The following is a 57,671-nucleotide window of genomic DNA, read 5'->3' as shown; positions in this document are numbered from 1 at the left end:
GAATTTGCGAAATTAACGCATCACCTATCGTCAGCAGGGTATATTGATGCAACGCCTCCGCGAAAGACATTCCCCTGGAGAGCACGCCGATAGTGATCCCGGCCAGCATGTTGATGCAAATGACCACCAACCCTGCGATGGCGTCACCCTTCACGAATTTCATGGCGCCGTCCATGGCCCCGTAGAGCTGGCTTTCTTTCTCCAATGCAGCGCGCCGACCGCGGGCCTCGTTCTGATCGATATGACCGTTGCGCAGCTCCGCATCGATCCCCATCTGCTTGCCCGGCAGGGCATCGAGCGTGAAGCGCGCCGCCACCTCCGCCACGCGTTCCGCGCCCTTGGCGACGACGATGAATTGCACCATGGTTACGACTAGAAAGATGACAATGCCGACGACGATATTCCCCGATATGACAAAGTCACCGAACGTGTGAATGATGCTGCCGGCATCCCCATCAGCCAGGATCAGCCGCGTCGTCGAGATGGTGAGCGCCAGCCGGAATACCGTGGAAATCAGAATGACGCTCGGCAAGGACGAGAAGTCGAGCGGGGTGCTGATGTAAAGAGCAACCATCAGCAGCAGTATGGCGATGCCCAGATTGAAGCCAATGAGCGTATCGATCGCTACAAGCGGGATCGGCATGATCATCATGCTGACCGTCAGAAGCAGCATCAACGCAACCATCAGATCGGAGTTGGCCGACGCGCGCGCAATGATGTTACGCAGGACGTTAGTCATGGAGGCCTTCTGATGGTTGTTTGATAAGAACTGTGCCGACGCGCAACGAAACATAGTCCTGGAAAACGGCGCGCGCCTCGTCCATGCGGCCTGCACGCCGCAGGGCATGGCTTCGTAGCAGCATCAAATGGGTGCGCGAAGACGGCTCGTCATCAAGTGTATCCAGTCTGTCCAGGATCCGCAGTGCTTGATCGCCAAGGCCCTCCGAGATGAGGGCGTAGGCGAGAATCCGTAGCAGGTCGACGTCTTGCGAGTTGTCGCGGACGATGAGCTGCAACAGAGCAACGCATTGTGCGCCCTGCCCACATGCAAGATGGAGATAGGAAAGTGCGCAGACCAAATCGCGCTCTTGCCAGGAACTCAGGCACACGTTACCGGCACTGGAAACGTCCGTCGTCGGCTGCTGCGCTCCATCACGGTGGACCATTGGCTAGGCTTCGATCAAGCTGTTCCGGTTCTGCCGGAGCAGGATCAGCCACTGCAGTCCCTGCTGCAGGACGAGGACACCTTCGTGCGCCATGGAATCAGAGGGCGCGGCCGAGAGCTTGAGGGTGAGACGTTCCAGAAGAACGCCGTACCGCTCTGGCCGCAGCATGTCCGGATGGCGCAGCCGTGGTGTGACGAAGGCGAGCAGATCATGCGCAATATCGCCCCCGTGGAGCGGCGTCAGCCCCTCGACATCATTGCCGCGGGTGCGCGTCTTGCTGAGACTGACGCGCCCCACTGCATCAATATCTTTGGCCTTCGATAGGGCGTCGATCGTCATATCGAGCGGCAAATGCGACGCGTTCGGCTCCCGCCAGATCGACGCCTGCTGATTCTCATCATTTGCGGGAGTACCGTCGATCTTGGTCTTGCTGAGGTCGATTACCGGTGCACGGTCCTCGTTGAGTCTCTGCGAAACAGTGCCAGGCCCGACATCATGACGGGACAGCTTTGACATGACCTCTCCAATTTTCCTTCGCGCTAATAGGGAACGGCAGCAAAACGGCCATTTCGACTTAGCAGCACGCGCCCTTCGTCGATTCGATCAACCGACCATCCGTCAGCCAACAGAGCACCGACGAAATATTTCTGTCCGCCGATAAGCAAATAGGGCTGGATTCCGTGCCAAACAGCTTCGAGAGCGATTGGAGAAGGTGGCTTGTCCTCCTTGACCCGCACTCCGTTTAAGAGGGTTAGCGCGCCATCTGTGCGACGATCAAACCATTGCTGGAGTTCCTGCCATTTCGCAACTGTTGCAGGAGTGACTGTTCCCTCAGCACTGACAAAACCTGGGCCCGAACCAATCCTGATATCGAGCAGGCCGGCCTTATCAACCTCCTGTTTCAACACTTCGGCTGTGTCTTGGGCACGCCGATCATCAGGCCGGCTCGCAATGCGCTTTTGTACAATCTCGGCTGCAGGGGCCGCACTGGCGCTTGGTGTACCTCCGCCGCCTTTGGATAAAGCCGTCGTCAGAGCACCAATACCGACAATGCCGAACAACACGATGGCCAGCGCCGAGATCGAAACGCGCGATCGGCTGGCCGAACTGGCCTCGACCGCATTTTGCATCGACCAGCGAATAGACATCGCGCCCACGTGGACAACGGCTGGAAGAGAACGAACAACGCGCTCGCCTGCGCCAACATCCCCCTCGCCCTCCATAGTGCCTATGGGTGCAAGGGCCTCGATCTCGATCGAGTTACCAACCAGGTTGACACGAAGGTGATGCGGCTCAAGCCCTTGTTCGACAAAGATCATATCCGCGTCGACGCCACTGCCGATAAGGCTCGTTCCGGCAGCCGCTTTTCCGCTCAGCCCGGCATAAAGTCCCGACAGCACCTCGAAGTGGAAGGAGGCAGCCTCATTCACCGACAATCCTCCAAACAAAGAGGAGCACGGCAGGCATTGCCGTACAGTTCATTCGAAGACCGCCACTGCTCACATCGCCGCCGCGACTGGAAAAGCGGGGCGAGGTCCGCCCCGCTTCCAGTGTTAGCCGTTGGCGCGCTCGCTCGCCGCCTTCTTCTCACTCGAGAGCTCGGTCGACAGCGCGCGCAAGCGCATGTCTTGCACCATGGATTGCAGGCTGACAGCCTTCAACTGCGCGATCAGAGCCTCGTAAGTTGCCGCCCCCCCGGCCTGATCAATGACAGCACCAGCTCCTGATGTGGCGGTAGACGCCGTGGTACCACCACCACCGGAACCTGAGGCCTTGTTGTCAGCCTTGTTGTCAGTCTTGGTGTCGGCGGTGTCACCACCATGAGAGCCAGAACCACCTACTTTGTTGACCATATCGCTTCACCTTCCGTTTGAATTGCCGCCACTGCTGGCGACGGTCCCTGACGTCGCGATTCGGCGTCAGGCATCCTCTTCTGTTTCAGCCACCGTTTCGTGAAGATTTGCCATGCCTCGCTCCATACTCTGCACCGCGGCCATGGCAAGAACCGAGCCAAAAGCTGATTCGAATTCTCGACCCTGATCCACGGACTGCGAAGCGCCACTATCAAGATTGGTGTGAACCACACTTTCGATTGCGCCGGCCATCTACTGCCTCTCACTTCAGTTTCATCAGAAAGGTGGCATCGCAACCGGGCGACCCACGTTGCTCACGCTAGCGGGATTAGCTGTCGAGAAGCTGACGAGCCGAAGGACGGATTCGGCGATAATCCCAATATCAGGATCAACATCAACCTGAGGCGAGAAAGCGGCTTCACGGGTAGATGCCAGGGCTGCACCGAACGATTTTCGCGACCGGGTGACCTAATTTTTACAACATCTCCTATGAGTGAGCGCCAGACAGTCCAGGCGCCCGATCCAGCAACTTCCATCGCACCCGTTGGACCAGACACCCAATCGTGCGATTGGCAAGGCACGGGCAAAACCGCGCGCTGCTCGAACCGCTTCCGCGAGAATCAGGGGTGATAGCGCTTCGCGGCTTCGCGACGATGGTCATTGGCGATGACTGGAGGTGTCATACCCCTCCAAACCCATCAGGACAGCGTCGTGCTGCGCGTGCACTGGGGCGGAGATGACATTGTTGGGTCGCAGATGACATTTATGAGCACGCCGGCGGCTCTTTCGAGATAAATCGAAGATGACCGCGATTGGCTGAAGGTGAGCCTTCTCAACTCGTCAGCTTCTCGAAAGCTTGCCCCCCTAGTCTCGCGCGAACGCGTCGTTCTTGCGATCGCCGATGTCACCGATTGACCGCAACGGAAATGAACTCAAAATGCAGCTCAATAGCTTTTCACTGCCCGCCAGTGTGGATCCAGCTCAGTTTGGACGTGTACCGGGGGGGTCGTCGGCATTACGACCATCCGACCAGACTGGGGAAGGCAAGCTTTCGATCTTCGAGGCGTTGGTGTCCATAAGCTCGCGGGAAGAGAAATCCGATGTCCCCTCCACGCCAACGGATCCGTTGCAGCCAGAGCTGCCGATGCCGCAGGATCCATTGGACCAGCTGCCAGCGGATGTGAAGGCGGCGATCGAGGCATTGGAGAAAGATTCGCTTCCTTCCTCCTCAGCCGACTCCTCTTCCGTCGACAAATCGGCATCGGCTGCGCCCGCTGCAGCACCCGAGGTGGCGACCGCTCCGGTCGCAAGCTCGAGGATCACATGGAATGGCGGCACGCTGACCGATGCCGAGCTGGAGATCGTCGCAGTGCTGAACCGGCACAAGGACCAATGCCCGCTCAGCTGGGACTCGTTGGCAGAGAAGGCGAACGACCCCTCGACGCCACCGGATCTGAAGGCAGCGATCAACAAATTGCGGCAGGACCCGGAGCTGTTCTATGCGATCGGCTCTCAGGGCGACGGCCGCTGCGGGGGCAAGATTAAGGCGAATGACCTGTCCGAGTTCTCCGCCAGCCACTCGCAGGTTGCTGCATTCCAGGAGCGGCAGGCGCACAGCTACGAGCAGAACTACATCTCATCCGACGGTACCGGAAATGGACAACCGTCGGCCATGACCGCGAATGATGCATTGCGCGAACTCTACCGGTATTCTGACTACCTGCCTAAGAATCTCAGTCTGGACGATTTCAAGAGGATCGTCGACGGCAACGCCAAGACCGGCAAGTGTCCGCCTCAGGTGATCGCGGCGGCTCAATACTTCCTCGACCATACCGACGCCTGGAAGCAGTTGTACGGTGGCGCGATTGATAAAGTCCATAAAGAGGATTTCCTGCAAGTCGCTTCATCGTCGATGAACCTGACACAGAGCGAGCTCGACACGCTCGGCACGATCAACAAGAATCAATCCGCATTCTTCGGGAAAGGCGACCTGACACGAGAGAAGCTGTCGAGCATGGCGGACGACAAGAGTCTCGATCCGAACGTACGCCAAGCAGCGTCACAGCTGCTTTCGGACCCGCTGTTGTTTGGGTTACTGAACAATTCGATCACTGGCTACAAGACCCATCATAAGATCACCGACTTCGGCGGCGGGCATACGGTCGATTCCGGTAACATCAGCAACAACGACTTCACGCACTTCTACGGCAACATGTCGACTGCGAACCGTACCGTTCAGCAGACCAAGACCCATGTTCCGACGACCGCCGCCGAAAAACGCGCGGTTGCGGACATGATGATGGGGGTGGACGACCAACCCGATATCAAATCTGCGAAAAAGAATGGCGGAGCCATCATGCATGTGGTCGACGACGTGCTCAAGGTAGGCACGAAGGTGCTTGATTTGGCGGCCACGGCAGTCGGCGTGCTCGGCTTCATTCCCGCCTTGGGCGAAGTGGCCGATGCCATATCGATGGTACTCGAGTTGGAGTCGCAAGCAGCGAACCTTCTTCACACGGCCATTAGCGGGGGCGATATGAAGAAGGCGCTGAAAGAAGTCGGCATCAATCTTGCGGCGCAGGCCGTTGGCTGTATCTCCGGGCCCGAGGTCAAATTGGCGCTGCGCGAAGGTCTCGCAAAGAAGGTTCTGGAAGAGGCCGCGACGAGGGGTATCGACCTGACGGTCTCGCAGGCGCAATCCTATGCCCAGAACTATTTGGACGACCTGAAGGCCCGCCTTGAGACCGGACCGATGCAAGCCGCAGGTGTTCCGAGCTAGGTCGCCGCGAGGCCTCGTCTTGGAGCTGACAGGCCAGTTGCGCTGACAGCCTGCGGCTTGGAGTTCGCTCATTGCAATGATAGAGGCGCGACGCAACGTTTGGCGCCCGCGCGTATGAGACCTCGACTCGCCACCGCGAGGTCGCCACTCCGCGAGCGTCGCAGAAGAAAACGCGCCGCAACATCGAGGCGTCGCCCAAGCTCTGCGGCGCCACTGTGAGGATCTGATCATCTCGTTAGGCGACAGCACCATCGCATGCGCGAGTACTGAAACGCCCAAAGCCAGCTTCCGAGACCAAGCTGACTGGCCGTGCGAGGGGCTCGGCTGCAGCCGGGGGTGATTGTGCCGCCGAAAGTAGACCGCTCAAAGCGCAGGACGAGCGCTGTAAGAGATGGGCGCTAGAGCGGCTCACGGATTCATTGAATCGGAAGGGATTCCGGATTTGCGGCGAATATGATTCAAGATGCTGGCTGGGCTGGAGGCCAGCATCCGATGGTCCGACCAATTTCCAACGATCTGCGTAAGCGTGCGGTTGCGGCAGTTGCAAAGGGCGAGAGCTGCCGTTCGGTGGCGTCGCGGTTTGGGGTTGCGGTGTCGTCAGTTGTGAAGTGGTCGCAGCGTTATCGAGCGACCGGCTCGGTCGCGCCCGGCAAGATGGGCGGCCATCGGAAGCCCGTCCTTGAGCCGCATCGCGCCTTCATCATGGAACGGATCGGTCAGACGCCGCATTTGACGCTTCACGCCCTCAAGGACGAGCTTGCCGCGCGCGGGATCAAGGTCTCCCACAATGCGGTTTGGCTATTTCTGCGACGCGAAGGGCTGCGGTTCAAAAAAACGCTGCTCGCCCTCGAGCGAGCTCGCGCAGACATCGCGCGTAGACGCCAGCGCTGGGTGTTCATGGCAGGCCAATCTCGATCCCCGACGCCTGGTCTTTATCGACGAGACCTGGATCAAGACCAACATGGCCCCACTGCGCGGATGGGGACCAAAAGGCGCGCGGGTGCGGAGCTTCACGCCACATGGTCATTGGCGGACGCTGACATTCCTGGGCGCCTTACGCTGTGACCGCCTCACCGCACCTTGTCTGTTCGACGGCCCAATCAACGGCGAATGCTTCCGCGCCTATGTTCAGCAGGTTCTCGTCCCGCAGCTTCAGCCTGGCGACATCGTCATTATGGACAATCTCGGCAGCCACAAGTCGGCCGCCCTGCGCAGCTTGATTAAAGCCGCCGGCGCCAGGCTCTGGTACCTGCCGCCATACTCCCCCGATCTCAATCCGATCGAACAGACCTTCGCCAAGATCAAGCACTGGATGCGCTCCGCCCAGAAGCGCACGCTCGACGACATTTGCCGCCATATCGGCGGCCTCGTTCCAGCCCAACGAATGCGGAAACTACTTCGAAAACGCTGGATATGCTTCCATCAAAACGTGAAACGCTCTAGCCGTGTCTGTGGCGAACGAAAGGAAGACGATCTTGAAGGCCTAGACTGGAACTTGTGCGGTCTTCCCGACCTAACCACCTCTCGCCGCGCCGACCGCGGTCTACAGTTTTCGATAGGCTGTGACGCCAGATCAGGCGACTGAGGCGGCTCCATGAGCCTGCCCCGACCAAGTTCAGCAGCTCCCTGGACGGACATCCGAGTCGTCTCGGGACAGAACGGTGCGGCTCTGTTCCCGAGGGTAAACGCGAGCGGCTCGCTCGCGATTTGGACGTCCTGCACCCTTGCTGCCCTCGCCATGATCTCATATCCGGCGCTCTGTGCAGCAAGTGGGGAACGGATCCCGCATTCTTGTACGGCCATCACAGAACGCGCAAATCGCCTGGCGACCCCGACCTCAGTTTATTTTTTGTGTGGTGATGGTCGACAGGTGCTGCCCGTTGGGGTTCCTATAACGATTGGCGAGGCTTTGAAGCAATCCTTCCATCTCGTCTGGTTGAGCAGTAAATTCTCCATAATTCGGATCAAAGAGTGTCGTACTTCCATCCAAGGTCGACGTTGCAACGACGTGTGAGCCACCTTCGGCGAAATACAAACTGAGCAAATATTTAGATCCGTCGTCGGTGATTTTCCTCACCATGTTCGAATGCTTGCCGAATTCGTATACCTTCTCTTTTCCGGACGGATCCAAATTTGCTCCCCGAAGTACTCGGTTTTGTGCCTCAAGGTCTGCCTGAGACGCTCCTGCTCCCCGCCTTCGCAACTCGTCCTTGAAGTCTTGATACCGCTCCTGCCGCGCAGCCGCTGAATCGTGCGTTCGTGATCCGGGTGCTAGCGCACTCATTCGGGTTGATGGACTGTTGCTGAGATTGCTGAGCCATTCCGCAGTCAATCCGACGCAGATGCCGTCCACATTGGCTTCATGCAATTCGGCCGTCCGGTATTGGAACAGGGAGTTGCTCGGCCTCGCCGGAGAAGACGTGCTGGGATTGTGTGGCTCGGAGGCCTGGGGTGTGCTGACGCAACAACCCATTTTGTCGGGCAATTCTCCAGGTGGTAACCTCCTCCGCGACCTGAGATTTTGCTTGTCTGTGCCAAATGGAAGGTTTTCGAACTCCACCACGGATGGCTCGGAAGTGATTGAGTGCGGCCGTGTTGGCGCCGAAGACGAATTCGCATGGGGATCTGGCATCGATCGGGACGACAAGCCCACAAGTATCTGCCGAAAGCTGTCGCTGTCCGCAGACTGACTCGGTTCGTGAGTTTGGCTCGGACGTGTGGGCGGGCCACTGATTCGATTGTGCATGACGATTCTCGCTTCCCTTTGGCGTGGATCCTTCGCAGTAGGTTCGCCTTGCTTAGGCGGAGCTGTGCTGTGAATGATATCCAGATAAGCTGATGAGAAGCTGACGGGCAGGCGTTGCCCAGTTTAGCGAGCATGACGAAGAACGAGGGACGGCATCCTTTTCGGGCAGCGGCCGCGACGATGGCCGTCCTGGCAGGCAGTCCGACGGCTCTGGCAGGTGCTTGCACGTACCAGGCGATGGCGCGTGTCCGATAGACTGGGTTCGCGATGGAACGCGGATAGAAGGAAGCAAGAACGCGCTGCGCTTGTCTTGCCGATTTGCAAATAAAGCATTGAACAAACGAGCTCCTGAATGTGGATTGGCCTTTTGATCAGAACCCTACTTGACCAATCGGGCCCACCTCCGCTTTGGCCTCCACGCATTCTCAAGGCAAGATCCAGCGCGTATCCTGTACATGCTTCACCGCGACATTTAACTCCTCCGCTGTCGCATACATGGGCACTTGGGCCTCGTTGAGCCAGCCGAAGCCGAGATATCGGAACTGATCGGCTGGCACCGCCACGCGACTGGGGCCGAGCTCGCGAACGAAGTCCTTCGACCAGTCATGGATCGTATACGCCTCAAGTGTGTTGATCATCGCTCGCCAGCGTTCGATGCGCTCCTCGCGCGGCATTTCGATGGCTGTTGAAATCGCGGCCGCGATGTCGTCAGGAGAGGTCGGATCCACATGCAGTGGCCCATTTTCGTTGAGGTCCTCTGCCGCCCCCGCGAACTTCGACAAGACCAGCACGCCCGGATCGTTCGAATCTTGCGCAGCAATATATTCTTTCGCCACCAAATTCATACCGTCACGCAACGGTGTCACCACACCAACGTCCGCGGTCCGGTAATACCCCGCTAGCCGCACCTGCGAGAAGTGATCCTTCTTATAGAGGATCGGCTCGCAGCCGTCGTCCGTTCCATGCTTACGATTGACGTCTTCGACGAGGCAGGCAATATCGCGCTGATATTCACTATATGCCGGAATGTCGGCGCGCGACGACGTCCCAATCTGCAAGAGCGAGATGCTTTGCGGCTTGTTTGTCAACAGCAGGTCGAAAGCTTTGATCCGATTGTCGATACCCTTGGTATAGTCGAGGCGATCTACGCCGATTGCCAGCTTCGTGCGATCGAGCTTGTCCTGGATCGACGAGATCTCCTGTCGGTATTCCACGAGCGATTCCACGGCATATTTTGCGAACTGCTTCGGATCGATACCAATCGGAAACACCTGGCAACGAGTGAGGCCTCGCTCCGAGATCACAACATCGCTCCTGCTTTCCATCCCAAGATGCACTTGGAGGCACGATAGGAAATTGTCTAGATCCCAGCGGGTCTGAAAGCCGACAAGATCGTACGCCAACATGGTTTCCATCAGATCGCGATGATGGGGCACCTTCTCTATCACATCAGGGTTCGGCCATGGCGTATGTAGGAAAAAGCCGATCGGCTGCTCGATCGCGAGCTCGCGCAGCTCCTTGCCGAGGGAAAGGAAATGATAATCATGCACCCAGATTGCATCTCGCTTTCTAAGGCATGACAGGGCGCGCGCCATGGCGCGGTTGATCTGGCAATAGCTGTTATAATGCTCTTCCGATGCAGGGGACATCCGCTCGGTCAGCGAATGAAGCGCGGGCCACAGAGTAGAATTTGAAAATTCATGATAGAAGCCGGCGTAGTGGGCGGCCGGCAGATCTACTTTTGCAACTTGACCCTTGCCGTGCGGCTCAAGAGGAGTTAGCTGCTCACTGCCGTCGCTTAGCGTTCCCGAGGCCCCCATCCAAACGGCGCCAGAGCGTTCAACGGCCGGCTCGAGGGCCGCGGCAAGACCACCCGTCTTGGGTTCGCCGGGGTCGAAGCTCGATACACGATTAGAAACAAGGATAAGTTGCATATCCGGCTGCTGAGCCGTCATGGCGCTGCCGGCCTCATGCCGGGCAAAGATACTATAACGGGAAAATTCTAGATCGGCTTGGCTCGGCCGCCTCTCTGCGGCTTTGCTCAGGTGCGCGTCAAAAGCGGCGGCTTGGTTCACTTTCAGCTGTTCTGGCCTGGCGCGCAACGTGCGAGGAGAAGCTGTACTAGCAGCGAAATTGACACTAGATGGGTCCATTCCAGACCTCCGATTGAGCAATCAGAACGGCTAGCTTCGGACTGCCCCCTTTTTGTGTTAACAGCTCGACCTTTCGAGAAGCTGACGACCTAGGTCGCCCGTGCCACGTTCAGGTGGGGCGCCTCTGTCGTTTCGAGATGGCCGGTCTGGCTCGGCGCGTTTGAATTGTCGGACGAGGTTGATACGACAGCACTGAGCAGGGCGATCTTCGCCTGGCTCGAATGGTGTGCCCGCTCGAGGTGAAGAGACTGTTCATCTCGATCGGTGCACGCGATATCGACAACCAACCTTGTGAGTGCCGAGGTCACGGTGCCGCTCCCATGACATTGGCCGGTATCCGGTCCGCGCTCGCCTCGCCGCAAAGATGGGCATGCAGCGCGACCACGCATTGATCCGCGTTCCTGTTGTCACGCCTTCCCGGGACGATGGTGAGATCGGCACGTTGATAGATCGGTACGCGCTCGCGGATCAATTGCGTGATCTTGTCCCCCCCGGTCCTCGGTCTGCAACAGCGGGCGGGTGGTGTCACGAGCAAGGCGCTTCCTGATCTCACCCGCGTTGGCATTGAGCCAGATCGAGACCCCTTTCTCGGCGACGCGGCGCTGCGTCTCCTCATGCATGAACGCGCCGCCACCGGTGGCGAGCACCGCGGGTCCCCGCTCGAGACACTCCGCGATCAAACGCGCCTCGAGGTCCCTGAAATACCGCTCCCCTTTGGTCGCAAAAATGTCCGTGATCGACATGCGAGTCATCGTCTCAATCTTTTTGTCGGAGTCGATGAAGGACAGCCCTAGTCGTCGCGCAAGATGTGGGCCGATAGTGGATTTGCCGGAGCCGGGCATGCCGACGAGCACGACCGGCCGGCCGTCGAGGGCCGCGACAACCTCCTTTGCGGTCGGTGATCGCTCGAACGTCCCTGTTTGTCGGGTAGATCGCAGCGCAAAGCCAGCGCCGACGCCAGCTGTACGCGCCTCTTCGATTGAAAAGTGGGGAATGTTTTTGACACCATCGGGTATCGCAACTTCTCTGCAGACCTCGCGCACGCGCTGCGTGAGCTGCTCGATCTTACGGTCATCCGGTGCATCGCTTCTGCGCAGTCGCTGGAGCTCCTTATAAGTATCGTGATTGGCAATTTTGGCTTTGTAGCTGGCCGGCGTATGAAACTCCGCCTCGAAGCGGTAGCCATCCGGCGTGGCGAGCACAGTCTTGATGCCGGCAAAGGTCGGAGCGCTCATCCTGAACCAGTTTGCTGTGCTGAATTCGGTGTAGCCTTGTTCCTCAAACGACAGAATGGCTTTCCGGAAGGCCTTTGCAAAATCCTTATCGGGCGCTTCGAAGACATGGCGCACGGCGTTGCTGATCAGCTGTGAGGCGCCTTCGGGGACGTCATTCACAGCCAAGAGTTGATCTGTGAGAGAGCTTTCCGTCTTCAATCGATGGTCGAGATGGGGCATCTTCACATCGATGCCCGTTTGCCGGAGATCCTTGGCAACCTGAAGCGCCGCTGCAGTGATCGCCTTTTCTTCGACTGCGGCGCGCGCCACCTCGGTCTGGGCGCGCTCCGAGGCCAGTTCGCGAGTTAGCGTCAATTTGATGGCAGAATCCTCGGCAGGCTGCCGGTCAAAGGGACGAGGCAGAATCCCTTTCTCCGCAGCAAGGTTGATCGAGGCTTCCATGATTGAAGCCGCCAATGTGGGATTGTCCTTCAGATCTTCCAAGGTCGTGTCGACATTGAACATCCCGTGATTGAGGGTCGCCGCCATGCTCTTGACATAAGGCACCGACTTCAGGCCCGGCGTCTGCTGCAGGAGCCTCTGGAGCCCTTGGCTTTTCTTCATAAATAGCTGGACGCTGGTGTCGGATTTAAAGGCGTCCGTTCCGACCTTGATGCCGAGGCTCAGGAGATTGCTTGCGCTTTGCACGAGGTCATCGGCAATGTACCCATCCGGCCGTGGACTGATGCGCGGAGGATAGTTGTCGAGCAAGGCCTGGATACGGTCGCGCGGGTGAGTGGCCGCCGGATAGGTCTCCGCCAGGTTTGGGAAAAGCTCTGCAAGCTCCGGGCTTACCGTCAGCTTGGTATCGCGCGCGCTTTCGACTGTTTCGGGCAGCACCTGCTCATCCATGCTTGCTGCCCACGCGACAAGGTCGGTGACGAGGAACTCGGCAATTTCGTGGGCAACTGCATGGTCTGCAGCCTTGATTTCGGGCCTCGCTCTGTCGAGCATGTGCTCGACATCCTGGGCGCTCACCTGCTCCTGGTTCAGTAATTGAAGGATGTCGCGCTGAAGTTCGTGGTGAAACCCCTCGTACGTTCCAAACACGGCGCGCTCGGCAAACCAACGTCGTGCTTGATGGGACTGCGCCAGAAAGCTCCGCTGCAGGCCGGTATAAACCTCCAAAGTATCCCGCGTCGCCGCGAGGATCTGGCTGGCACGGCTAAATTTGTAATCATTGCCCTCGATTGCCGGCGTATGCGATTTTGGTGGCTTGAGCGAACGAACCCCGCGGGCTTGCTCCTTGTCATCGAACAGGCGAACATGCTCATAAAGCTGCGGCCGGTCACCGATGATAACAATCATATCTCCGTCGAAATCGCCGTCGAGCTTTTTCTGCTCACCGGTCGGGACGGCGACCAACGACCCCGGAGCAAACACCTCGGTCGCCTGCAGGATGCCGACGCAATCGACCAGCGTGTCCGCCTTGACGCGGTCCTTGCGCTCGGTCCAGCTCGAATGGCATTTGACGTCCTCAGCCGACATCACCAGGCCACGATCTGCGTAGTCGGCCGGCCACAGCTCGTCCGGCACCACGATCAGAATGCCTTTGGCAAAGAAGCTCGGATCGTCGGCCGCCAGTTGCTCCCGGGACTTCTCAGCGACGCTGAAACTGTATTGCATGGCCACGCATCTATCGAGGAATGCCGCAGTCGGGTCCCCATCAGCTGCTGACTTGACGCGTTTGTAGTCAAGCGGGCGCAGGTTGGGATTGTCATAGGGAGACCGCCCGATCAGCACGCCCCCCCGTTCCCGTCAACGTCTCGCTCTTGCGTTGTGGCACATGGAGGTAATCGTCACTGGACGGGACGGCAACCGCGCCGGAACCGTCGATGTGGCCTGCCGTCACCGTACGAAACAGATGCTCGCCTATCAGGCTTTCCTCTTCTCTGCTCTCCAGCCAAGCCTTGGCTTTCTCGCGCGCCTCGCCCGCCACTCGCTCACTACGCGGATAATGTTGCAGCGCCGAGGCCGGAACGGACGATCTCCTTGCTTCGCCATAGGGCGGCGTCCGATCGGGACCTTCCTTCGGGCCGGCACGGCGAACGGCGAGCATACGCTCGGCCAGCGAGGCCTTGATGAAGCCACAGCCGTCATGCGGTCGCAGAGCAATCGGGCCTTCCGGTCCGGTCAGTCTGAAGGGATGTGCCTCGTTGGCCGGGCGGTCTGGCGCTAGCAACAGCTTGAAGGCGCCCTCGAGCGCGTAGTCGTGAGGGCCGAGATCCTTGATTGCGGGTGGCGCCGCAAATCCCCTACGCTGAGTGTACCAATAGGCCTCTTTGAAGGGCGCCCAAGCGCGCATTAGCTTCTCGAAAGACGTTCCCGGAGCGGTTTCGGCATAGGGAATGGCGAGCAGCTTTCCTCCCGAGGATGCTGCTGCCGGCTTGGCTGGAGCACGGGCGGCGATTTCGAGCACGGTCGGTTTTGGTGCCTTTAACTTGCTGCCGCCGAACAGGTCCATGCGGTATGGCACCCCCTTATACGTGAACGTGCGCGCCAGCATGAGGGCGCTCGGCTTTGCTGGCAGCTGCACGGCGACCACCTCGATCGCCCCTGAGGTTAGCCGATGAAAGATCGAGTATCGTGTCTCGGGCTCCGTGGCCAGAGGCCGTCCCTGCATGTCCACCACCGGCAACCGCATCAGACCAGCCTCGCCCTGTGGGGGCCTCGGCTCGTGATCCATGGCTCGCAATACCTCGTGGACATCGAATATGGACGCAGGATATTTGTCCTGGATCGTTGCCGCGTTCTGCTCGACGAATGCGTCCAGCGCATCGACCGGGCTCTCCGCCTCGATTTGCGCGATCAGGTTCCAGCTCATGTTGGAAAGATCGCCCTGAATGAGGTCGCGCGTACTGGCCAGGGTCTCTTTGGTACCGTGCCGCAACTCTTGCTGCCTCTTGCGCAAATCGGCCTTCTTGCCCTCGATATCCGGTCGCTTGAACATGTTCGCCAGAACCGCACGAGCCTTGATCACCTGATAGATCGAGAGCGCTGGAGCGCGACTGGCGAGCGGCCCACGGGTTCGCTCTGCCGCGCTTGCATTGAAGTGTGCCTCGACCTTTTGCTCCACGACCGGCTGGAGATCGTTCAGCAAGTGGAGAGCCACTCTGCGATGCCAGCGCAGGTGCGGGCTGCGCGCCAGCGGCACCAGCGCGGCACAGAGATTGCCGATGGTTTCGAGGTTATTCTCAGCGGCAAAACCAGGGGCACGTTGCAATTCGTTGAGCCGATCCAACCCGGTCGAGGCAAGTGAGCCAAGATCCTCGAACAGCCGAGTCTTCGCCAAGGCCTTGAAAATGGTGGCGATGGTCCGAGCATCGCTCTGCTCCAGCCGATCATTGTCGTAGTGAAGGTGATGGGCCAGCTGATGCAAGCGATCCTTCAGCAGAGCGGTCTCTGTGATCTCTCCCGTCTCCTCCCCTCTCACGATACTTCGCCCCAGGGCATTGGCGATCATGCTAAACTGCGGCGTCGTGAAGGCGCCGAAGCGTTGGCCTGCCCGGCCTAGTCCGCGTGCGACGTCCACCAGCGCCCGGTGACACGCTGCGTCGTCGGGCCACTTGCTGAAGCCATTCATCAGATATGCCATCTGCTCCGGCGTGAAATCGGAGAGCGGGCGGCGACCGACCTCACCCGCGATTGCGGCCGCGGCTTGGCAAGTGTCCGGGTCTTCCGACCACTTGCTCAATCCGTTCACCAGATTCGCCAGCGCCTGCTGAGTAAAACCGGAGAGTTGATCGCCACGGCGACGGACCTCACGAGCGATCGCGACCGTCGCTTGGCCCGCGAATGCTTCTTCCGGCCATTTGCTGAACCCGTTCACCAGGTTCGCCAGCGCCTGCGGGTCAAAACGCAAGAGCTGGGACGGCACCTGACCTGCGATTGCGACGGCAGCCTCGCGACAGCCCACCGCGTCCGGCCACTTGCTGAAACCGTTCACCAGGTTCGCCAGTTCCTGCGGGTCAAAACGCAAGAGCTGGGGCGGCACCTGACCGGCGATTGCGACGGCAGCCTCGCGACAGCCCGCCGCGTCCGGCCACTTGCTGAAACCGTTCACCAGGTTCGCCAGCTGCTGCGGGTCAAAGCGCAAGAGCTGGGACGGCACCTGACCTGCGATTGCGACGGCAGCCTCGCGACAGCCCACCGCGTCCGGCCATTTGCTGAAACCGTTCACCAGGCTCGCCAGGTGCTGCGGGACAAAACCCAAGAGCTGGGACGGCACCTGACCTGCGATTGCGACGGCAGCCTCGCGACAGCCCGCCGCGTCCGGCCATTTGCTGAAACCGTTCACCAGGTTCGCCAGCGCCTGCGGGTCAAAACGCAAGAGCTGGGACGGCACCTGACCGGCGATTGCGACGGCAGCCTCGCGACAGTCCGCCGCGTTCGGCCATTTGCTGAGACCGTTCACCAGGTTCGCCAGCGCCTGCGGGTCAAAACGCGAGAGCTGGGATGGCACCTGACCTGCGATTGCGACAGCGGCCTCGCGACAGCCCGCCGCGTCCGGCCATTTGCTGAAACTGCTCGCCAGGTTCGCCAGCTCCTGCGAGGCAAAACGCAAGAGCTGGGACGGCACCCTGCCGGCGATTGCGACGGCAGCCTCGCGACAGCCCTCCGCGTCCGGCCATTTGCTGAAACCATTCACCAGGTTCGCCAGCGCCTGCGGGTCAAAACGCAAGAGCTGGGACGGCACCTGACCTGCGATCGCGACGGCAGCCTCGCGGCAGCCCGTCGCGTCCGGCCATTTGCTGAAACCGTTCACCAGGTTCGCCAGGTGCTGCGGGTCAAAACGCAAGAGCTGGGACGGCACCCTATCGGCGATTGCGACGGCAGCCTCGCGACAGCCCGCCCCGTCCGGCCATTTGCTAAAACCGTTCACCAGGTTCGCCAGGTGCTGCGGATCAAAACGCAAGAGCTGGGACGGCACCCTGCCGGCGATTGCGACGGCGGCCTCGCGACAGCCCGCCGCGTCCGGCCATTTGCTGAAACCGTTCACCAGGTTCGCCAGCTCCTGCGGGACAAAACGCAAGAGCTTTGACGGCACCTGACCGGCGATTGCGACGGCAGCCTCGCGACAGCCCGCCGCGTCCGGCCATTTGCTGAAACCGTTCACCAGGTTCGCCAGCCCCTGCGGAGCAAAACGCGAGAGCTGGTACGGCACCTCACCGGCGATTGCGGCGGCAGCCTCACGACAGTCCGCCGCGTTCGGCCATTTGCTGAAACCGTTCACCAGGTTGGCCAGCGCCTGCGGGTCAAAACGCGAGAGCTGGGACGGCACCTCACCGGCGATTGCGACGGCAGCCTCGCGACAGCCCGCCGCCGAGGAATGTCGGCCGAACGATAATGCAAACAGAGAAAGTGCGATGGGATCGATTTGCTTCATAACCGCCTTGTCGAGGCGCGACAAGCGAACCGCTAAGGCCTGGCAAGCTCTTACGCCGGCCTCACCTCCAGCTTCCCGGCTCAGCTCATTGCATGTCGTGGCGTATCCCCACGAGGACCGGATATTTTCCTGCAACTGCGGCACAAATCGAGCATCGAAACGGGCAGCTGCGGTTTGCAGAAAGTCTGAAAGATCCTGCCTTCCCAGCTGCTTGCTGTAACGTACAACTGCGCGTGAGAAAACGCTGATGTCGCGAGCGCTGGCGATTTCCCTTAAGGCGGCATTCAGTTCATCTGAACGTTTAGAATGCCTTTCCGGTATTCCAACTTGGACATTCTGTAGGGCAGCATTGTCGACATGCGACCTCCCGGTTCGGCCACTTCGGTCAGAGATGGATTGGCCATACGGCGCCAGCCTGCGAGTTTGCGGGCGTTCAGCGGCCCGATCGGCGCGTCGCCGGTCACCATCCGAAGCCGATGGAGTAGTTTCCAGATTGGCTGCGCCACGATAAGTTTCACGGGCTCGCTCCGAGCTCCCAGGCTGGAATGGTTGCGCAGTCGCATCGGCGACGCACCACCTTCCTGGTCTGCCACTTCCCTCAGACACGGACTGCGTATCCAGTGGGCGTCCGCTCGCGTGCGAGCTTTCAGCCTCTCGATCGTCGCGCCAGAACTCCTCGCCACTCGGACGCGAGAAGCCCGCATCTCGCCTTGGTCTCCCACTGTACGTTCTATAAGGCCGCTGCAGTCCCGGGGTTTGGACATTCTGGGTAGGCGCATCGTGGACGCGCCCCCCCTTCTGGTCCATCCCCCCCCGTGCGACGGGAGAGGGCGTCCTACCGAGCTTCCCGCCTCTGGATCGTCGCACCGCGGTTCCCCATCAGTTCGCGACGAGCCGGATTCCGGCAAGGAGCGCAAACGACGACGACTTCCACCGATTGCGCCCTGCAGGGCGACCCCAAGGAGCCGATGTGCGCCGGAGGAGGGAGCAGCAAATCGGCCTGCACCGCTGTCGCGCTGCATGCTGCGAGAATCCGAAGGACCTGTGTCCTGAAGCTCGGAACGCATCCGATCCACAATGGAACTGAACGATCGCCCCTCCTCACCAGGAGCACCAGCCGGTCCAGCGCTAGAACCGTCAGCGCCTCGACCTTCACCGGCACCAAATTCCGGAATGGGAGATTTGTCGCGCTCGTCAATGCGTCTCATAATCTTTATCCAATGTACTGGATGCCTTGCCCTCACGAGTGCGACAGTTCACTGTCGCGCTCGACCGCATATCCTCGTTATCTGATGAGCTACCGAACGGGTTTGCCGATTCAGCGATCGCCAAACACGCGGAGTTCTTTGAATTGCATGCCCCCGTTAGGCACGAGAGACTTCGAGCTCGCGGTGAACGTCAAGCGGAGCCAAGTACGTCGCTTTTTCGCTGCCCATTTGCTGACCGATCTCGCCGTGACACCTGCGCCCTTCGATAGCCCATCGGCAACGCGACAGGCGTATTGAAGACTGACAATGATGATGTGCCCATTCCGATCACCTAGAGGCTGGCTCGCGATCAGTATCGTGCATGGTGCGGTCGAGCGACGGACAGCAAGCGCAACCCCGATCAGGGCCAGTAAACCGAAAGTAGAACACAGTACAAAAGAAAACGGTTTTTCCATTCGTCAGTGCTTTCGTGGGCATGTCTGCACGCACTTGTACAACTTGACGCAAGGTCCGATTCAAGCTCTCCGCTCTATGTCGTGTGGGTTGTACTGATGGACTTTCGTCCCTCTTCCGTCATAGGCTTTGCCGCGACGCGCAAGTGTATTGCAGCAACAACTTGATGCTGCTGTTGGCCCTAAAGCTCTAGCCGAGTCGTCGGCAAGGACGTGGTCAATTTCGTTTCGGGTCATTTCGGCGTTTGGCGAGCGCAGCCCGCAAATCAGTGCGCGCTTGGAACCCGTGGGTCTCAGTCGGTTTTCTGGAAGGCATTTGTATTGGCGTGGCCGTGACACCCACCGTCATCGGCGACGGCAAGATCAAGACTCAGCCGCTCACGTGCCAGATTGCTTTCTCGGTCCAACTCAAAAATATTAGCGACGCGCAAATTGAAAGAACAGTAACTGCTTACTTAGATATGCGCTCGATCTCGCAATTTGCTCCCTTCTTGCCTCAAATCACGCTTGTCGTTCTCGGTTCCTCGGTCGTGACCCCGGTGAACAGGCTGCTTGATTGCGAGGCGCGAACGAATGTCCATGCTCGAGATGCTTGGCAATACGCTCCATCGCTCGCGCGAAGTTACGCCTGGCTTTGAACGACGGTCCGAAGTCGGATGCCGTATCCGGCAACGAACGCGACCGATTTCGCCAGGACGTTGATATTGCCGGTTGCTGGGAAGCCGTCGAGCAAGAGGGAACCTTGCGATTGAGCTTCGAATTATGTTCCGGCAGCTCGCCGGTGTTGAGATCGACGACATATTGAAAGAAGAGGTTCAACAGAGGCCCCATGCGCTCGAGATTGTCCGGCGTGACGCCGAGATAGACCAACATCGACTCCTGTCGCAGCTTGCGCAGGTCGAAATCATTGCCTGTCCTCTGGGCTGAGACCGCGAACGGCAAAGGCGACGGTGCCATTTCGGATCAGCCGCCCTCCGATAGGCGACCGTCCCTGATCTCGGCGATGAGCAATCCTTTTAGCTTGGTCAATTCATCGTCCAGGTCTTTCAGGCCCGCCCTTCAAGCCGGTTCCTCAATACAACGCCAACCGCCAACGGCCTTGCGAATTACGTGACGACTCTGGCGGTCGACGAGCTCTCCCGTCCGCAGCGCGGCCTGAGTGTCCTTCAACGCCTCTCCGAGCGGATCAGTAAACGCCGGCCGATGGAATGCCGTTGTGATCGTCTCGAGGATCAAGCGATCCTGGTCGCGCACGTTCCGGATGCCAATGATCACCAGTTCCTCCTGCAGCATCGCTTCCAGGCGCCGCAGATGTCGGCGCGTAAGACTCTGATCTTGCTGTGCGAGCGCGAGATCGCGCGCAATCCCTCGCTTTAGCAGGTGATGTAGGGGAGCATCTGACGACTGCCTGATGATGAATCCACAGAGCAAGTTCAGGAGGACTATGTAGGATCACAGGTCGAACGCTACGTTCGCGAGATCTGATTTGGCCGCGACGGACAATGCGACAACCAGCATCGTCGAAATCTTCCTGCGGCCGCTGATCGCTTCAATGGATAATGACCGGTTGATACGAGTCTATTGCGACCGTTCCTTTAATCATAGATCATGGAGTTGCGCGTAATGAAAAGAATTATTGAATACGTAGGTCATTCTACATTGGGGCATAGCGAAGCTGGTGCGCTCGGACATGATGACGCAATCCGCGTCCGGATCGTACAATGCTTGACGCTTGTTCCTGCTTTTCGTTTGCGATAAGCACATGAGCCGAAATGGAAAGACAGAATGCGAAAGCGATGGACGTGATTTTTCGCTAGCGGTTGGTCCTTAGGGCTACTTCGAAATCAAGGTTCGGCATAAGGCTATTAATTGGAGAACTGCATGAAACGAATAGACAAGGATGGTCAATTTGTTTCGGAGACCGGCAGCGTACTCCGCGTTGCACCCAACAAACCAGGAACAAAGAAGCTTACGGCGACGATGAAACGTCGCGCCTTGAAAGTTCGCAAATCTGAGCGAAAGCACGCCTCGTCTTCCTAAGCGGAACATGCTCGGCGCCTCGCAGGCCATTCGAAACGCACCGCATGTTGCTGCTTCAATGGCGAAACCGCCGGAGTTGATGCGAGGGTGCCCTATACCCTTCGCGGCCTTGATCCTGGGCGGCAACGCGCTGCTACCGCAAGGGAGAGTGCTGCGCTCGACCGCGCCAATGCCTCATGTCTTATCGATCCAGCTGATGTTCTGGCAGCTGCCGATCGCATCGGTCTCACCACCAGGTGGGTTGATATCGACCGTTGGATATTCTGCAAAGGGTGAGATATTCCGCGCGGGCCAATGACTTCACCTTGGTCCGCAGGGCTGCCGAAGGCCTCGATCGTTCTGTCGTACAAATCGTCACGTTTTGCACAAGCGCCGTCTCTTTCGGTCGCAATCCCCGAGGAGTTCGCGCGGACGCGATCACCATGATCTGAACGGCTCTCGATCGCGCTTGCATCCTGCTTTCTTGAGGTTCGGACACCGCGGCCCGCGACGGCGGTATCCTCCAGCATGTCTCTATAAGGGCGACCTCACCCAATCCGCAGGTTCTCAGCAGAGGCTTTACCCGAAGTGCCGATCTTCAGTTCGTAGCTGATCTTCGCTCCCTCCGCGAGATCCGGGTAGCCGGCCTTTTCAACGGCACGCATGTGTACGAAGACGTCGGGGCCACCATCATCTGGTTTGATGAAGCCATAACCTTTGGTCGGCTTAAACCATGTCACAGTACCAATTGGCATCGTCAACTCCTAAATGAACCCTTGCGGTCTAGCCAAACTATAGCAGGGGCACAAGCCCTGGGTTGCGCCCGCTTGGCGAGGCTTGACCTCCGCGGCTTGGCGCGGAGGCAAAGCCCGATGTCCCACCGGAAGGACCGTCTCGCTCACGCGCCGGACTTGGCGCCATCAGCTCGGTCCCAGCGAACGACGCAGAGGATTCGTCCATTCTTTCGCACAAGCGCAGCAAAACTCATCGGCCGTGAGCGCCAATCTGGTCATCGGCAACTTATGGCGTCCCTCCGCCTGGAGAAACTCCTGCCACCGTAATCCTGCGCCGCCTTGTGACAGACCTCGTCATAGACTCCATCCGCATCCTCGATCGCATAGCCGGTTCCGGCAAAGCAACCGCGCACTACCGCGTGGAGCGTATGCCGTATTGACGTCTATCGTCGCGTACGGCGTTGAGGCACGCGATGATCACGACGTCCTCGAATCGGCGGCGGCAAACGCCCCTGGTAGATGTCGCCTTGGTGCGGAGGAAATCGATGGTCGCGGCGACCTTGTTGTTGCTGGACGTGATCAGCGAGCGCTCGGAGAAGAACACCTCGTGATGCAGCCTGTTGCAATTCGCGGGCTCCGACGTCCGCCGCGAATATTGCATCAACGAAGCCGGCGCCAAGGTCGACGTGCTCACACGCGATGAAAACAATCACCCTCAAGCCGCCACGAAAGCAGGGACGGCAAGACAGAAAGGCCTAAATCCGGCCATTACCTTACCGCGATACCAACAGCCTGGCGCGCAAAGAATAGGATGGTCGCAAGAACATATCGCGTGGCCCAATCGTTCATCCACCGCAGCCCGATGCAGGTTCCCAGCATGGCTCCAAGAACTGCACCGAATATGTAGAAGGCAATATCTGGGTTCACTGACTGACCGGACAGCAGCACCCCCGCCAGCGCGAGTACCGAATTGCAGAGGATGAATGGCGGTGAGAGCCCAGCAGCCTGCCTCGGAGAGACCCAACCAAGCATCAAGATGAGTGGGACGAGAAATACACCACCGCCAATTCCCGTGAATCCGGAGAGCAGGCCCGTGGCAGCGCCTACCAGCGCGGCACGACCAGGCGGCACCTGACCATGCTTGACGTTGCCAACACGACGCTTGAGCAACATCAAGAACGAGGCTGCAATCAGCAGCGTACCGGTCATGATAGAGTACAGCGATCCGCCGATCGCCAGCAGCCCGCCGATGAAGGCCGTCAACATTGACGGAATCGAGATCTGCCAAAGCAGATTCCATTCAATCTTTTTGTGCCGATGCAGCCTCCAAGTCGCATAGCTGGCGGCAACAACATTTAAGACAAGTGCAGTTGGGCGCATCTGCTCGGCCGAAAGGCCTGCAAAGGCCATGACTGCGAAAAAAGCTGTCCCCCGACCTGGCCGGCGGTCGAGTACAACAGTGAGACCAGGCCTATCAACAAGGTGACGAGTAATGTTGATTGCATGGTCCGGAGATGGCCTGGAGACAAGAGAGAGAACAAGGTCCATGCTAGCCCATTTGCTGGTTGGCTCACTTGAGCTTTCGCAAAGAGGAGCACGTAATTGGCACGCATTGCGCGTCATTGTGGTCTTTGCACGCGCTGCGAAATCTGGCGCTCAGCGGCGAATAACAGCCCGCTTCAAATGAAGCCGCGTAATGTTCGAATGCCGACAACCCTTGTCGGCAACCAACATCCAAAATGTCGTTTTTATGCTGATGATCGCAAGGCTGCATCATCTTACCGAACCAACAGACCAATTGCATCAGGGTGCTGGGTCGGCGCGCATCAGCGACGTGGAGGATTCTCGCTCGCGAGTGGCGATGAACACTCAAGGAGAGATCCTGGCCGCCGTCGATGCTGACTGCCTGATAATGTAAACTTCAGCTGGGCCTATCAGGCTCTCGAAGCAGCATACGCTGGCCGAACAACCGGTAGAGCCAGGGCGGGTGGCCGAGGCGCTGGACGAACTCGTCCACATTCTCGATACGGTCGCGGCGGTCAAGGGCAAGGCCTGAAGCGAGCACCCGCCATTGCGCTGGCGAAATGGTCCGCGGCGGTGCCGGTGTGAGGTTCACCTTGAGTGCCTCATCGGCTGCCTGCTGCGCATAAGGATGGGCGCCAGTCAGGGCCAGATAGGTCACCACCGCGAGGGAATAGACATCGTCGCTCTCTGCTGGCGGCTCTCCCATCAATAACTCTGGCGAGGTATATGCCGGTGTCAGCAGGCCGATTTGGGCGAGTATGGCTGTGGCCCTATCGTGTTGCGCCGGAACGTCGAGCTTGAGCGCTGTCCCCCAATCCAGAATTTTGATTTCGCCCGTCGAAGTTATGAAGATGTTGCTTGGTTTGAGGCCGCCATGGACGATCCCGAGACGGTGCATGTGCGCGAGCGCCTGCCCGACACCACGGACGATCTGAAAGGATAGCGAGGGTGACAACGGCTGTCCCTGGCGATCGGCAAGGATCTGCGCTAGCGAGCGGCCCTTTAGGAGCTCCATGACCAGGTAGTGATACTTGCCGTCGTAATCGGAATCGTAGATTTGCACCAAATTGCGGTGCATGGAGTTACGCAAAAGACGTGCCTGGCGATGCAGCAGCTCGACAATTTTCTGGCGTATCTTCGAATGTGGGTGAATGACCTGCACTGCTACTTCCGGATTTTGTTCGCGTGCCCACAGGCCGATCCGATCGATCGCGCGATAGACGGTACAGGCGCTACCCTCATTGATCACCTCTAGCAGGTCGAAACGACCGCCAAGCACGTATCCCAGGGAGGCAGCTGGATTCACTGCGTAGCCCCAACCAAGTGACCAACGATCGCATTCGTATCGTCGGTTGCCTCTTGCATGAGCAGGCAATGCAGGATCATTTCGAAGCCGATGCTACATATCGTGGACGTGTGGAACGGCCACTTGCGATCAACAGGAGGCGGTGTTTCGGCGTCTCGGTGGAACCGAGTATTCCCTCGCAGCCGGCTGCATTTAGCCCTTTTATCCCGAAACGGTTAGGAACCGCGCTCACAGCGTTGTCGTCACAGGCTATTCGGACAACGGAACGAACGAAGGACATTCGAGCTGAACGGATTGCTTTTACTTTCCGCGCGTAGCTCGTAAGTCACACTGGGTCGGCCGGCTCCGCCGATCGTTAAGGTGAAGCGATTGGAGGTGCCACGTGAAGACAGCCGCGAGGCACCGACAAGCCTGAACAATGCCCAAGGACCTGAGCTCTCAATCTTCTCCTCGGTCCCATCCAAGGCGGTCAGTGTGATGGAGGCAGTGCTTGCTTTGGTCGGGGCCGGCCACTCGAGGTCGTAGGAGCGCGGCGCCTCGTGACGATAGAAAATCTCCTTGCCATCCATGGCGAAAGTCGCGCGCCGCAGATGGGAGGCGAGATAGACAGGCTTGATGCTGAATTTAACGGCGGGCGCAGAGCCGGGGCCGCTGAAAAACGCCTTCCGAATCTCCTGCGCGCGCTGGAACTGAGCCAGGGCATTCGCATGGATCGGGACCGCGGCGCCATCGATGGTCGCAAGCGCAAGGCCGTTTCGGCCCTTGACGACTAGCGGCGACAAGTACCTCTGAAAAAAGTCATCGAGAACGCCGCCGGGTCGGAACAAATCGCTAAAATCCTTCAGTGTCATGTCCTCAGTCGCCGTCGCATACATTGGATAGCGTTGGAAGATGGCAGCCGCGCAGAGCGGGACGACTTCGCCCACCCAAACTGCATTGACATAGCCGTGCGCCTGTTTGAGCAAGACGCTCCATGTCGAGAGCGCGACGTCATTCATGATGGTGCGGACCAGCTCCGGCCGGAGCGCCGAATCGGCGCGCAAGGCGCCGAAGGAATCGCTATTTGGATCTTTGGCGCGCCGCAGAACGAGCTGCAATGCAGTCCGGCCAGGATCCGGCGCCGACGCGATGTTGGCCATCGTCGCATAGAGGCCACCGAAACGGTCGCGGATTTGATCCATGCCGGCCGGCTGTCCCGGGGCTTCCGCCATGGTCAGTCGGGCCAGAGGCCGGAACGCTTCGGTGATTCGTGTTCCTGGCCAAGGCGCATCGCCGAATGCTGCCGAAAACGCGGCGGACGCGGCAGCACCCGTCTTGGCGGAGGCCATCTCTCGGATTGGTGGTAGGTTTGTATGGTCGCGCACCACGGAAATGATCTGCAGCAGCGCGCTTTGTGATCCGGCGAGTCCACGCAAAATTGCTGCGCCGCGCTGCATGTCGTCGAACTTGACGGCGCGAATGTTGCTTAAGGCACTTGTCCAAATGCGAATATAGTCGTCAACATACCGGTCAATAACCTTCAATGCGAGCTGCTGCATATCGGCCGTGTCCAAGGGACCACCGGCAAGGATCCAGTCGTCGGTTTGCTCTTCTTTGATGATGAGCGGGAGGCGGTGCAGCAGAAAATCGAGGAACCCGTCGCGCGTGAAGATGCCGGGGATGATGGCACCATTGCTCGAATCGAGAGGGTCGTGCTGTAGAATATCGGGAGATACAATCTGCGGAGCGCGCATCTCAAGCTCGCCGGAACCGAGCAGACGGACCAGGTCGATCGGCCGGAGCTGGGTGTTCTGCGCTGCTTCGCGCAACAAACGGATGTAGACGTGCTCGACGGGAGGGCGCTCCATCAGCCGCGAGCCGACAGCGATCACGAATTTCTGGTCAGTCGTGATGGGCTTCGGCAACAGCTCAATCAGGCGTGAGAAATGCTCCTTCAACTCGCCCGATGATGTCGTATCGAGCGCGAACGCCAGTGCGACTTCGGTAAGCGCCGCCTGCTCGACCTTGCCGCGGTCGAAATGCCTCGGATTGCTTAGCATCAAATACGTCCGGAACGCTTCCTTGGCCTGGTCCAGCAAAGTATCGTTGCCCGCACGCAATAACGCCTCGATGCGGACAGCAAGCCTGCTGGCGAAAACTGGCAGCAGTCGGTCGACCAGAATGTGGTCATAGGTCTCCTGCGCAGCCGGCGCCAGCGCCGGGGTCGCCGAGATGCCGAAGCCTTCAAGCCACCCATACGATGTGCCCTCGCCGGCAGCCTGAGGCAACCGGCGCGCGGCATTCAGGAGCGGCAAAAGCTTCTTCAGGTCCTGCGGTTCGTGGATTTCTTGAAGGTGCGCCTGCAACGTCTGTACAGCTGTTCTGGTTTCAGCGATGCGTACTTCGCTTTGGGCGAAGGCATCATACCACTGGGCGAATGCAGCCACCGCCAGTATGACCGCAGCGATATAGCCGCAGCCATGCAGCACTGCGAGCTTGCGTTCGAGCCTCAAATTGCGACCGGCCAGGCCCTGCTCAGCGAAGATGACGTCGGTCAGCAACCGCTTGATGAAAAACGCCTGCCCCGGCCTGATTGGAGGCAAGGGCGGCCGGGAGTGCAGACCAAAACTGCGGCTGATCGCTTCGCTGACCCGCTCGATCGGCGTGCCTTCCTGCGTGCTACTGGTAAAGTAGACCCCGCGCAGTATCGGCCGCACCTCGAAGCGGCTCATGCGGAACACTTCGCTCACGAAGCCGGTGATTGCTGCCTGGGCGCTCCAGAATTCCTTCGGAAACGCGTACATGACTGAGCGGCGGCTGAGATTGCGTTCCTCCTGCATGCGAAAGGCCAGTTTGCTCTCGAGGCGCTCGACAAGCTCCTGAATCTCAAGGGTCACGACGTCACTGATGTGATCGCCCCCCGTATCGAGGGGAAAGGTCTTGCCCCAAACCTGAGCACGGCCTTCCTGGTCGAGATTGTCGAAGTATTCAGCGAAGCCAGACACGAGATCGCATTTGGTCACCAGAACATAGACCGGAATCCGCATTCCACACTTGTTCAGAAGCTCCTGTATCCGCGAACGGATTGAACTGACGAGCCGCCGCCGCCGATTGTTGTCGCTCAGCAAGAGATCGGAAAGGCTAATTGCGACAACGACGCCGTTGATTGGCCGCTGGCGCCGATGCGCGGTGAGAAAATCGAGAAAGCCGTGCCAGGCCGCGCGATCGACGTCGTCATCCGTATTCTCGGTCTTATAACGGCTTGCGGTTTCGATAAGAACTGCTTCGTCGGTGAACCACCAGTCGCAGTTTCGCGTACCGCCGACCCCAGCGACCGGATCGACGCCGAGCCGCTCGGCCAGCGGAAGCTCGAGCCCTGAATTGCGCAGGATCGTCGTCTTGCCGGCGCCCGGTGGACCGATGACGATGTACCAGGGCAGCTCGAACAGATTGCTTGGGCCCCGCTTGCGGGCGAACACTGTATCGCGCAGGACTTTGAACGCATCCTCGAAGCGCCTACGGATCAGTTCGACCTCCCGACTATAATCGCTGGAGGACGAGATGAAGCCTTCGCTCTCCATCAGCGACTTGATGGCGCGCCGATTGGCGTGGCGCGCTAACCAGTGTCGGACAAGGATGACGAGCATGGCCGCCAGGAAGACGGCGGCGATTGTGGCGGCGCAAACAGTCACCGACTGGAGCGGATATCGACCGAACAGGTCGAGATAAGGTCCGCCGGACCAGATGAGCACGCCGACCGCCGACAAGCCGATCAGCGTCACGATGCCTCGGACCGATAGGGATGCCGCGAATTGCGCGCCGAACACCTGCACCTCTCCTTAGAGCGGCCCGGACCGGCCGATCAAGTCAAGCAACTGCTCGACGGGCGCCAGTTCTCCAGAGAGGCGCCACCAAAAAAAGCCATAACCGATGAGGACCGTGAGGGCAGCAGCCGTAAAGACGATCCTCAACGGCAGGTAACTGCACACGCCCGTGCACGCACTGATGGCGCGCCATTGGCTCGATAGCTCGGCGGGCGGTGAGGTCGCGTGGTCCCGCAAGCGACGCTCGACCTCGCAGCGCAAGTCTGCAAGTAGCTCGCGGCCGCCTTCGACCACGCGATATTTGCCTTCGAAGCCCATCAACAGGCAGACATTGATGAGCTTAAGCAAGGCGAGGTATTTGGCTGGTTCGGCCTGGGTGTGCTCGAGTATCTGAAAGACCTTGTCGCCGCCCCAGCTCTCGTTATGGAACTGGTTGAGCAGGCTATTGTCACTCCAAACGCTTTCAGCGCCCCAGCGCGTGGTCATCACGGCCTCGTCGATGAGCGCGCATATCACATAACGAGCGGCTATTACATCGCTCGCCTGATGTTTGATGGCCCGCTCTTCGAAGCGACGGATTTGCTCGACAATTCCACGATGCAACGCGCCGATATCGGCATTGTTGACGAATTGAAGCTGCGCGACGACCAAAAGGAGCGGCGCTGCTGCCGCGACCAAGGTGTCCTCCACCGCCTTTGGCTCGAAGAGGCCGTGGGCCACGATTTCGGCATCATTGACTGCCGAGCCTTCGCCGACGTCAGATGTGGGCACTGGCGCATAAGGGACCGTCGGAGCGGCGACCTTCGGTTGAACAAGACCGGAAGGTTGCCCGCTTTGACTGTCGCGGATTGGACCAGCTGGCCTCGGTCCAATGACTGTCGGCTCATCCATGTGCACGGATCTAGAAGTTGCAGGTACAGCCAAGCCCGTGCTCCAGCGGCCCGCCCTCCGGTCCAAACGCGTGTGTTGCGTTCCAGCCCAAGGCCTTCTCGCCGACGACTCGCAGTGTGGGATGCATCTCACACCTTCAGCCCTGCTCATCAGCACGGTCGTGCGTCACATGCGAATTGGCTGCGGTGGGATATCGCCCCCGCTGCCTGCAATTGTTGAACGTCGATCGGCTTGCTGATGCGCCAGAGGAGCTTCTGTCGTGCACTCAAAGTCCATTCGAGGACGCGCTGGCTCCCTCTCTCCGGAACGAGGCGCAGTGGCCAAGGAAAGGGAAGCATCGCTCGTCTCAGGCATCTACGTGCACCAACCACTCAGTGTTGCGGCATCTTAATAGCAACGCCTGTGCCAATGGCTTAAGACATTGATTTGGCTTCTAAACAGTGAGCTCAACAAAGGGGCGAAAGTGTCCTCAACCAAACCAAGGCGGCGTGGTTTGTAAGAGAGCGGACAAGCATCGACATGGTCAAGACATGAGATTTGTCCTCATGCCAGGTCATCCATCCTTAGTTGAGCGCGCCGACCATCGCCTCTGCTGCCTCTGGATAGCCATCAGCCCCTCGGTTCGCAGCCGTCCTCCTGTCGCCCGCCGACATGGATATCCGATTTCGGTCTTTGGTACGCACGCCAATGACTTCTTCCTCGTCGGCTGACCAACGATATGAAGAGCTAGGATCTCAACCGCCGGACCGGCCTAATTCGAAGCGGAGCGAGGTGTTGTCCTGATTCGCTCGCTCAGCGAGCCGACGGTCCAGACTTCGGGAGAGCCGCTCCTGCCAGCCAGCTCCATTAGCGCAAGCCGGAATGAGCCCGAAGCCGGTCCTGGAGGGACTGCCTATTGACGACGAGATTGTCGAGATGCAGCCGTTCTGGCCACTCTCCTTGTGCTAATCGTCGAACCAGCGCCCGTGTGCCGTCGACCACAAAGACACCGCAGTCATAGCTGTTCTGCTGCTGGGCCATGACCGGTGACTCAAGGCGGGCGCACAGCCGCCGTGCGAGCTGCGCTGCCGCTTCGTGGTTGTGTCCCCGGACAGAGTCGTAGTGATAGGCAACCGGCTGTCTTCGCGTGCGGCGATCAAGAAGCAGCAGCGACCAATGCTTGCCGACGCTCTTAGGATCCGTAGCATCGTTCACAGGCAGGAACAGGAAGTCGGCGGTATCATTACCATTCGGATCGTAGACGATACGTTGGAATGCGCGCAGCATGTCTGACTGCTCGCCGAAGCGCAGTTGATAGTGGGCGATCAAGGGATCCACGAAATTCGTCCGGGCGGCGAGTTGCGGGTGGTCGCGCTGCAATTCTTGCACTAGGAGCTCGTAATCCCCCTGAATATGCTCGTCGCCCAGCCATTCCACGGCGCCGAGCTCTAGTCCGTTATGGCCCCGGGAGGTGGCTGTCGGATCCAAAGCGCCGATCTTGATCTGGCCATCGACGGATGTGCGCCGGGACGGCGCATAATGAGCATCATCACGCAGCTCCTGCGGCGTCGGTGCATTCAGATCAACAAAAGACTCTAGGCCGCTGTAGGTGTCTGAACGAGGCCTGGCAGGATGCACCGGCGCGAAGTCAGCATCGTCGCGCAGCTCGGACGGCGTCGGCGCATTCAGATCAACAAAAGATGCTAGGCCGCTGTAGGTGTCTGAGCGAGGCCTGGCAGGATGCGCCGCCGCGAAGTCAGCATCATCGCGCAGCTCGGACGGCGTCGGCGCATTCAGATCAACAAAAGACTCTAGGCCGCTGTAGGTATCTGAACGAGGCCCGGCAGGATGCGCCGGCGCAAAGTCAGCATCATCGTGCAACTCGGACGGCGTCGGCGCATTCAGATCAACAAAAGACTCTAAGCCGCTGTAGGTGTCTGAACGAGGCGTGGCAGGATGCGCCGGTGCGAAGCTAGCATCATCGTGCAACTCGGACGGCGTCGGCGCATTCAGATCAACAAAAGACTCTAAGCCGCTGTAGGTGTCTGAACGAGGCCCGGCAGGATGCGCCGGCGTGAAGCCGGCATCATCGTGCAACTCGGACGGCGTCGGCGCATTCAGATCAACAAAAGACTCTAAGCCGCTGTAGGTGTCCGAACGAGGCCTGGCAGGATGCGCCGGCGTGAAGTCAGCATCATCGTGCGACTCGAACGGTGTCGGCGCATTCAGATCAACAGATAGCGTGCCCTTACCATGTGACAGGGGCCTGGATGGTGCTGCTGATTCTTGCATCTGTTCATCGAACCAAGCCCTAGCTCCCGCGCTGGCTAGGCTTGAGGGAAGATCCTGCGCCGAGCCGGAATGCTGTCCGATCTGCGCGGCCGGCGAGCTCGGATGCTCAGAGCCCGATAGCCCCAGTTCTCGATTCGCCCTGACGAGTTTTAAGTAGCTGCGAAGATGCGACAAATCGGGACCGTGTACTCTGGCTTTAGTCCGTTGGAATGCTACCACGTCATTGTCGAGCGATAACTGCTCCCTGCTGGAGCCGTTTAGTCGCCCGATAATGCTCCCTTTGCGATTGTCTCTAAGCCACGCACTCAGCGCACGAAGGCGTGTCGCGCGCTTTTGTGCAGCCTCCCTTAGCTTCGCAGTCGGATCTTTAAGATCGTTCAAGGCTTGAAGATCGTTCAAGGCTTGGCGGAGCGCGCCCTCGATGAGCGGGGCATCTTCGGGATGAGGAGCCCGGCGACGGGGAGCACCAAGAACTCGGGGTTGGGGGGCTTCGGCTTCTTCCCCCCCACGCAAGAGCGTCCGGAGAACGTCTAGAGCCGATTTAATGCTGTTCTTACGATCACGGCCCAAACTCCTGTATGCCGCAATTTCCTCGTCCAGCGATGAACCGTCTCGCAGCCGGGAAGTTACAGGCCCCCTATAACTTGCGTTAATCCAACGAACGAATGCTCCAAGCTGGGAAACACTGTTCTTGATGGCCCCAGGGGTGAGCTTGCGCAGCTCGCCGTGTACACGAAACCTCGCCAAGAGCTCCGCGTCTTGGGCCGGGAGCTGCTCGCCGGTCAGCTGCTCCGGCGGCTGCAGGCCTCCGGACGCAGATATATTCAGTGTGCTCGGAAAGCTAGCACCTTCACGCAACTGGTAAGATGTCGACGAAATCTGGGCTGGGACAGCCAAGGGTGGCGCAGTCTCCGAGCTCGGCCACATGCTCCAATCAAAATCGAGCGGCATCTGCCGCGACCAGGTCGAGGCGGAGCCGATGGGTTCCTGCGGTCCAGCTTGTTCTGCCCTCTGGAGCTGCTCAGGCTGGATCAAGGCGGACCGTGATGGGCTGCTGGCCACGATCGCCGATCGCTGATTGTGAGCGTGTCCCTTCGTGAGGACCAGTGGCGAACTGACGGCGTCACGTAATGCGTCGTGCTGCCTAGCGGTGTCTGGGATCGCTGGGGCGTATTCGTGCGCACGCGCGAGCATCGGAGCTTGCCCCTGCGATGGCGGCGGCCCCAGTTGCGATGGGATCTGCGTCAGTTGCCGCTCAACGGCGACGCCCTCGGGGTTGCTTAGCGTCTTCTGCCTCTTGGCTGATCTTAACTTCCCTGTGTCATGCTCCTCGCTGACGAGAATCTCCTCGCTCGTCACGAGGGGGCCGTGAGCTTCATGCGTCAATTCGTGGGCCTGATGGCGCCAGTTCAAGGGAGGCAGGGACTGTGCAGGATCCAGTGCCTGGCTATGCCGCGGTGGCTGAAGACTGGACGATGCACCGGCTTCGTCGGTCCTCCCAAAATATAAATCCTGATCGTCTCCCTCAGAGAGTTGCGCTGGCCAACTGAAGGCTGGCTGCGCCCCGCCCTGCTCAGCCGTGGCCTCAATGTCCCCGGCCCGGCGCGTGATTGACGCTACTCCGCACGGCAACTGGGAGGCGCGAAGACGATCTAGTGCGCAAAGAACGAGCCGCCTCTTACTCTTATCGAACACCGCAGCATCGCTGGCCAGCGACTCGTCGTTAAGTCGAGCAGCGATGCACGGTTTGTTGTTTGCAAAAAGCCACTGGCTGAATCTGCGAAGAGGACGAATATAATTCGCCTTAACGGTGATCTCCTTGTACTCCGCTTCGACGAGCGCGTCTTGAAGTGCGGAAATCATCTGCGCGTCTTCGGAATAAAAAGGGGGAGCGCTGAGTTTTCTCGCTCCATCGCGGAGATGTTCAAGTGCAGCGCCGATACTTCTGTGACCACCGGCGTCCTTGAAGCGCTTGATCTCTTCATTCAGCGCTTCTTCCTCATTCCATGTCTCGTCGTGAAGCCGCGCCGCAATGCCCGGCTCGCTGTTTGCACGCAGGTAGTGGCTGAAATCCGTGAGAAGAGTTGCATAGGTTCTAGCGGTACTTAAAGTTCCGGCCGTCACTGCTTGTTGTTTGTACTGTTTGATGAGAGTCGCGTCCTCAGGATAGGGAGCAAGGTCAGGGCGGCTAGCGATCGGTGCGATTCCCGTCGACTGAGAGGTCCGCAGATGAGCTAGTGCATAACGGACGTTCGTCGTTCCACCTTTTGCTATGAACTCATCGACATCTTCGTCCATTGAATCGTTATGAAGCCGAGCAGCAATGCTGGGCTTTCTGTTTGCAAAGAGCCAGCGGGCGAAGCTGCGCAGATGACCGACGTTGCTCGTGGCGGTGCTCTCATCGGCTCCCCCTTTGAGGAGCGCCTGCTTAAGCCCGGGAATAAGGAGTGCATCTTCGGCATAAAGCGGCTTCTCGCTGTGACCTACCAACACCCCAATTGGCTGGCTCTTCTGCTGGGCTGAGCCGCCCGGCATCGCCTCATGCTCTCCGGTTGTCTCCAGAGATGACGCAGGGCGGGGCTCGTTCATGATCCCCTGAAATTGTTCCTGATCTCCCGCAGGAAGAACCTCTGGCCAATCGACAGCTCCATGCGAAGCGCTGTGCCCGACCGCGCGACCCGCGACACGGCTCGGCTCCATGAGTGCCGCAGCGCCCAGCATTGTTCCTTCACCGTCCGGAGCCGGCGAATATGGGCGCCTGCTCGCCCGCATGACGGGCCGCGCCCCAGATCCCGTTGCATCCGCTTGGGCGCGGACCTGCATGGGCACGGGAGCGGATGGGCGAGCGACCTCGCTCAGCTGCCTCTGAAAGGCCGGCGCCTCTGCCGATGAGCCGGCCGGAGGGGCATCTTGCGCGTCACCGCTATCCGTTTCCTGACGCACCCCATTCATTGAGACGAAGTTCATCTGTACTCACTTTGATGAAAGGCCAGGAGCGCTAATCGTATACGCCTGGACCTGAGCCGACACATCGCCAGCATTTGAGGGCTTAGCTGAAAGTGCATTCCTGACATCTAACCCAGGAATAAACCGTGGTTATGGTCCCAACCTGTCGCACCAAGTGGCCGAGAATGGGGCGCTACGATCTTTCTCATTACCGCCGCCTGCCTACACTCTTAATGTCCCGCCTCAATTGAGCCGAGATGAACAGTGGCCAAGAAGCTCCCAAAGAGCTTGCGTGTTTGGTGGCGATGCGGCGGAAGTCCTTGAGCCCACAGAAGCTGCGCTCGAACACATTTCGAACGTTTCTAAGCAGGTTTGTCGAAGCGATGGATGACGATACGGTTGTTGGGGATTACGGCCTTGGCGCGCAACGATGAGCTCAGCTCGAAGGCGGTCGCCTTTGCCGGCGATGAGCGCGCGCATGGATGGGCGAGCGCTGATGTCAGCGTCGTGGCGCCGGGATCCAACAAAGGACGAGCGGCCGGCAGAATGGATCGCTCAGCGCACGGATTTTTGTCGAGCGGCCAAAGGAGCGGCCGATCGCCTGATTGTGCTTCCCCCTTTCCGCCGGAACTTTGATCGAGATCGAATCGAGTTCCGCGCGACGCAATCTTGCCAGCGCTGGAAGATTGCACCCCATCGCCCGTACTTGGCGCAATGATTGAGCGATCGTAGATGGTCTGCAAGGGTCATAACTTACGCGGAACTCGCGCCAGCCGGCACCTGATTGAGAGCATGTCAACGATGCCGCTGATGGTGGCGCCGATCGTCGGCCGGGCCAGTCCCGTCGGGATGAGGTCGATGCGCGCAGAGAATCACATGACGCTAATTAGGCGCATTCAGTCTGGTTGGTACGACAGCCAATCTGTGGCACCCGCGAAGAACGCTTTGAGAGACCATCGGGGGGCCTCGTCGTCAGTAAGCTGATGAGCGTATGGCTCGCGGCGTGTGGGATTGGCCCCGATGCCTGTTGACTTGTATTCGGCATAATAGGCCGTCCTCAGGGTCTTGGTCTTGCCGGGTGTCCATTCGCGCCAGCCGTCGGAGATTACGGGCGCATCTATGTCGGCTGACAAGAAAATCACAGCGGCATAGGGGCGCCAGGCACGGCCGAGGGCGATATCGCGCGCGGCTGGATCGGCGCTCAACCTGCAATGATCGAATACGTAGGCACTATCCTCGCCCGGCGATGCTCTGCTTTGTGCGGTATAGACGACCGCATGGTTGGCGACACCATGCAACTCACAATGCCGGAAATAGGCTTTGGCGTTGCCAAATATAAAATCGACGTGCCCCTCGATGTAGCAGTCCAAGAAGTACTGGCGCGACATCCGGCCATCCGGCCCCTTGTTGGCGAACAGGGTATCCTGTGCGCCGAGCAGGCGGACCCGAGTGATAACGTCCTTATCTCCGGTCAAGGACAGCGCCACGGCCTGCGAAGGTGGATTAGCCGGATTGAGGGAGTAGTCGTTCTGGACGGTCAGGTTGTCGAGCCGAAAGTCGTCACCTGAAGCGTCCAGCGTCGCGGAATGAGAGGTTCCCCCAACATTGACTGCACCGTCGCCGTAGACAATAACCGTGTCATGCGGTCGCTTGCCGGTGCCTTTGATATGAACACCTGGTTTCGAGACTTTGACCTTCTCGCGATAGGTGCCCGGCGCGATCAGAATAGCGCCGCCTTGCGGCGGTAGTGCGTCTATGGCTGACTGCAGAGAGTGATAGGCCTTATCAGAGGCTTGCGAGACCAAAAGTGGCTGCGCAGATGCTTCCGAGAAGCGCAAACACCCAGCCAGCACTATTGCAAGCGCGAAAGCTCTCATCACGGTCTTACCTTCGTCGAGCCAAGTGCAGTATTTCGAGCACGCTCGGATGTTGCGCCTTGTGTCATCAAGCAATCCGCAGCGAAAGCCCAGGCCCCGTCAATGTGCATGGCACGGCAGCGTCACTTTGGCGGTGCCCGGGTTAGCGTCACGCCGGTTTGATGGCTACCTAACGATTGGGAAATACCTTTGCACACTCCGATCCGTGAGATAGCCCCCCGGCAGCTCGGCTTGGGAGCGGTGGCGACACGCCGGCCCGCCCCATGGTCACATTGGTATTTTCCACCTGCCAGGTTGCGGAATCGGCAAATCGCACGTCATCCAGCGTGATCTCGAGAGCATGCGTCTTATCAATCCCACGCATCACCAGCGAACCTCCATCGCCACGAACATGGCGCAGCACAATCTGGCGATAGAGGGGAATGCTGTCACCTTGGGCGCGAGGATCATATCTTGTATCGAACATGATCGGCCAACGGTTGCCGCGCAGGCACACATTCTCGTAGGTCACCCGCTCAACCAGGCCGCCCCGGCTGACATCACTCTTGATGCGCAAGCCCGATGTCGTGCCGTCGAGAATCAGGCCGCGCACGAGAATGTCGCTCACACCGGAGCTCACCTCGCTGCCGATCGACATTCCGTGTCCCCAGCCGAAATAGTTATCGACGATGGAGACATAGCGCGTGGGACCGTTATTGCCGGCCTTGATTGCCACATTGTCGTCTCCGGTACGGATCACGCTATGGGTAATGGTCACATCCTGGCTGGCGCCAGGATCGATGCCGTCGGTGTTGCGGGCGTCGGCGGGTGCGTCGATGGTGACGCCCCAAAAGGTAGCACCTTCGACGCGGTTCATCGCCACGTGAAAATTAGGCGCATTGCGCAACGTGATGCCGTGGAAGGCAATGTCCTGCGCGTGGTCGATCTGGATCAAGCGCGGGACGTTCTGATTGCGATGCTCGTTTTGCGCCCGGCGAGCAAGCTCCCACCAAGTTTCGGCGCTGCCGACCATGGGTGCGCCGCCCTGGCCATCGATGATGCCCTCGCCATAGATGCCGCCACCGCGCGTCTTGGAAAAGCTGATGAACGGGCGGCAGCCGTCACCTTTACCTGCGATGCGACCGCAATGTCCCGAGCCCCTGTCATACGCGTTCGGATCGGCGATCGCAAAAAGCGTGGCGCCCCGCTCGATCCATAGCGTGACGTCCGATTTCATCTCGAGTGGACCTGACAGGAACTCGCCACGTGCCAAATAGACCGCTGCACCGGCGGGACAATGGGCAATGGCATCTTGCAACGCGGCTGTATCGTTCGTTCCAGACGCCACCAGGCGTGCACAAATATCACGCGGCGCATCTGGTTCGGCGACTATGCGGCGGTCTTTCGCAAGGACTGCGGGGCAAAGCGCCATGGTGGCGACGGCGGACACCAGCGCCCAATCGCGGAAACGGTTAGTCATTTGCATCCTCGCGCGTGAGGTCGCCCGGACGCGTTCGAGAACCCGTCGTGCTGCCAACCCCGCCCCTTCGGGCCCGACCAAGACCAAAACTCGTTTCGCCATGGAATTCCCCTAAGAGATCGGTCATTGCCGCTCGCGACGCGGGCAATTGGCGATGCGTCTGCTTCGACCGGAAACATGGCAGAAACTAGGGCTGATCGAACCAGTTGAGGCACGACCAGCGCAACCTGTCTGCTCCTTTCACGCACGCCGTCGGCGCGCAGACATGAAAGTCGGGAAAACAAGCAGTCGCTTCTGGTCGTGCCCCACAAAAAGGATGAAGACGATGGGGGAACTCAGAACACCATCAGCTATTCGTCCCTCGCGGATTTAGATGAACGTCGAATTCGCTTGAATCTCCCGTGGCGTCAGATTGTAGCCTTGGACAAACGATGATTGCGAGGAGTGCCACGTCGCGCAAGCGCGGATGCTGATCGGCAAGTCGTTTCGTCGCGGCACGGCTTGCGAGTTTGTCGATTTTGGCGGCTGCGGGTACTCCCCGATCGTCCGGGCACACCTTGTTCAGGCGGGACCACCCGTCAGAACCACAACAATGAGCGAGATTACAACGTGGCGTGAGACGAGCAGTGCTGGAGCGATGAAATGCAGATTCTACTTCGATCGTAGTTCGCATTGACCGGCGCGGCGATCAAGAAACCAAACGCTCACCAGCGCGAGGCGCGAAAAAACACACTTGGACACGCTTAGGCGGCCGATGTCCGACCGGGGCACTTGACCATACGGCAAGTGAAGCGGCGGTGTGGGCGCGCGGGATGCCGCCGTGCAATCTTGTAAGGAACTCTATGAAAGTCGGAACGAGACTTGACGCGGCGCTGAGCGAGGCTGATCGCGCTCGTCACATTGACGACTTTTCAACTGCGGTGGCAAAGCACGACAAGCGGTTGAGAGCAGTCGACCGCCAAATGTTTCTCCAAAAAGTGGCCGCGGATTTTCAGACTAAATTCGTGGCAGACATTGAGGACGGCATCCGTGCCGGGAAATCGTGGGGGTACGCCGCGACATGCAACGCTGTGAGCCGGCAGGACGCAGGTCAGGCGGGTATCCGACGCGCCATTCTCGGATTAAAAATAGTATTCTTCATTGATAGCTATTCGTTGAATCAACCCGCCCCGTGCCTCTTGACCTCCCCCAAGATCACGTCTCGCAATTCCTCGGAGATGCGGTTGGTGCCCATTCGCTTTGATGGAGCCGGGCTGGATCGTTCCGATCCACCATCTGGTCAAATGAAACGCCCGCCAGTTGGTGCCACGCTTTCATCAGCTCATGACGCCGGAAAAGATTGACCTTCATGTTATCTGCGACCTCGGCAATGGCGAGGACCATTTTCTCCGTCGCCTCGCGCGTTGCTGGTGTGAGCATCGCAGGCAAATACTGCAAATCCATCAGGATGATATCAATACTGAGCAAAGGCGATGAAATCGTCGAGGGGCTACGCGAACTGATGGTGCTGGCGCCATTCAAGCCCTCCCGTGCTGAGACGACGCTCGCCTTACTGGATGAGTTTGCCAACGCTTCACCCTTTCGTCTCGCCGAATTGCTCGACGGCGTGCTGGGAACTCTTCAGGATTTTTTAGCACTTGCGGACAGAGTGCTCACTCAAGACAAGGGCCTCGGAGAGGCGCAGCGCGACTTGTGGTTGGTGGTTTGCTATTTGCTCTTCCCAAACCGCTACGAAGCGTTGCTGGAACTGACTGCGGCCAGCCGCCCCGCGATCATTTTCAGAGTTCGAGACCATAGTGGCTACGGTACGTTCAACGATCGACCACGGAATGCGCTTTCGTTACCGCAACTGGAATTCTTGGCGCGCCTGACGGGAGCCTTGTTTCCCGAGGTTGGCGTTCCAGCTGGAGTGATGCGTGGCGACACAACAGCCTTCGACGGGACGGAGTGTTTCCGGCAACTTATCAGTACGATCTCCACAGTCCCGTCCGAAGCTGCGACGGCTATCCGATCCCGGCAGCAAGATAGCTCGCGATCGCCCTTCGCCAAATTCTTTGCTCAGAGAGCAACGAGCTGCTCGATCGCTCATGGGTATGAGTGTCGCCCCTAGCCGGACAGGCAGCCCTTGATGGAAAACTTCTCGGTGCTGCCGTCAACGCGGTTGACCCAGAAGCATTTGGTGCCGAAGTCCGCGCTCCTGACGCTGAAATGAGTAACGCCGGCCCCCACCTTCGCGGCGGCCTCCGGGTGAAGCGCGAGCGCCGCGTGCAGCACCTCGGCATCTGCCGCACTGACTTTGTCTCCAATATCGTACTTGTGAAGGATGGCCTGCAGGAATGCAACCGCATCGCCCTTTTTGCTGAAGTGATGTGGGCCGATGGTAACGGGCTTTTTGACCATCAAGGTCTCGTGAGTTGCTAGGGTGTTGACGTGGCGGCGCCCGCACGATCCTCGGGCAACAGCTTGCCACGAATCTCCCGGAGGATGATGGCCGGGATATCCATGCCTTCGAACTGCGTGTTGCGCTCTCTTACCCAAGCAACGCAGTCCTCCTTGGCGAGGTCATCGCGGGCGATCTTTTCGTAGAGCGCGACCGCGCTGACACGCGACAATCCAAGCTCGATCAGCGAAAGCAGGGTACGCGAAGAAATGCCGAACTCGAGCTGCGTTCCAATGTCGAGGTCATCGTCAATCAGGTCTTGGCGCCCGATCTCGACCAGGTGCAGGTTGAGAACGTCGACATAGGCCGACAGATACTTCGGCGCCCGGAAGCGAGCGATCTGTTCGACCAGCTCCATGGTGCTGCGGATCAGAACCGGTAGCTTGAATGACCGGCGCGACCTGCGATGATAGTCGATATTGCGCTCGATCATGCGCGCCAGCGAGAAGCCCTTCAACCACTGCACGACGATCAGGGCATGAAGCCGAATAATTCCGTCTGGCGTGAACGCCGGAAACAGATGCTGGTTGATCCGGCGCATAATGGTCACGAAGCGGTCATAGCTATCGTCGCTATCGACGGCGGCCGGCAACAGGTTCTCCACATCGCCCTTGTAGTTGCGGAATGCGTCGAGCAGTCGCTGCATGCCGAGCGCGCTGACGCCGGGATGCCGGGCTGCGATCTCGGGGCCAATCGCGATGTCTTTGGCGATATTGGCAAGGCTCGCCTCGAGCCGCGCGATGATCGCCGGATCATGGCGCTTGGCGAGGCTGGATTGAGCGATGGATCCTTGCCGCATGAATGTGGCGAGCAGGTATGAGGCGACCTGCTCGAATTGATTGGGATCCTGAAATGCGCTCAGGTCATTGGTTGCCCGGTGGTCGAGATAATCCGCAAGGCTGTCTCCCTGCTCGATCACTGCGTCGCTTTCGCGCTTGATGGGGAAGCGCGCCCGTTCGGGAACACCATCGGGCCACGCCTGCCCATTCTGGGGATCGATGCAGATGATATTTCCCTGGAATTCATCACCCCACCTGCCGGCCCGGCCGGCAAGGTTCCAGAAATCGTGCGCTTCCATCGGGTGCCCGATCCCCTTCCTCGGGCCGCGCACCACAATGGTTCGACACGACAGGTTGACGCCCTCGATCAGGGTCGAGGTGCAAACGAGAAATCGAATCTTGCCGGAGCGAAACAGCCGTTCGACCTCCAAGCGGATCAACGACGGCATGTTGCCGTAATGAAAGGCAACGCCTCGCTCGACCAGCGGCGCGAGCAGGTAGTGCGGATGGACGCCCTTGCGGGCCAAATCCGCAAGTTCGAGCAATTCAGGGTCAGCCGGAGCCTCCGGCATCAACTGACTGATGAGATCGGCGATCCCCTCGGCATCGGCGGCGCCGTTCGCATAGACAAGTGTGCCGCCACGTTCTCCGGCCGCAGCGGCAATGAAGGCCAGCTTCTTCCTGAGTGTGCTCGGGCTACTGGCCAGCTGGACCACGCCAAGCGGCAGCATGGACGCATGTTGCCGGGCCGACAGTCTCCATTGTTTCGACTTGCGCGGCACCGGCTCGGCGACGATGACGTTTTGAAGCACCGTCGGAACGTCGCTTTCGAACGACGCGGTTCGCGCCCCATCCGGCGCATCCACAAGCAGCTCCTGCGGATTTTGTGTGGCGGGACTTATGAACACGATCTTGAGGACGGGATTGGAGCGGCTGGCGCGCTCGATGGCGTCCTGAAGGATGACGCCCCGTTGATTGTCTCCAATCTTGTGGGCCTCATCGACGACGAGCAGATCGACCTTGAATGGAGCGCCAATGGCGTTGGCCAGCAGATGCATGCGCTCCTGCGTCAGCACGAGGATGGCGCGCGGGCCGCCGAGGCGCGCCTTGTCGTGCTTGTCCCGGATCGGGAGCGACGAGACTTCGATGCCGCTGCCGGTTCCGAGCAATGCGACCAGGTTCGCTTCAATTTCGGCGACGAGCGCCCTTGTCGGCGCCAGATAGACAGCGACGCGCATCTCGCCGGACCGGATCTGGTCGATCAGCCATTGCAGGACCAGGAAGGTCTTCCCGGACGCTGTAGGCGCGGAGGCTGAAAGCCATTGGTAGTTGTTGGCCTCGCTCCAGAACCGCTGCTGGAACTCGTTGACCTGAATCCATCGGCCACTGGACTGGACAAGGACCGACTGATCGATTTGGCGGCGTTGTGCCTCGATACGCAGCGCCATACCGAGCCTTCCCTCGACGTCGGCACTGAGCAATCCGCGTTCGGTGGCGAGCACGACCGCTCGAAAATTCGACAGTTTGCTCAAGAGGACCGCGCCGGAATCCTTGATTGCGTCGCTGTCGGAGAGTGTGATTGCTGCGGTGGCAATGCGAAGCGCGGCGTCCTGATAGGTACGCTGATCCGACCGTGCGAGGATGCTCCCCGCCAATAGAAGCCGTGGCCAATCGAACGAGGCCGCCTCCTCTCCAGCAGGCAATACAAGATTGTCCAGTTCAGCCACGACAGTATGTCGGGTCAAACGATCGAGGTCATCACGTAGACCTTCGCCGACAAGCCAGCCCTGCAGATTGTCGAGGCTCATGCGCTCTGCCCCATCGCTTTCAGAAATGCGGCCCGGAAAGCTTCGGCGGACGGCAGCGGAAGGCAGAACAGCTCGACTTCAACCTGCTCAAGTTTTTCTTGCTTCAGGCGGGTTCCGATCGTTGCGCGCCATTTCTTGAGCTCGATCCGCGCGGCGGCGGCCATTTCGTCCGCAACAGCTTGGACTTGGTCGCCAGGATAGAAGGCGGCATCGAAGCCGACAAGGGCGACTGCGCAATACTTGACGCGCTTGGACATTGGCGAGGTCTTGTCGAAGAAGCGCTTGAGTGCGTCGGTCAGCACCGGATCGCTCAAATCGGCTTTGTCACTCAAGAGAATGAGGTCGCGCTCCCGCTCGGCTTCTTCATGCTCAGGCTCGATGAGGAACGGCGCGACCGAAGCCAGGCAGTCCTTGATGGCCGTGGCGGCCTCTTTGTAGATCTTGGATTCACCCCAATAGAGCTTCAGCGTGCCGTCGGGCGTAACGCCGGCGTAGACGCCGTCGGCTCCGTGATAATGCATGCGCGAGTCAGTCTTCAGATCCATCTTGCACAGGATCTGCGGGAGTTTGAGAAACCGCTCGGCCAGCAGGAACAGCAGCATTTCACCGCCCTCGCCGGTCTTGGCAAGGTCCGTGAACGAGCGGCGTGCCTGCTCGACGAGCGCTGTCACGGCCTCGGTGCTGTTGAACTTGGCGTCGCGCGCCTTTGCGCTGGCAAGTTTCGAACGGGGGATCGCGTAATCGGCTACAGCGTTGCGCATGAACTCCGCAAGCCGGTGTGGCTGTACCCGTCCGTTACCGTCGACGGTCAGACAGTGACAATGAATCTTGACCTGACATCCGGCGATGACGTCGTCGCGCTCAACAAGACAGAGATGAACATCGAGAGCTTCGGGGTCACCGGTGAGCGCAGCTGCCAGATCGGCGGCGGTAATGCTTGACAGAAATGCCTCCCTTCCCCGTTCCACTCGTGCCGTCGATGCAGCGCCGATAGTCCCCGCTTCAAAGTTGCCCGACCTGCGAAGCGCCTCGAAAGCTTCTTGGTTCTTGATTTAGAGGCGCGCACCCGGAGCCTCGATCACGCTCACTGCCCCATCGGAGCCCGCTCCGGCGTTGGCTTCGAAAGGCTCCAGCAGCGGGTTCCTGGGCCGGCGCGCTGGGCAGATAGGCCTCCACTACACTTTATACGCGAATCATCCATTAGTGGCCTACAGCCCCCCATTCTTGTCAATATATTGCGCAAGAAAGAATCTGTTTGAACTAATCTTGCGCACCTTGGCCTCGATTACCACCTGAACAAAGCTGGAACGGAGTACGGCAGTCGCCAAGGAGTTGCAATTTATGAACGTCGCCTATCCTGGGCCATGGCCCCTCCTTACCGATTACGATGCGCTGCTGATGGACGTCGCCCGCCGCGTCCAGCTGACCAGGACCAAGCATGAACAGGCCGAAACGAATTTTCGGGCGCTGTGCCAGCATGTCGACCGGGAGGGCAGCCCGCTCGAGCATAAGGTGATCGAATGTTACCCCGGCGGGAGTTTTGCGACCGGCACGGCCATCGCCTCCCGGGTTGCCGAGGATCAGCATGACGTCGACGTCGTCATCGAGCTTGATGTCGCGCGTGACAGCGCGCCATCAGAGATTCTCGCGCTGTTGTTTGATGCCATTAACGGTGACGAAGGCAGCCGCTATCACGGCAAGGTTAGGCAGAACAGCCGCTGTGTCACCGTGGAGTACGGCGATGGCACGACCGTCGACTTGATGCCGATTGCACGCATCGGTGGGCCGGAGCGCGCTGGCCAGCTGTTCCACTACAAGGGTGACACGGCCGAGTCCTACCACAAGCAGGTGAACCCGTGGGGCTTCGCCAAGCACTTCAACGACCAGATCGAATACGACCCGGCCTTCCACGATTTGTTCAAGGGCCGTCGTCTGCTGGTTGAGGGCGAGATCGTCGAGAAGGCCGAGACCCAGCCGATGCCCCAACATGTTCCCATCGAGGAGAAGTCCGCGCGCGTCGTGGCCTTGCAACTGTTGAAGCGCAACCGGGACATCGTGTGGCGCTCGCCGAGCCGCAAGGGCCGCAAGCCGCCGTCGGTCGCCCTCGCCGCGATGGCGCTCGATGCTGGTGCCGTCCAGCCCAGCCTTCTCGATGAGGTTGTCGCCATCGCAAGCCACATTCGCGCGCGATTGAAGGAAACTGACGGTCCCCGCGGCACGCTGCGCGTATTCAATCCCGCCTACAAGGTCGACGAGTTCACCGACCGTTGGCCCGAGAACAGGACCGCGCAGGATCTGTATGATGGCGATCTCCGCCGCCTGATCGTCGAACTCTACCGGTTGCGGAACGAGAGCCTCAGTCTTGCGCAACAGCTTGAGCTTTTGAAGCGGCTGTTCGGCGAAACCGCGGCATCCTACGCGATCGAGAGCAACCTCGAAGCCCGGCGTCGCGAGATGGATGCCAACCGCATGCATCTCAGCAAGACCGGCAAGGTCGCCGGAATGGCGGCCCCCGCCGTGGCCGGCGCAACCTCGACGGCGGCCAAGGCGGCAACACGCGAAGGCGGAGGCGAGCTGTCGGAGTGACGACCATTGATGAACAGATCAAGGCCATGGCTGAACGCTGGCCGGGCTTTGCGATTGTCGACCAGGGTCCATCTCACGTGGAGTGGCATGGTGTGCTGGCGCCGGATAAACGCGAACATCTGGTGCGTGTGAAGCATCGCATTCCAATGGTGCTCGAGAACATCACGCTTCATGACGCCCAGCCGCGCGTTCAGATATTGAGGCCGCGGCTCGAGCGCCATCCGGATTACGATGAGGGACCAATCCCGCACGTTTACTGGAGCAGCGACCAATCGGCCGAGCCCTACCTGTGTCTCTTCAGTCCGACACTGCGGGAGTGGGATATCAGCGACCTGATCGCAGACACGACCATCCACTGGACGGCACAGTGGCTCTACTTTTATGAGGGATGGCTGGTGACAAAGAAATGGCTTGGCGGCGGTCGTCATGTGACCCGCGAGAGCGAAGAGAAGCGCCTTGAGCCAGCCGCCACGCCGCTCTAGCGGAACCCTGCCCGGGCTTCGCGAACCGCTGCCTTGGCCGGCTGACAAGCCCTTTCGCATCCTATCGATCGACGGTGGCGGTATCCGCGGCATATTGCCTGCGGCGATGCTGAGCGAGATCGAGAAGCGCTACCTCGGCGCACGCTGCGTCGGCGACTACTTCGACTTGATCACGGGCACGTCGACCGGTGGCATCATTGCGTTGGGTCTAGCAATCGGGAAGACCGCAAAGGCCATTCTCGACCTCTATATTGAACATGGCGACCGGGTGTTCCCGCCGGCGCGCTACAACGTTTTCAACATTCGCAAGGCATGGCGCTGGATACACAGTACGCGACATCATCGATACGATCCTGCAGAGCTCGAAAGGCCGCTCACGGAGATCTTCGGTTCATCTAAGATCGGCGATGCGGAGCGAAGGTTGTGCATTCCCTCGTTCGACGGCTTCACTGAAGTCAACGTGTTCAAGACGCCTCACCATCCCGACTACAAGATGGACTGGAAGGAAGACATGGTCACGGCCGCGATGGCGACGGCAGCTGCCCCGACCTATTTTCCGGTATACAAGAGCGGTCAACGCATGTTCGCCGATGGCGGGGTCTGGGCCAATAATCCAGTTATGATCGGCCTGGTTGATGCGCTGGTCTGCTATCAGCTCCAACGCCGCCAGGTCCACATCCTATCCTTGGGAACGGGCGACACCGAAATCAGATTTAGCGAAGGACAGATACTTTACGGTGGCCTGTGGGACTGGAAGGAGATCATCTCGTCGGCGATGCATTTGCAAAGTCAGAATGCGACGGGTCAAGCAGGACTGCTGATCGGTCGCGATCAACTCGTTCGATTGAATGCTCCGCCTCCGGCGACAGGGCAAAGGCCGATCGAGCTGGACGACTACGCTCGGGCCAGCGCCGAGTTGCCCGCCATCGCAAAAAAGCTGATCGACGCCAACGGGGACGTCATTCGCGATCGATTTTTGTTCGCGCCCGCTGCCCCTTACCCAGCTGTCTATGGACCGCGCGCGAATTAAGCGACCCGCGCCTGCTTGTGCGTCCATTCCTCCGTCGCTTTTCCATGTTGTTGGGATGATGCTGACGAATGTAGCATGACCCGTCGAATGGCGGGCTCAAATCCCAACAACGTCTGCCGCCACGAGCGGCAAAGGGATTGACGAATGGCCTCTGCTGATGGCCTTGCGTCGCCGGCGGAAGAGGAACCCGACTATGACAGCCCTTGAGCCGTTGTGTTGGCCGCGAGCGCCGATCCTCATCGCTTAATTCCGGCCCGATCACTCCAGGCGGCAGCTTCGTCACGTCGGTTTCTTTGCCCTCGAACGAATGTCCGCGATTGCTGTTTCCGAGCTACGACACGTTGAAGTCGGTCAGGCCCGCGGCACACCCATCGCCGGGCAGGCTCTTTGCAACAAGCCTAACATTGACCGGATCGTATTCCCGGCTGCCAACACAGAACGACCCCGGTCGCCGGCCTTGAGGCAACAGCATGTCCTTCAGGGTCGGGACGGACCCGTTGTGCAGATATGGCGCGGTGGCCCACACGCCGTCGAGCGGGCGCGCGCGATATTGTGGCTCGAGGGCGACCACATCCCGGTTCTTGCCGTTGCCATTTGTCCGCGCTCCGACGTAGACGCGCTGGTTCTGACAGTTCTTTCTCGGTCCCCACCTGCTGCTTTACCTCGTCGGAAGTGCCATTCGCAACGTTCCACAGGTCGATCGTCTTACCGACCACGTCCATCAGCGCGAGCACGAACAGTGGATCCGATGACTTGTCCTCCAGAAGGCCGCACCCCACGCGCTGTTGAGATCATTGATCGGATCGATACCGAGCGCCTTCGGTAGGTGGACCCGGCGCGAGGTGAGGACACGGGACTGTTGAGGATCGGTACCGATCGCAGCGACGGAAAACCGATTTGAATCGCCTGACGAGCCTCGGCGACAAATGCGAGATCGTCGTCACGTTCGCTTCCATCGGATTCACCAAAAAAGAAGCCGACGGTATGTGGCAAGGCATTCTGCAGGATGTCGAGCCCAAGCCGGTCAAGATCTGCAGATGTGAGCTGAACCGGTTCGCAATTGAAGTCCTCGGCCGCGCCACCCCGAAGGCGGTAGAGCCGCTCCATCCAGCCGTGGAAGTCCGGATGCTTGCGCCAATAGTGCAGTTCTGTGGCTTGTCCGAGCAGATATTCGTGATCGATCGATTGTGATCGCAAATCGGCAACGGCAAAGGCGTACATATCGAGTCCCATGATCTAGCTCCTATTGTTGGTTTGCGCGTCTCAAGAACGCGGGAGCTCGAGGGCGGTCGCCAAAGCCGCAGGCGTCATCGCCTACCCGGTGACGCCGAAGGCGTCAGTGGTGCGGGCCGGCGATTGACGCCAAGGCGACAACCGCCATGCTCCCCGCGATCCTTGACGTCACGCGCAAACCAAGGAGCGGCATGGCCGAGGGCTACGGCTTGATGCGATTGCTGGAAGCGGCAGATGGCTGCGAGCGAACCTGCAAAGAACCAAGATCGCGATCACAATGGCTAAAAGCCGCAGCGTTGGTCGGCTGCGACTGCATCACCAAGAGTGGCGAGCCAAATCCCGATAGCGATCGCCGCGGTTGATCGCAGCGCATAGCGACCGCTTCGGATCGCAGTTGATGTCCTCATCGAGGCACGCCACCCAAAGTTGCCCATCGGCAACACACCGCTTCTTTTTGTAAGTTGCCGAAGTCTTAGGCTTGCACTTTTGCGTGTAGTTACTCTGATTGACGGTACCAGCGTGGGGCACGCGCAAGATGGGGGCAAGCAATGGCGAAGAAGGCAAAGAAAGCAAAGGCGAAGAAAGCAAAGGCCAGCGCAAAGAAGAGCAAGACGGCGAAGAAGGCCTCCGCGAAAAAGACCGCCGTCAAGAAGAAAACGGCGAAAGCGACAGCAAGGAAGGCCGCGAAGAAAGCCGCCAAGGGCGGGCTCGGCTGCTGCACCATCGTCTATGACGATCACTCCGAACAGGTCCCCAATGTGACCAAGCAGCAATGCACCAGGCTTGGCATACAACGCGGCGGCACGGGGCAATGGAATCCGGGTTCGTGCGCCTGAGCTAACGTAGATTTTTATTACCTAAGCCATTTTTCGACAAACGATTGAGCTGAGCCATGCGGCAATCAAAGGCGCTTGCCTGTATTTTGTCTTTTGCGTTTGCATCGGTAGTAAGTGGTTGCGCTGTACCACACTATGATGTGCCCTACACAAGCGTCGGCCATCCGACCGTCACCACGATCGTCGAGCGCATTCAATGCGAAATTAGAGATCTGGTGCGCTCCGACATTCCTGATCCCAGTGCGCCACCGAATATCTACGGCCGCTTTCTGGTGAATCAGGATTTTGACGTGCTGGTCGCGATGTCGATCGACGTCAATGAATCCGGCGGTCTCACGCCAACGTTGTCGTATATGAATCCCTTGACGTCATTCACCTTCAGTGCGAGTGGCACCCTGAGCGAGTCCCGCGATCATACATTCACGGAAAACCTGCAATTCTCGACCCGTCAGATCTATATCGATTGGTATTCGTACCAGCTGGCGGCGAAGGCGGGTCTTGATCCAAAGTCATTGGGTCTGACGGCGCACGATTGTCCCGAAGCGGATACCAATTTGTCCGGAACGCTCGGGATCGTGGACTTTGTCGCCATGGCGGCCCGATCCGAAGGGCTTGATATGGAGAAAACGTCCGATGGTGTCTTCGGCGGCACCATCCAGTTTCTCGTGACCAAGAGCGTGAGCGCGGTCGGGCCCACCTGGGCGCTGGTCCACTTCAATGGACCCGGAGGGCTTGGGGGACTATCCCAGGTCAACACGGACAAGATTACGCTCTCGTTTGCGCGTGGTCCCAATATTGGCAAGCCGATGCTGCTGCCGACACTGGCGCAGCTGACGCGTGGCATTGTACCGAGGGCCGAGAAACGCCCAACCAATCTGAAGGCCTATCTGCTTCTGCAGCAGCAGCTGACCAGCGGGATCAACACTCAGCTCAGCATCTTGCAGAACAGTTTCCGGGCAAGGCCGTAGCCATCGCGTGGGATGGCTTGAATCGGTATCCCACGCGAAAGGCCGCATCAAAAAAAATCGGCTGAAGCGCGTAACATACTCTAGGTAGAGGCGGACATTTGTGCTATTCGTGCGCGAGACTTGTTTTTGACTGACATATGGATTTGCACCGAGCCTGCGAGAGATTGCACTATTCGAGGCTGGTTTGACTTGAGGCTTCATCGATATTTCTAGCGTGCCGCAGCGGCGCGTAGCTTTAGTTTGTTCGGCTTGGTGCCGATGGCGACAAGTTGCAGAGCGCCATCGAACCCCAGCACAAGCATTGAAAAGGCCAGTGGCATGGCAAGACGTCCCAAAGACAAGGCAGCTGCCGCTCCTGGCCATTCCAGCAAACCGGTCGTTGTGGTCCGTGCCCTGTTGAACGGAGAGCTTTTCGAGGCCCCCGTCACCAAGCTGGAACGGCTCGCGCGCGTCACACAGCAATGGAATTACATCCTGCGGGTACGGGCGCGCTGGGCCCAAGACACGGATCTGCGTGGCAGGCTCGGCGAACGCGCCGTCAAGGATCTTGGCTCGCTCGGTATTTCCGAGGCGCAGCTGCAGAGCCTGGCGACGGCTGATCGCATTGAAGTGGAGTTCGTCAAACTCGATCCAAGTGGTTTCGACGATGGGGATGCTTACGAAGCGGCATCAGAAATGCCGTGGGAATATCTGATAAGCGCTGCCACACGTATCCAAGGCCGCTTTCGCTCGCTCCTGATCACGCGGCTCTTGCGCAACGGCTTAGACCCGGTCGCGCCGCACCCGCCCAAGAGTGTGCTGTTCGTAGAAAGTGCGCCCGGCCGCCTGAATGACGAATACTCCTTCGAGGACGAGGAAGAACGGATTGCGGCGGCCGTTGGCGTCGGTAGCAAGAAAACGCCCCGGTCGCCCGACTGGAAAACGGTCAGGACGCCGTCCGTCAGTCAGTTGAAAAGCGAGGTTCGTACCGGCAGTTGGGAAGCCGTGCACATCACCGGCGTCGACAACCACCAGGCTGGATGGTTCATCGAGGACTTCTATGCGGACCTCGAAAATGACAACCCTGACAGGCTGAAGGCGGTCGTGGATGCGCATGGTCGCCTGCAGGACGGCATGATCCTCTGGGAAGGCACCGAAAGCGAGTTACCGGTCTCGTTCTACCAGCTCGCGCAGACGCTGGTGGGAAACCGACCGCCTCGCATCGTTACTTTGAACTTGTACTACTCCGGAGCGCGGATCGGACGCGAGTTGGTGAAGAGCGGCGCGCATGTCGCACTGGGATTTCTTGACGAGATCGACGACGAAGTTGCGGAAAACTTCTTCCAGGAATTTTATTGGTCCTGGTGCCACCCGACGGGCTCGATCCTCAAGATTTCGGAAGCTTTCCTCAATGCTTGGCAGAAAGTGAGCGGGAAGAACCTCCACGGTACATCCATTGTGATCTGGATGGGGCGGAGCGTTTTCGATGATCGCGCACCGGCAAAGCAGCCACGCCAGCGGACAACCTCGAAACGGGTGACGGCGCGATGATGGCGATCGCAAGTGCAAGGGTGCAGCGCGCGCAACAAGGCCCGTCGCCAGCAGACAAGATTCTCCAGGTCGACTTCGACGTCGACGACACGATCAACTATTCGCTCCTTCATAACAATCGCGAATTGTTGAGGAAGCTGACCTTGACACGGTTGACACCACAATCCGTGCGGGACGTAACCGTCCAGGTCGAGCTTTTTGTCGGCACCGAGCACTATCCCTACCGGAAGACGATCCCGCTCCTTACAGATCTGCAGCTTCACCTGTCGTCACTGGTGACCATTCCCCTCACCTCGGTGCTAACGCGCTCCCTGCATGATCGCGTTCACTCCACCGTCTACGTGAAGGTCTGCTGCGAGGGCCACACGGCTTATGAAGAAACCCGGCGGGTGACACTCATACCGGTCGATGAGTGGCTCGACGACACCAACAACAATCCATGGCTGCCGTCGTTCGTACTGCCGCGCGATCCTGCGATCCTTAAGATCGTCAATTCCGCCCGACGCTATCTGATCGGCATCACCGACGATCCCGCCGCGGGCTTTGACGGCTACCAAGAGGAGGCTGCGGGCGTCGACAAGCAGATCCAGGCGCTGTGGACGGCGATCGTCAACGAATACCGGCTGCAATACATCAACCCGCCGCCGGCCTATTCGAGGCAGACCCAGCGGCTGCGCACGCCGACCGAAGTCCTGAAGTCGAATAGTGGCACCTGCATTGATCTTGCGCTGCTTCTTGCCGCCTGTTTCGAATATGTCGGGATCTATCCGGTCGTGGTCCTGCTCTCCGGGCACGCCTTCGTGGGCTATTGGCGTTCGGACATAACCCACGACGACCTTGTCGTTGTGAGCAAGACGCCCGCAACCGTCCCGAGGGTCGGAGACAAGGTCGGACGCACTGCCGGAAAGCCCTATGTCGACAAGTTCGGATGGCGGCTGACCCGGCTCAACTTCGCTGAGATCCTGGCTTATGTCACCTCGGGCGATCTCGTCATGATCGAGGCGACGTTCTTGACGGGAGCGAACAGCTTCCAGGCGGCCATCGACGAGGGACGGGCCAATCTGCGCAATCCTGAGGAGTTTGACAGTCTCCTCGATATCCAGCTTGCGCGCACCGCCGATCCTCCGGTTACGCCTCTTCCGATTATCAGCGACTAGCCCCCGAGGACCTACCATGGCGCAAGGTTATGCCGACGATCCCGCGCGATTTCAGGCTCAAATCGGCGCTGCCGAAGCCAACGAAGACCTGTTTTCGGGCCTCTACGTTGCCCACGACGCCGACAGCGAGTCGATCGCGGGGTTGCGGCGCCGGCGCCGCCGCGTCGCGAACACGCTGAGTGATCCGATCAAGACGGTTTCTCTGGTCGACGAGAATGGAGTGCTCTACTGGCGCGATGGCATTCCGGGACCCGATCTGCCTTCGCGGCGCCGCCGCGCTTCGCGAGGAGTACTTGCAGGTCCGCCCGGCACCGTCGTCCTGACCAAGCAATTCCCAGTGCTCGCTCCCAACAAGGTCGTGGCTGCGATTTCGGCGATCGACCGACGGCTGAACCAGGCGCTGGACGATTCGCTACGCTCGCGACTGCGACCGTTGCGAAAGACCAACGACCACATGTCGCCCTTCGCGTTCGATCCGAGTGACACCAAGGGACCGTTCGAGGGCCGGACGCTGGTGTTCGTTCACGGCACCTTTTCCAACGCAACAAATATGCTGAACGAATTTCTTGCCACCTCCAGCGGTGAAGCGTTCCTGCAAACCGCCATGAACGGCAAGTATGATCGCGTGCTGTTCTTCGAGCACCCGACGCTCGCGGTCAGTCCGGTCATCAATGCACTCGAGCTCGGACGGGCTTTCGCGGGCTCTTCCGGACGAATTGACGTCGTAGCGCACAGCCGCGGCGGCCTGATCGTGCGCTGGTGGCTCGAGGCCTTCGGGAGCTCGCTTTTGCCGACTCCGGATATGCCGGTACGGGTGGTCTTTGCCGGCTCTCCGTTGCACGGAACCTCACTTGCGGCGCCGGACAAGCTGCAAACCGCGTTGAGCCTCGTGGCCAACATCGGATCGTACGCGGAGGCGACGTTGAAGATTGCTGGCGCGGCAAACCCGTTTCTTTGGGTTGGCGGCAAGCTGGTTGAAGTCATCGTTACGGTGACCGGCGCGCTCGCAAAGACGCCGATCCTGGACGCGCTGGTCACGCTGGTTCCGGGATTGTCCGCCCAGTCCGCGGTTTCCAACAATTACGAGCTCAACCGGCTTCGCCTGGGACCATGCGCGGTGCAGCCGAATTATTTTGCGATCCAATCCAACTTCGAGACGGCGGACCCGGGCTGGAGGTTCTGGCGCAATTTTCGCGCCGCGCGGATCGGAGACCTCGCTGCGGATGAAATCTTCGAGGGCGCCAACGACCTCGTGGTCGATACGGCTTCGATGACCGATCTCGGTGATACTGATTTTGCCTTGAGGATGTCCGCTGACATTTGCGATTTCGGCACCTCGGATACGGTCTGGCACTGCAACTATTTCCGCCAGCAGCGTGCGATCGAGTACATCAGCGCCAAATTCAGCTGAGACGCGGCAGCGACAATGTCCGTGAATGCTGCGAGAAAATGCCGCGCAGCTTTCGCCGCAGCGGCGCCAGTGCGCGAAAGCCGCGGGCAAGCTTTTCTGACGGTGCGATCAGATAGGCCTGGAGCTCGTCGGGAATCACATGCCTTGCGTAACCGGCTTCCGCGATGGTTCGCTCGAGCTTTTTCGTGCTGTAGCCATCGATCGCCCTACGCACGCGATCGCGATAGGCATGATCGACGAAATAGAGTGCGTGTGCCAGCTCGTGGCGTAGACTGCTGGCTCCATGGCCATAGATGCCGATGATATAGAACGGCTTGCGCAGTCTGCGGAACAGCGCGAGCAGGCGCTTTTCCTTCTCACTCAATGGATCAAACTTGCCCTCGTAGAATGGCTGCAACGCAGTTGACGGCAGATTGAAACCCGACCAGTCCTGATAGTAGGTGAAGTTGCCGTGGCGATTGGCATACCAGTCCATGTATTGCTCGAGGCTGAAAATGCGCCCGTGAAAGTGGGGAGACTCGTAGTGCTCCTGTAGGCGCAGAAAACTCGACGCCAGCTCGTACTGGGTCTCGAACTGTAGCAGATAGATATCGCCGGCAATCTTGTGCTTTCTGATCCGCATCCGTTCAGGCTCCCGGTCCGGATCGGCAAAGTATGGCACGGGATCAGTCACCGAGCGACAGGGTGAAGCGTTGACGGGTCTTCGCACCGGCGCACGGACGAATCCGCATCCTTCAAGCCCGCTGCCGGTTCTCAGAAAGGCAGCCATGTGCGGCGCACGGGCGAGAGTCGCGCCGTACGGCATAAAGCCAGTACCGGTTCATCGGTGCGCACAGAGTACGCGCTTCATTGGGGAAATGCAGGACGGCGACGAATTGGACAGGGGCATCAGCCTGCCCGCTCCCTTCCGAAGGCGTCGCGACGGATCGGCCGATACTTGTCATTTGGGCAACAATCTCATGCCTCTAACTGTTTGACTTGCATGGAATTTCAATGAAATTGCTTGCGTTTTGGCATGCTTCTTGCTATCTTGACGGGCATGACCAGGCTTGAGGAATTAAAGAGGCACCTGAAACCGGGCGGCGTTTACCGGCGCGAAGATGTGGCGCGCTGGACAAACGCGGTCGACCGGCATCTTCGGCAGTTGACTGACGCGAAGGTGCTGACGAAAGCGGCCGGAGGTCTTTACGTTTATCCGAAGGAGACGGCATTCGGGCCGGCGCCGGCGACAGATGAGAAACTGGTCGGAGGCTTTCTAAAGGACAGGCGTTTCCTTTTGGCCTCGCCGAACGTCTATAACGGTCTTGGGGTCGGCACCACCCAGCTTTACGACAAGACGGTGGTCTATAATCACAAGCGGCATGGGGATTTTCAGCTGGGGGGGCGAAAGTTCGCGTTCCGGGTCAAACCGCATTTTCCCAAATCGCTTTCGCAGGAATTTCTGCTGGTCGATCTGGTCAACAATGTCGATAGCCTGGCTGAAGCGAAGAATGAGGTGCTTGGCCGTGTGAAGCAGCGCGCGTCCGCGATGGACCGCGCGCGTCTGCGGCGCGCGGTACGCGACTATGGTAACGCGCGGACGCGGAAATTCTTCGAGGGTGTCCTGCGGCCCGCACTCAATGCCAGCTGACTATCTGCACAACCACGCCGAGTTCGCGGATCTGATCCGTATTGTGGCGGCTCAACGAGGCACCGATCCTGCTCTGGTCGAGAAGGACTACTGGATCATGCACGGCCTGTTCGGCTTGCAGCAGCTTGGGCTCAGCTTCGAGCTGAAGGGCGGCACATCGCTGTCGAAAGGCTTTCAGATCATCGACCGCTTCTCGGAGGATATCGATATCAGGATCGAGCCCGAAGCTGGTCAGGACGTCAAGGTCGGTCCCAATCAGACAAAGCCCGCGCATATTCAAAGCCGCGCGGCGTTCTACGATGGTCTCGCCGCTAAAATCCAGATTGACGGCATCACATCGGTGGTGCGCGACCATGAGTTCGACAATGAGAAGCTGTTCAGCGCCGGCATCCGCCTCGACTACACCACCACGACGGCGCCGATCGGCGCATTGCGGACTGGCGTTCTGCTGGAGGCAGGCTTTGCCAAGGTAACCCCCAATGAACCGAAGACGATCTCGTCGTGGGCCTATGACTACGCTTCTGTCCGGGTCGAGGTCATCGACAACCGGGCCGTCGATGTTCCCTGCTATCTGCCCGGCTATACGCTGGTTGAGAAACTGCAGACCATTTCGACCAAGTTCCGCAAGCAGCAGGCGACTGGCGCGATGCCGACAGACTTCATGCGCCATTACTATGACGTGTACTGCCTGCTGAAGAAGGGATCACTCCACAACTTCATTGGGACGGCCGCCTATAAGCAGCACAAGAATGACCATTTCCCGTCCGCCGACAACAAGAACATCAAGGCCAACCCAGCCTTCCTGATCCCCGACATGGAGACCCGCAAGCTTTATCAGGAGGCCTATGAAGCTGGCAGTGCGCTCTACTACGCGGGCATGCCGACATTTGGCGAGATCCTCGGCACGCTCAGAGTCTGGCGCGAGGTCCTGTAAGCGCGGCCATGCGTCAGCTTCGCTTCGCTGATCTCCTGCTTCCAACCAGGCCAAGGCACGGATAATTGCCGAACCGTTGCAGTGGGAATGAGCAACCGCCGGAAAGCCGTAGAAGCGCCTGATATGGATCTTCGCGTCAGATGTCGCCGGGTTCAACGCCCGTGCGCTGCTGGCGGCGAATGAGGATGACAAGCGATGAACCCGAGACGAATATTTGAGCTGCGAAGAGGCCCTACTCTTCGAGCTATCCATCAGTGAGGCCCATGCGGACCGCCTTGGCTCGTATCGCGACTTCCGTGTAGCGCTTTGCGGGCCTTGATGGCGTAGCGCGGGCCCGGGTCGTTGATGTCGATGTCAGGATCATTGACGAGGAGCTGGAGCCGCGCGCGGCGCCACGCCTGTACCTTGCGGAGCCGAGCTAGCAGCGACTTCTCGTCCAGGCGCCGCGAGAGCCCCTCTTTCTGCCTAGGCATGGTCGTCCTTCCCTTGGAGTTAGCCGATTCCGTCCGGCTTCTGTTCTAACTGCCTCACTGGCCCAATAGAGAGTTTAACAAGTTCGCATTTGGGCGATGCTCGGTCTATTCATTCCGTTGGTCAGTCGGCTTATGGATTTTCCGGTCCTCGGCACTCGGAGCCAAATAAGACCTAGCATTCAAACCATCCGGACAATAGGCAGCAAGCGACCTTCACCTTCCACGCTGCGCCTCGGCAAGCAACGTCATCAACCGACCCGCTCGGCCGCGATGGCCCGCACGACGATATCGGCATCACCAACGGGAGTGAGGGTGAAGCGAAGGGTGAGCCCCTGCCCGTCCCGATGCGCCCAAGCGCCGCCGATTTCGGTAAAGTGCCCGCGGTCGTTCGCGAGCGAGAGGCCGGATACATTTATGCAACTGGAAGCGTCATTTTTGCTGTTACGACCCTTGCACGGACGGGGCGGACCATACATTCTTTCCCACGAGGTCCTTGAGCGCCGCGTTGTCCAACATGGCATCAGCCA

The 57,671-nt window shown here is 59.3% G+C and carries 44 protein-coding genes and 1 pseudogene (1 of these 45 running past the window's edge); 16 read left to right on the top strand and 29 right to left on the bottom strand.

The annotated features are described in order from the left end of the window. From sctV to AC628_RS42435, 6 genes are all read right to left on the bottom strand, one after another. On the bottom strand, positions 1-739 hold the 5' end (the start) of the coding sequence (gene sctV / locus AC628_RS01120; protein WP_074124930.1) for a type III secretion system export apparatus subunit SctV. The gene continues 1,382 nt to the left of window position 1, outside the view; 739 of the gene's 2,121 nt are visible here — the first part of the coding sequence; its start codon is at positions 737-739; the stop codon falls past the left edge of the window. After that, a complete protein-coding gene (sctY, locus tag AC628_RS01115; protein WP_074124929.1) occupies positions 732-1,166 on the bottom strand; it encodes a type III secretion apparatus assembly chaperone SctY in 435 nt (144 codons plus the stop codon). The genes sctV and sctY overlap by 8 nt, the downstream gene beginning before the upstream one ends. Before the next feature lie 3 nt (positions 1,167-1,169). Then, positions 1,170-1,682 (bottom strand): hypothetical protein, encoded by a 513-nt coding sequence (locus AC628_RS01110; protein ID WP_074124928.1) that lies wholly within the window; start codon positions 1,680-1,682, stop codon positions 1,170-1,172. Positions 1,683-1,705: 23 nt separating this feature from the next. Next, positions 1,706-2,596, bottom strand: a complete 891-nt coding sequence (locus tag AC628_RS01105) for a SctD/MshK family protein (RefSeq protein WP_074124936.1) — start codon at positions 2,594-2,596, stop codon at positions 1,706-1,708. A 123-nt stretch (positions 2,597-2,719) separates the two neighbouring features. Next, entirely contained in the window at positions 2,720-3,019 is a 300-nt protein-coding gene (locus AC628_RS01100) for a hypothetical protein (RefSeq protein ID WP_074124927.1), read from the bottom strand. A gap of 66 nt (positions 3,020-3,085) precedes the next feature. Then, on the bottom strand, positions 3,086-3,271 hold the full coding sequence (locus AC628_RS42435) for a hypothetical protein (protein WP_143201373.1): 186 nt from the start codon (positions 3,269-3,271) through the stop codon (positions 3,086-3,088). Between the two features lie 649 nt (positions 3,272-3,920). Between AC628_RS42435 and AC628_RS01095 the strand changes: the two genes are divergently transcribed. Together AC628_RS01095 and AC628_RS01090 are read left to right on the top strand one after the other, a co-directional pair. Then, positions 3,921-5,798 (top strand): HrpF/NolX family T3SS translocon protein, encoded by a 1,878-nt coding sequence (locus AC628_RS01095; protein WP_245320971.1) that lies wholly within the window; start codon positions 3,921-3,923, stop codon positions 5,796-5,798. Between the two features lie 492 nt (positions 5,799-6,290). After that, positions 6,291-7,231, top strand: a pseudogene (locus tag AC628_RS01090) (IS630 family transposase). A 404-nt stretch (positions 7,232-7,635) separates the two neighbouring features. Here the strand turns inward: AC628_RS01090 and AC628_RS01085 are convergent. The 9 genes from AC628_RS01085 to AC628_RS01055 all read right to left on the bottom strand — a co-directional run bounded on the left by AC628_RS01085 (position 7,636) and on the right by AC628_RS01055 (position 21,791). Next, positions 7,636-8,271 (bottom strand): YopT-type cysteine protease domain-containing protein, encoded by a 636-nt coding sequence (locus tag AC628_RS01085; RefSeq protein ID WP_168193280.1) that lies wholly within the window; start codon positions 8,269-8,271, stop codon positions 7,636-7,638. 698 nt (positions 8,272-8,969) lie between these two features. Next, positions 8,970-10,619, bottom strand: a complete 1,650-nt coding sequence (locus tag AC628_RS01080; protein ID WP_245320969.1) for an alpha,alpha-trehalose-phosphate synthase (UDP-forming) — start codon at positions 10,617-10,619, stop codon at positions 8,970-8,972. Between the two features lie 167 nt (positions 10,620-10,786). Next, positions 10,787-11,005, bottom strand: a complete 219-nt coding sequence (locus tag AC628_RS42430; RefSeq protein ID WP_143201372.1) for a hypothetical protein — start codon at positions 11,003-11,005, stop codon at positions 10,787-10,789. A gap of 99 nt (positions 11,006-11,104) precedes the next feature. After that, the gene (locus AC628_RS45935; RefSeq protein ID WP_349510095.1) at positions 11,105-13,714 is read right to left on the bottom strand and encodes a shikimate kinase; all 2,610 of its coding nucleotides are present in this window, start codon (positions 13,712-13,714) and stop codon (positions 11,105-11,107) included. Then, entirely contained in the window at positions 13,689-17,357 is a 3,669-nt protein-coding gene (locus AC628_RS43685; RefSeq protein WP_168193277.1) for a hypothetical protein, read from the bottom strand. Before AC628_RS43685 ends, AC628_RS45935 begins: the two co-directional genes overlap by 26 nt. Positions 17,358-17,641: 284 nt before the next feature. Further along, positions 17,642-17,875, bottom strand: coding sequence for a hypothetical protein (locus AC628_RS43680; protein WP_074124923.1), 234 nt, complete (start codon positions 17,873-17,875; stop codon positions 17,642-17,644). A 1,643-nt stretch (positions 17,876-19,518) separates the two neighbouring features. Next, positions 19,519-19,974 (bottom strand): type IV secretory system conjugative DNA transfer family protein, encoded by a 456-nt coding sequence (locus tag AC628_RS46060; protein ID WP_502689524.1) that lies wholly within the window; start codon positions 19,972-19,974, stop codon positions 19,519-19,521. A 102-nt stretch (positions 19,975-20,076) separates the two neighbouring features. Further along, entirely contained in the window at positions 20,077-20,310 is a 234-nt protein-coding gene (locus AC628_RS42420; RefSeq protein WP_143201370.1) for a hypothetical protein, read from the bottom strand. Between the two features lie 1,274 nt (positions 20,311-21,584). Then, positions 21,585-21,791 carry a cold-shock protein gene (locus tag AC628_RS01055; RefSeq protein ID WP_074124922.1) on the bottom strand — a complete coding sequence of 69 codons (207 nt, stop codon included), beginning with the start codon at positions 21,789-21,791 and terminating at the stop codon, positions 21,585-21,587. Positions 21,792-22,243: 452 nt separating this feature from the next. Here AC628_RS01055 and AC628_RS43675 point away from each other — a divergent pair, with 452 nt between their 5' ends. Beyond that, complete coding sequence (locus AC628_RS43675; protein ID WP_168193273.1) at positions 22,244-22,381, top strand: hypothetical protein; 138 nt, start codon at positions 22,244-22,246, stop codon at positions 22,379-22,381. Between the two features lie 157 nt (positions 22,382-22,538). On the opposite strand, the gene AC628_RS01050 is transcribed toward AC628_RS43675, so the two are convergent. Then, positions 22,539-23,318, bottom strand: a complete 780-nt coding sequence (locus tag AC628_RS01050) for a sulfite exporter TauE/SafE family protein (protein WP_283806526.1) — start codon at positions 23,316-23,318, stop codon at positions 22,539-22,541. Between the two features lie 169 nt (positions 23,319-23,487). Between AC628_RS01050 and AC628_RS01045 the strand changes: the two genes are divergently transcribed. Further along, a complete protein-coding gene (locus AC628_RS01045; protein WP_143201369.1) occupies positions 23,488-23,688 on the top strand; it encodes a hypothetical protein in 201 nt (66 codons plus the stop codon). Between the two features lie 3 nt (positions 23,689-23,691). Here the strand turns inward: AC628_RS01045 and AC628_RS01040 are convergent, their stop codons facing one another. The 7 genes from AC628_RS01040 to AC628_RS01015 form a co-directional block, all read right to left on the bottom strand. Then, positions 23,692-24,600, bottom strand: a complete 909-nt coding sequence (locus AC628_RS01040) for a serine/threonine-protein kinase (protein ID WP_074124920.1) — start codon at positions 24,598-24,600, stop codon at positions 23,692-23,694. A 242-nt stretch (positions 24,601-24,842) separates the two neighbouring features. Continuing rightward, positions 24,843-28,406 (bottom strand): type VI secretion system membrane subunit TssM, encoded by a 3,564-nt coding sequence (gene tssM, locus AC628_RS01035; RefSeq protein WP_168193275.1) that lies wholly within the window; start codon positions 28,404-28,406, stop codon positions 24,843-24,845. 12 nt (positions 28,407-28,418) lie between these two features. After that, positions 28,419-29,294, bottom strand: coding sequence for a type IVB secretion system protein IcmH/DotU (gene icmH / locus AC628_RS01030; RefSeq protein ID WP_168193274.1), 876 nt, complete (start codon positions 29,292-29,294; stop codon positions 28,419-28,421). Positions 29,295-30,140: 846 nt separating this feature from the next. Further along, the gene (locus tag AC628_RS01025) at positions 30,141-34,154 is read right to left on the bottom strand and encodes a Ulp1 family isopeptidase (protein ID WP_245320968.1); all 4,014 of its coding nucleotides are present in this window, start codon (positions 34,152-34,154) and stop codon (positions 30,141-30,143) included. Positions 34,155-34,873: 719 nt separating this feature from the next. Then, positions 34,874-35,254: a hypothetical protein gene (locus tag AC628_RS42415; protein ID WP_143201368.1), complete on the bottom strand. Its 381-nt coding sequence runs from the start codon at positions 35,252-35,254 to the stop codon at positions 34,874-34,876. 153 nt (positions 35,255-35,407) lie between these two features. Further along, positions 35,408-36,388, bottom strand: coding sequence for a pectinesterase family protein (locus AC628_RS01020; protein ID WP_074124934.1), 981 nt, complete (start codon positions 36,386-36,388; stop codon positions 35,408-35,410). A 169-nt stretch (positions 36,389-36,557) separates the two neighbouring features. Beyond that, positions 36,558-37,847, bottom strand: a complete 1,290-nt coding sequence (locus tag AC628_RS01015; protein ID WP_074124916.1) for a glycoside hydrolase family 28 protein — start codon at positions 37,845-37,847, stop codon at positions 36,558-36,560. Positions 37,848-38,689: 842 nt separating this feature from the next. On the opposite strand from AC628_RS01015, the gene AC628_RS42410 reads away from it, so the two are divergent. Both AC628_RS42410 and AC628_RS01005 read left to right on the top strand, forming a co-directional pair. Then, positions 38,690-39,190, top strand: coding sequence for a hypothetical protein (locus tag AC628_RS42410; protein WP_143201367.1), 501 nt, complete (start codon positions 38,690-38,692; stop codon positions 39,188-39,190). Positions 39,191-39,195: 5 nt separating this feature from the next. After that, entirely contained in the window at positions 39,196-39,957 is a 762-nt protein-coding gene (locus AC628_RS01005; protein ID WP_143201366.1) for a hypothetical protein, read from the top strand. On the opposite strand, the gene AC628_RS01000 is transcribed toward AC628_RS01005, so the two are convergent. The 3 genes from AC628_RS01000 to AC628_RS00990 are packed head-to-tail and all read right to left on the bottom strand — an operon-like array spanning position 39,954 to position 43,842. Continuing rightward, complete coding sequence (locus tag AC628_RS01000; protein ID WP_074124913.1) at positions 39,954-40,247, bottom strand: DCL family protein; 294 nt, start codon at positions 40,245-40,247, stop codon at positions 39,954-39,956. The genes AC628_RS01005 and AC628_RS01000 overlap by 4 nt on opposite strands. Positions 40,248-40,264: 17 nt before the next feature. Further along, entirely contained in the window at positions 40,265-42,874 is a 2,610-nt protein-coding gene (locus AC628_RS00995) for a DEAD/DEAH box helicase (protein ID WP_074124912.1), read from the bottom strand. Beyond that, on the bottom strand, positions 42,871-43,842 hold the full coding sequence (locus AC628_RS00990; RefSeq protein WP_074124911.1) for a HamA C-terminal domain-containing protein: 972 nt from the start codon (positions 43,840-43,842) through the stop codon (positions 42,871-42,873). The genes AC628_RS00995 and AC628_RS00990 overlap by 4 nt, the downstream gene beginning before the upstream one ends. A 373-nt stretch (positions 43,843-44,215) precedes the next feature. On the opposite strand from AC628_RS00990, the gene AC628_RS00985 reads away from it, so the two are divergent. Genes AC628_RS00985 through AC628_RS00975 form a run of 3 tightly spaced genes read left to right on the top strand, consistent with a single transcriptional unit; the run spans position 44,216 to position 46,972 of the window. Continuing rightward, positions 44,216-45,460, top strand: coding sequence for a nucleotidyltransferase domain-containing protein (locus AC628_RS00985; RefSeq protein WP_074124909.1), 1,245 nt, complete (start codon positions 44,216-44,218; stop codon positions 45,458-45,460). After that, positions 45,457-45,942, top strand: a complete 486-nt coding sequence (locus tag AC628_RS00980; RefSeq protein ID WP_083632508.1) for a type II CBASS E2 protein — start codon at positions 45,457-45,459, stop codon at positions 45,940-45,942. Before AC628_RS00985 ends, AC628_RS00980 begins: the two co-directional genes overlap by 4 nt. Continuing rightward, entirely contained in the window at positions 45,917-46,972 is a 1,056-nt protein-coding gene (locus AC628_RS00975; RefSeq protein WP_074124907.1) for a CBASS cGAMP-activated phospholipase, read from the top strand. Before AC628_RS00980 ends, AC628_RS00975 begins: the two co-directional genes overlap by 26 nt. A gap of 331 nt (positions 46,973-47,303) precedes the next feature. Here the strand turns inward: AC628_RS00975 and AC628_RS45930 are convergent, their stop codons facing one another. Further along, entirely contained in the window at positions 47,304-47,543 is a 240-nt protein-coding gene (locus AC628_RS45930) for a c-type cytochrome (protein ID WP_349510094.1), read from the bottom strand. Positions 47,544-47,677: 134 nt separating this feature from the next. Next, complete coding sequence (locus tag AC628_RS44690) at positions 47,678-48,205, bottom strand: hypothetical protein (protein ID WP_210190139.1); 528 nt, start codon at positions 48,203-48,205, stop codon at positions 47,678-47,680. Positions 48,206-48,753: 548 nt separating this feature from the next. Between AC628_RS44690 and AC628_RS43670 the strand changes: the two genes are divergently transcribed. From AC628_RS43670 to AC628_RS00945, 5 genes are all read left to right on the top strand, one after another. Beyond that, complete coding sequence (locus AC628_RS43670; RefSeq protein WP_074124902.1) at positions 48,754-49,041, top strand: hypothetical protein; 288 nt, start codon at positions 48,754-48,756, stop codon at positions 49,039-49,041. A 56-nt stretch (positions 49,042-49,097) separates the two neighbouring features. Next, a complete protein-coding gene (locus AC628_RS00960; protein WP_143201364.1) occupies positions 49,098-50,009 on the top strand; it encodes a hypothetical protein in 912 nt (303 codons plus the stop codon). Positions 50,010-50,327: 318 nt separating this feature from the next. Further along, positions 50,328-51,539, top strand: a complete 1,212-nt coding sequence (locus tag AC628_RS00955) for a hypothetical protein (protein ID WP_074124896.1) — start codon at positions 50,328-50,330, stop codon at positions 51,537-51,539. Continuing rightward, entirely contained in the window at positions 51,536-52,696 is a 1,161-nt protein-coding gene (locus AC628_RS00950) for a transglutaminase-like domain-containing protein (RefSeq protein WP_245320967.1), read from the top strand. The genes AC628_RS00955 and AC628_RS00950 overlap by 4 nt, the downstream gene beginning before the upstream one ends. Continuing rightward, complete coding sequence (locus AC628_RS00945; RefSeq protein WP_245320966.1) at positions 52,644-54,107, top strand: esterase/lipase family protein; 1,464 nt, start codon at positions 52,644-52,646, stop codon at positions 54,105-54,107. The genes AC628_RS00950 and AC628_RS00945 overlap by 53 nt, the downstream gene beginning before the upstream one ends. On the opposite strand, the gene AC628_RS00940 is transcribed toward AC628_RS00945, so the two are convergent. Further along, on the bottom strand, positions 54,100-54,876 hold the full coding sequence (locus tag AC628_RS00940; RefSeq protein WP_245320965.1) for an ABC transporter ATP-binding protein: 777 nt from the start codon (positions 54,874-54,876) through the stop codon (positions 54,100-54,102). The two genes, AC628_RS00945 and AC628_RS00940, sit on opposite strands and share 8 nt — an antisense overlap. A 246-nt stretch (positions 54,877-55,122) precedes the next feature. On the opposite strand from AC628_RS00940, the gene AC628_RS00935 reads away from it, so the two are divergent. Beyond that, a complete protein-coding gene (locus AC628_RS00935) occupies positions 55,123-55,737 on the top strand; it encodes a hypothetical protein (RefSeq protein ID WP_245320964.1) in 615 nt (204 codons plus the stop codon). Next, complete coding sequence (locus AC628_RS00930; RefSeq protein WP_074124886.1) at positions 55,727-56,671, top strand: nucleotidyl transferase AbiEii/AbiGii toxin family protein; 945 nt, start codon at positions 55,727-55,729, stop codon at positions 56,669-56,671. Before AC628_RS00935 ends, AC628_RS00930 begins: the two co-directional genes overlap by 11 nt. Positions 56,672-57,671: the final 1,000 nt, after the last annotated feature.

The sequence above is a fragment of the Bradyrhizobium sp. NAS96.2 genome, assembly GCF_001908235.1.
GTDB lineage: Bacteria > Pseudomonadota > Alphaproteobacteria > Rhizobiales > Xanthobacteraceae > Bradyrhizobium.
This window is presented reverse-complemented; position numbering and strand designations above follow the sequence as displayed.

Bases quoted from the DNA above. Each gene is read 5' to 3' on its own strand.
- AC628_RS00950 (WP_245320967.1), top strand. From the start codon at position 51,536: ATGATGGCGATCGCAAGTGCAAGGGTGCAGCGCGCGCAACAAGGCCCG.
- AC628_RS46060 (WP_502689524.1), bottom strand. From the start codon at position 19,974: ATGGCACCGTCGCCTTTGCCGTTCGCGGTCTCAGCCCAGAGGACAGGC.
- AC628_RS01020 (WP_074124934.1), bottom strand. From the start codon at position 36,388: ATGAGAGCTTTCGCGCTTGCAATAGTGCTGGCTGGGTGTTTGCGCTTC.
- AC628_RS00985 (WP_074124909.1), top strand. From the start codon at position 44,216: ATGAACGTCGCCTATCCTGGGCCATGGCCCCTCCTTACCGATTACGAT.
- AC628_RS01110 (WP_074124928.1), bottom strand. From the start codon at position 1,682: ATGTCAAAGCTGTCCCGTCATGATGTCGGGCCTGGCACTGTTTCGCAG.
- AC628_RS00955 (WP_074124896.1), top strand. From the start codon at position 50,328: ATGGCAAGACGTCCCAAAGACAAGGCAGCTGCCGCTCCTGGCCATTCC.
- sctY (WP_074124929.1), bottom strand. From the start codon at position 1,166: ATGGTCCACCGTGATGGAGCGCAGCAGCCGACGACGGACGTTTCCAGT.
- AC628_RS43675 (WP_168193273.1), top strand. From the start codon at position 22,244: ATGATCACGACGTCCTCGAATCGGCGGCGGCAAACGCCCCTGGTAGAT.
- AC628_RS43670 (WP_074124902.1), top strand. From the start codon at position 48,754: ATGGCGAAGAAGGCAAAGAAAGCAAAGGCGAAGAAAGCAAAGGCCAGC.
- AC628_RS00940 (WP_245320965.1), bottom strand. From the start codon at position 54,876: ATGGCTGCCTTTCTGAGAACCGGCAGCGGGCTTGAAGGATGCGGATTC.
- AC628_RS00960 (WP_143201364.1), top strand. From the start codon at position 49,098: ATGCGGCAATCAAAGGCGCTTGCCTGTATTTTGTCTTTTGCGTTTGCA.
- AC628_RS01015 (WP_074124916.1), bottom strand. From the start codon at position 37,847: ATGACTAACCGTTTCCGCGATTGGGCGCTGGTGTCCGCCGTCGCCACC.
- AC628_RS01085 (WP_168193280.1), bottom strand. From the start codon at position 8,271: ATGGGTTGTTGCGTCAGCACACCCCAGGCCTCCGAGCCACACAATCCC.
- AC628_RS44690 (WP_210190139.1), bottom strand. From the start codon at position 48,205: ATGGGACTCGATATGTACGCCTTTGCCGTTGCCGATTTGCGATCACAA.
- AC628_RS01055 (WP_074124922.1), bottom strand. From the start codon at position 21,791: ATGCCAATTGGTACTGTGACATGGTTTAAGCCGACCAAAGGTTATGGC.
- AC628_RS01000 (WP_074124913.1), bottom strand. From the start codon at position 40,247: ATGGTCAAAAAGCCCGTTACCATCGGCCCACATCACTTCAGCAAAAAG.
- AC628_RS00930 (WP_074124886.1), top strand. From the start codon at position 55,727: ATGCCAGCTGACTATCTGCACAACCACGCCGAGTTCGCGGATCTGATC.
- icmH (WP_168193274.1), bottom strand. From the start codon at position 29,294: ATGGATGAGCCGACAGTCATTGGACCGAGGCCAGCTGGTCCAATCCGC.
- AC628_RS00935 (WP_245320964.1), top strand. From the start codon at position 55,123: ATGCTTCTTGCTATCTTGACGGGCATGACCAGGCTTGAGGAATTAAAG.
- AC628_RS01095 (WP_245320971.1), top strand. From the start codon at position 3,921: ATGTCACCGATTGACCGCAACGGAAATGAACTCAAAATGCAGCTCAAT.
- AC628_RS00995 (WP_074124912.1), bottom strand. From the start codon at position 42,874: ATGAGCCTCGACAATCTGCAGGGCTGGCTTGTCGGCGAAGGTCTACGT.
- AC628_RS42435 (WP_143201373.1), bottom strand. From the start codon at position 3,271: ATGGCCGGCGCAATCGAAAGTGTGGTTCACACCAATCTTGATAGTGGC.
- AC628_RS01005 (WP_143201366.1), top strand. From the start codon at position 39,196: ATGTTATCTGCGACCTCGGCAATGGCGAGGACCATTTTCTCCGTCGCC.
- AC628_RS42420 (WP_143201370.1), bottom strand. From the start codon at position 20,310: ATGCTGCAGGAGGAACTGGTGATCATTGGCATCCGGAACGTGCGCGAC.
- AC628_RS43685 (WP_168193277.1), bottom strand. From the start codon at position 17,357: ATGAAGCAAATCGATCCCATCGCACTTTCTCTGTTTGCATTATCGTTC.
- AC628_RS01025 (WP_245320968.1), bottom strand. From the start codon at position 34,154: ATGAACGAGCCCCGCCCTGCGTCATCTCTGGAGACAACCGGAGAGCAT.
- AC628_RS01050 (WP_283806526.1), bottom strand. From the start codon at position 23,318: ATGGACCTTGTTCTCTCTCTTGTCTCCAGGCCATCTCCGGACCATGCA.
- AC628_RS01100 (WP_074124927.1), bottom strand. From the start codon at position 3,019: ATGGTCAACAAAGTAGGTGGTTCTGGCTCTCATGGTGGTGACACCGCC.
- AC628_RS42410 (WP_143201367.1), top strand. From the start codon at position 38,690: ATGAAAGTCGGAACGAGACTTGACGCGGCGCTGAGCGAGGCTGATCGC.